This window comes from Kitasatospora sp. NPDC008050 (assembly GCF_042957465.1).
In the GTDB taxonomy this organism is placed as follows: Bacteria; Actinomycetota; Actinomycetes; order Streptomycetales; family Streptomycetaceae; genus Kitasatospora.
Genome location: NZ_JBIBIJ010000003.1, coordinates 54,833 through 110,287 on the forward strand (window position 1 = coordinate 54,833; position 55,455 = coordinate 110,287).

Below are 55,455 nucleotides of genomic sequence, written 5' to 3' on the forward strand. Positions count from 1 at the left end.
GGGTGCGACCGGTACCAGCGTTTCCCCGCCTCCGGCAACACCCTGGCGTTCACGGCGAGCGCCGACATCTGCGCGTGGCGCGTGGTCACGTGGGACACCCCCTCGCACGCCCAGGAGGTCGACGGCACCTTCCAGTACAACCCCAGCCACCCGAAAGGGTGCTGATCGTCCGTCAGCGGACGGGTGAAGGCGCTGTTCCGTGTTGACTCACGAGTCGCTTCCGGCACCGCGATCGGGTGCGCTCATGTCCCCCGTCGCGGGAGTGCCGTCGGCGAGCCCGTAACGCAGGTAGACGGTGCCCTTCGAGCTGGCTACCGGGGGTGCGAGCAGCGTGACGTTGGTGGGCACCGCGCCGTCGTCGAACACCTTCTTCCCGACACCGAGCACGATCGGGTGCAGCCAGAGGTCGAGACGGTCGAAGAGCTTCTCGCGCAGGAGGGTCTGCACGAGGTTCAGGCTCCCGACGACCTTCACGTTCTCGTGCCGGTCACGGATCTCACGCACCGCGCCGGCGAGGTCCGGGCCGAGCTGCGTGGACCCGGCCCACGAGAGGTCGGGCCTGCCGCGAGAGGCCACGTACTTCGGGATGCTGTTGAAGAGCGTGGCGAACCCGTTGTCCTTGCCGCCCTCCTGGTGAGGCCAGTAGCCGGCGAAGATGTCATACGTCCGCCGGCCGAGCAGGAGGGCGTCCGTGCCCTCGTACGCGGCACCGACCTGCGCTCCGGCGACCTCGTCCAGCAGGGGCGCCTGCCAGCCGCCGAACGGGAACCCCTGCGGGTCCTCGTCAGGGCCGCCGGGCGCCTGCCCGACGAGGTCGAGGGTCGCGAACAGCACGATGTGGATGTGGCCCATGGCCTGCTCCCGATCAGTCGGTAAGCGGTTCACCGGACTCGTTCCCGTAAAGCCTGCCACCAGCGCACCACGTCGGCGAGGAGAAGCGGAGAAAATCCGGTTTGCTGCCATACCGGGTCGTCGTTCCCCAGGCCGTCGCCGACTGTTCCCCTCGGGCTGGGCCCGGGGTGGTTTGCGGCTGCGATCCTCCGGGCGATCACCCCAGCTCAGGAGGCAGCAAGTGGCACACCCCTCGCGCAGGACCGTTCTCCGCACCACGGCCGTGGCATCATCGCTGGCGGCGCTGCCCGCCTCCACCCTGCTGTGGAGCCGGCCCGCCGTCGCGGACACCCCCGGCCCGGAGCAGGTGCACCTGAGCTTCGGCAACGAGCCCTCGCGCGAGATGTCCGTCTCCTGGGCCACCGCCGCCTCGGTGAGCCGTCCCCGGCTGCGCCTGGGTACGACGAAGGGCGGGTTCGGACGGGTCGTCGACGCGGAGACCCGCACCTACGTCGACGGACTGAACAAGGTCGAGACCTACACCCACCGGGTGCGTCTGCACGGCCTGCGCCCTGACACCTCGTACGTCTACGAGGTGTCACACGACGGCGCCGCCCCGAAGCGCGGGACCTTCCGCACCGCGCCCGCGCAGGGCCGCACGGCGTTTCGGTTCACCAGCTTCGGCGACCTGGGCACCGGCTCCGCCTCGTTCAGCAAGTCGTCGATCCACGGTGCGGCGGCGGTGCGCAACGTGGAGCAGTTCGCGCCGCTGTTCCACCTGCTGAACGGTGATCTGGCGTATGCCAACAACAACACGGCCGTGCAGCCGCAGGCGTGGGACGCGTTCATGAACAACATGTCCGTCTCGGCCGCGAACCGCCCCTGGATGCCGGCCCCGGGCAACCACGAAGTCGAGGCCGGTGGCGGGGAGTTGGGCTACGCCTCGTACCACACCCGCTTCGACCTCCCGGACAACAACAGCCGTGACTTCTGCGGCAACTGGTACAGCTTCCAGGTCGGCTCGGTGCTGTTCCTCTCCATCGACGGCAACGACCTCGCCGTCGAGGACGATGCCAGCATCGACCCGGCCACCGGCCAGTCGATCTACATCTCCGGATACAGCGAGGGCGCCCAACTTCGTTGGCTCGAGCGCACCCTGGCCCGCGCCCGGGCCGGCCACGACGTCGACTGGATCGTGGCGTCCATGCACCAGTTCGCGATGTCGTCCTCCGCCACCAGCCACGGCGGCGACATGGGCCTGCGCGAGCAGCTCCTGCCCGTCTTCGACCGCTACCAGGTCGACCTGGTGCTCTGCGGTCACGACCACGACTACGAGCGGACCTACGCCGTACGCGGCACCGACCCCGGCAGCCTGCTGCGCCCGAGCGTGGTCAGCGACGAGATCCACGACATCGACACCTCCAAGGGCACCGTCCATCTGATCCTGGGCGGCGGCGGCACCGCCTCGAACGACGACACCTACCTCACCGACCCCACGGCCGGGGGCGTGCCGGAGGCGTTCGTGCGCACCCAGCGGCTGACCTTCAAGGCCGACCCGGACGCGAAGGAGAAGGCCACCTGGTCGGCGGTCCGCGACCCCGACACCGCCTTCCCCTACGGCGTCGCCGTCTTCGACGTCGACCCGGGATCCCTCCTCGGCGGGCGCACCACGATCACCGTCAGTTACTACCACACGCCGGCCGCCACGGTGGTGAACCCCGTCCCCACCCCGGTGCTGTTCGACCGCTTCACGCTCCACCGCCTGCGCCGCGACGCCCGGCCCGCCCACCACGGCAGCCTGGCCGCCGCAGGGAGCTGACGCCGGCCGGACGGCTCGACGAGGGCATCCCGCGGGCCACCTCCCGGTGGACCTGGTCACGCACGCGCCGTTGCGGTCCAGGCGTGGGCGTTGCGCTGCGCGAACTCCCGGAAGAGGGACCGTGATCACCCTGCTCTCCCACGAGCTGGCCAACCCCGAACCGGGCCGGGCCACCGTGCTCGGCCGGCTCCTCGACGTCCTCCTCCAGGAGCCCCGTTGCCGGTGGCGTCCCTGTGATTGTCTGGTCCTCCAAGTCGACTCCAGGAAGGCCACCGTGTCCCGAACACCACAGCAGATCTTCGAGAGCTACCTCTACGCCGGCGCCATCACCCGCAATGCCGATGCTCTTGCCGAGAGCTTCACCCCGGACGGTGTCTTCGAGGCGCCGCTCGTGCCTGCCGGCGCCGCCTTCCCCAGGAGGCTGGTGGGTCGCGAGGAGATCCGTAGCGCGATGGCGGCGTACTACGAGCAGCCGGTGAAGAGCGAGCGGGCGCCGAACCTCGAGAAGTCCGGATACGTGCTGCACACCACCGCCGACCCCGACGTGTTCATCGCCGAGATCGACACGGTCTTCGACGGGGACGGAGACGACGTGGCCGTCTCGCTGGTACAGATCTTTCGCATCCGCGACGGGAAGATCGCTCGACTGCGTGACTACTTCGCGCCCGAGCTGATGGCCTGAGGACTCACCTGATCCGACGGCACCACCGTCGTCGGCCGCACCCCGTCCGGCGCGAGACGGACGCGCGAGTGGGCGGGGTGCGGCCGGACTTCGGCGTCAGTAGCCGTTGCCACCCGAGGTGCTGCTGGGCGTGGCGGCAGGGGTGGAGGCCGTGGTGGTGATCGCATCGCCGCTGGGGCCGACGACGTACCACTTCCCGCCGAACGCCGTGGAACCCTGACCGTTGGTGTCACCGGCCTTGGCGTCGTCGGCGAAGGTGTACAGCGGGTGCCCCTTGTAGGTGACCTGGGTCGTGTGGTCCGCTCGCATGCTCGTGCCGACCAGGGATGCTGTGACACCACTGGAGTTCGGCGTTCCGGTCGTGACGACCGGCGGCCACGCCGCCGCACAAGCACCGTTGCAGGTCGAGGTCGAGGTGGTGTCCGACTCGAACACATACAGTGTCCGGCCGGACCCGTCGACCAGGATCTTCCCGTCGGGCGAGTCGGCGGTCTTGAGCGTGGCGGCCCCACCGGCCGATGCGGCCGATGCGCCCGTCGAGGCCGCGGACGCGGAACTCGACGCGGAGGCAGCACTCGACGTGGACTTGGAGCTGCTGGAGCAGCCGACCACCAGTGCCGCCAGAGCGGCAGTACCCGCAACTGCTGCGATAACAGGCTTCATCAAGGGACTTCTTCCGCTCGAATCATCACAGGGCCCCCACGACGAGGCGCACCCGACCAGTGTCAGCGCCCACCGCCCGGACCCCTCCGCTCAGCGAGCCGACAGGCCCGGACGGCGCAACAGCGTCACCCGCTCGGCCCACTGCGGTACTGGGGGACGCCCGGGTGTACCAGGTCACGGGCCCGAACCCGCAGGGCCCCACCCCGATCATGCGTGTCCGCCTCCGCCCTGGCGCGGGCAGAAAATCCCTGGGCGCGGTGAACGGCTGCCGCTACAGTGCCGGGCGTCGATCGCGACCGAGGGAGGTGGGGTTATGGGTGCCGTGAGCGAGTTTCGCCATGTCCTCATCCGGGTCGCCGACTGAGTCGGCTCCATGCCGCCGCGGCCCGGACCCCAGCATCCCTTCCGGAGTCGCACACCATGCGCAGCAGTACCTTTCGACCGCTGAGTCTTCTCGTTCTCGGCGGTACCCGTTTCCTGGGCCGCGCCGTCGTCGAGGCCGCACTGGCCGACGGCCACCAGGTGACCCTGTTCAACCGCGGTCGCACCAACCCCGGTTTGTTCCCCGGGGTCGAGACCGTCATCGGCGACCGCACCGGTGACCTGTCCGCGCTGTCCCACCGCCGCTGGGACGCGGTCGTCGACGTGGCCGGCTACGACCCCCAAGTGGTCGGCCTCTCGGTCGACGCCCTGCGCGGCGGCCTGCCCCAGGACCGCGAGGGGCTCAGCGAGCAGGAGGAGCATCGCCTCCTGCGGACGCTGACGGACTGACGCCGACAGGGTGAGGGCCGGTCAGCCCGTCCAAGGCCGACCGGCCCTCAGCGGAACCCGGTGTCCCCCGCCTCCTCGCGCGTGCGGGGGACGCGGTCAGGCCCTGCGGACACCGAAGGGCTCGGCCCGGTCCACGGGTGGGAGGCGAGCATCCCGGCAGCCCGGGTCGGGTGACCGCCCAGCGGCGCCTTGTCAGGTCAGAGCCGCACCGCGCAGCAGGAGCAGCGCAGTGTCGAGAGCGACCAAGGCGAGGGTGGCGAGGAACGGCAACCGGCTTCGCGGGTCGGCGCCGGTCGGCAACGCGACCGCGAGCGCCAGTACGCCGGTGACGGCGAGCGAGCCCCAGCCGACGGTGCCGAGCGGCCCGGTCGGCCCAAGGACCAGGACGATCGCCCCGGCGAGCAGCAGGACGCCCGCCAGCACCCGCGCGCGTCGCGGGCCGAGGCGCTGGGGCAGGCCGCGGATGCCGGTGCGCAGGTCGTCGTCGATGTCCGGCAGGACGTTGGTGACGTGGGCGCCTGTGCCGAGCAGCGCGCCGGCGGCCATCACCCACCCGGCAGGCCAGGGGTGGCCGGGCAGCGCGAGGGTGACGAAGGCGGGCAGCAGCCCGAAGGCCACGGCGTAGGGCAGCCAGGACATCGCTGTGCACTTGAGCCTCAGGTTGTACGACCAGGCTGCGGCGACCCCGACCAGGTGGGCGGCGCCGGCCGCAAGGCCGCCCGCCAGTGACAGCGGAACGCACAGCGCGAGCGCGCACCCGGCGGCCACGGCCACCACCCGCGGGCGCACGGTGCCGGCCACCAGCGGCTTGTCGCCCCGGCCGGTGGCCAGGTCCCGGCGCAGATCGATCCGGTCGTTGCACCAGCCCACCGACAGCTGCCCGGCGAGCACCGCCGAGGCCACCAGCACGCTGCCCGCCACGCCACGCCCCGAGGCGGCGGCCAGGGCGGTGATCACAGCGGTGACGGCGATCGACGGGGCGGCGTGAGAGGCGGCCAGCAGCCCGCGGACCGGCCCGCCCGGGCCGGGAGACGCGTCCACGACGGTGGCTGCGGGCGGGTGCTGGGCTCCGGCGGTGTGCACGCCCCTGATCCTAGATCGGGCAAACTACCGAATCCCGGCCATTTCATGATGAACCATCAGTTCGACCCTATGCTGGCCCGATGACCAGAGTCGCCGCCGTCCACGGGGTTCTCCCGCCGTACCGGTACGAGCAGGGAGAGATCACCGAGGCCCTCGCGGCGATGTGCCCGCCGCCGGACACGCAGCGTGGTGTCCTGGAGCGGCTGCACGCCACGTCCACGGTCGGCACCCGTCACCTGGTCCTACCGCTGGAGCACTACCGCGAGTTGAGCGGGTTCGGGCAGGCCAACGACCTGTTCATCGAAGCCGGGGTCGGGCTCGCCGAGCAGGCGCTGACCGGCGCCCTCGCGGCGGCAGGCCTGGCGCCCGAGGAGGTGGACCTGGTGATCTCCACCTCCGTGACGGGCATCGCGGCGCCCTCGCTGGAGGCCCGACTGGCCGGGCGCGTGGGCCTGCGGCCGGACGTGAAGCGGGTGCCGATCTTCGGTCTCGGCTGCGTCGCCGGTGCCGCTGGTCTCGCCCGGCTGCACGACTACCTCCTGGGCCACCCCGATCAGGTCGCGGTCCTGCTCTCGGTCGAGCTGTGCTCACTCACCCTGCAGCGCACCGACACCTCGGTGCAGAACATGGTGGCCGGCGCGCTCTTCGGTGATGGCGCCGCCGCCCTGGTGGCCGTCGGTCGGGATCACTCGCGCCATGGGGAGTTCCCCGGGCCGCAGGTGGTGGCCACCCGCAGCCGGCTGTACCCGGGCACGGAGCGCGCGCTGGGCTGGGACATCGGCGACAGCGGCTTCAAGATCGTGCTCGGCGCCGAGCTGCCCGAGCTGGTCCGCCTGCACGTCGGTGAGGACGTCCGGTCCTTCCTCGCCGAGCACGACCTGAAGCCGCCGGACGTCACCGCCTGGGTCGCGCACCCGGGCGGCCCCAAGGTCCTGGACGCCCTGAGCGAAACGCTCGGGCTGGACGCCCAGGCCTTGGAACTGACGCGGCGTTCGCTGGCCCAGGTCGGCAACCTCTCCTCCGCCTCGGTGCTGCACATCCTGCGCGACACCCTCGCGCTGCGCCCACCACCGCCCGGCACGCCGGGCCTGCTGCTCGCCATGGGGCCCGGCTTCTGCTCCGAACTCGTCCTGCTGCGCTGGTAGGTCCTCGTGTCCCCCTTCACCCTGCTGATCCTCCTGGTCGCCGCCGAGCGCCTCGCCGAGCTTGCCGTCGCCCGCCGCAACGCGGCCTGGAGCCTGGCGCGCGGCGGCATCGAGTACGGGCGCGGCCACTACCCCGTGATGGTCCTGCTGCACACCGGGCTGCTGGCCGGCTGCCTGGCCGAGGTCCAGCTCGCCCAGCGCCCGTTCCTGCCCGCCCTCGGCTGGCCGATGCTCGCCCTGGCGATCGCCGCCCAGGCACTGCGCTGGTGGTGCATCACCACCCTGGGACCACGCTGGAACACCCGGGTGATCGTGGTGCCCGGCCTGCCGCTGGTCACCGCGGGGCCCTACCGGCTGCTCAGCCACCCCAACTACCTGGCCGTCGTCGCCGAGGGGGGCGCGCTGCCGCTCGTCCACGGCGCCTGGCTCACCGCGACCGCCTTCACCCTGCTCGACCTCCCGCTGCTCGCCACCCGGCTGCGCTGCGAGAACGCCGCCCTGACCCGCTGCACGCCGGTGCCGGCATGATCGACCTGCTGATCGCCGGCGGCGGACCCGCCGGTCTCGCCACCGCGATCCACGCCGCCCGGGCCGGGCTCGACGCGGTGCTCCTCGAACCACGCCCGGCCCCGATCGACAAGGCCTGCGGCGAGGGCCTGATGCCCGGGGCCGTCCATGCCCTGGCCGAGCTGGGCGTGACACTCGACGGACACCCGATCCACGGCATCCGCTACCTGGACCAGCGGCACCTCGCCGAGGCCAGGTTCCGGCACGAGGTGGGCATGGGCGTGCGGCGGACCGTCCTGCACGCTGCCCTGTTCCGCCGGGCGGCCGACCTCGGCGTGCCCATGCCGGCGAGGAAGGTCACCACGATCCACCAGCACGGCGACCGCGTCACCGCCGCCGGTCTCACCGCCCGCTACCTGGTCGCCGCCGACGGCCTGCACTCCCCCATCAGGCGGCAGCTCGGCCTGGAACGCCCCGACCCACGGCCACCGCGCTACGGGCTGCGGCGGCACTTCGCCGTGGCGCCCTGGAGCGACTGCGTGGAGGTCCACTGGTCCGCCCTCGGCGAGGCCTACGTCACCCCGCTGGCCCCCGACCTGATCGGCGTGGCCATCCTCACCGGCGAGCGCCTGCCGTTCGATGAGCTGCTGACCGCGTTCCCCGCCCTCCACCACCGCCTGCCCACCCAGTCCGCCACCGCCGTGCGCGGCGCCGGACCGATGCGCCGCCGGGTCCGGACCCGGGTCGCCGGGCGGGTCCTGCTGGTCGGCGACGCCGCCGGCTACATCGACGCACTCACCGGCGAGGGCATCTCCCTCGCCCTGACCGGCGCCGCCCACCTGGTGCGCTGCCTGCGCGCCGACCAACCACAGGCGTACGAACAGGCATGGCGGCGGTCCACCCGGCGCCACCGCCTGCTCACCGACGCGCTGGTCCGAATCCGCGCCAGCTCGATGCTGGCCCCGGGGATCGTCCCGCTGGCCACCCGCGCTCCCGCGCTGTTCACCGCCCTGGTCAACCACCTCACCTGACCATGACGGCCCTGCCGCGCAAGGAGCCGAGTTCGCCGATGGTGCTCATCAGCGGGGACTGGATCGGCATCGTCACGATCCGCGTGCTGGTTGAACATCGAGTCGACGATGTGGATGAACGCCTCGTAGCAGTGGAACAGGCCATGGCGGCCTCTGGTGAAAGCAGGCGAGCGGGAGCAGGCTGGAAGGTGCGGAAACCTGCCCGGGCCGGCGACCACAGCAAGGGGACGACGGTGATCCAGATCCAGGACATTCGTGAATGGCGCATGCACGACGTCGTCGACGCCCAGGGACACAAGATCGGCACGATGGAGGCGGTCTACGTCGACACCAGTACCGACGAGCCGGCCATGGCCACCGTGCAGGTGGGCCTGCCCACCCGCCACCGTCTGGTCTTCGTCCCCCTCGAAGGCGCGTCGGTCGGGCCCGGGTACGTGAAGGTGGCCTACGCCAAGTCGCTGGTGAAGGACTGCCCCGCGATCGGCACCGACGACGTCCTGCCCGCCGGGGACGAGGAGGCCGTCTTCCAGCACTACGGCCTGCCTTACCAGAGCGGCGCCGCGGGCGAACGCCAGCTCGCCCGCCGCTGAGCGCGCGCCGATCCGTGACGGAGGCAGGTGATGGTCCTCTTCCTGCTGGTCGTCATCGTGGCGATCGTGCTGGGCCTCGTCGGCATCGTCGTGCACGGACTGGTCTACCTGATCGCCGTCGCCGGGCCTGCACCCGGGGCGCCCGGGGGTCAGAGCTTGAACATCCTGGTGTACGGCTGGGTGATGCGTTCCTGGCGCGATCCGAAGTCGACCAGTACTGCGATGTCGCTGTCTCCTTCGACCCCGATGGCCCGGCCGAGGCCGTAGGTGTCGTGGGTGACGCGGTCGCCCACGGCGAACCGCTTGGGTGGCGCCTCGACCCGGGGTTTGAAGGGGCTGGTGGGCAGGGGTCGGCGGACTGCTGCTGATTTCGTCATTCCTTGCAGTATGCGCCGGAAATCGCGGGAGCGGTCCCTTCGGCAGGACTCGAATGTGCATGGGGTCGGCATTCGAATCGTGTCCTCGCTGTTGCCGATGGCAGTTCACGCGGTGACTGCCCGCGACCGGGTCCGCCGTGGCGGGAGCCCGCGCGGCGCCGTCCCGGGCCTGTCGCACCGCGCTGCGGAACCGGCGACGCTGGACAGGGAGCGCGACCGTACCCCTTCAACCGACCTTCTCACGCGGCGTGTTGGCGTTACCGACGGCTCGGGGCGGCGGCCGAGGAGGAGGGCGGCCGCGAAACCGGCGGTGAAATATTCCACCGTTGCAGGCCGGGGCCTGCTAGAGTCGTCTTAGTTGCAGTAGTGGTTCCCATGAACTTTGTGTGCGCCTGCTGATGTTTCGCAGGTGCATTTTTGTTTCCCGGCTCTTCCCCGGGTGGGTGCTCATCGCGGCGACTCGGAGCCCGCACTGTGCGCGCTCCGAACAGCCCCTTGAAGGAGATTTTTATGGCTAATGGCACTGTGAAGTGGTTCAACGCGGAAAAGGGCTTCGGCTTCATCGAGCAGGAGGGTGGCGGTCCTGACGTGTTCGCCCACTACTCGAACATCAACGCCAACGGCTTCCGTGAGCTGCTCGAGGGCCAGAAGGTCGAGTTCGACGTCACGCAGGGCCAGAAGGGCCCGCAGGCCGAGAACATTCGTCCGCTGTAGTTTTTCTGCCATGGCACCCGCCTAGCAGCGAGGGGCCCGCACCGCGTACATGCCCGGTGCGGGCCCCTCGGCATTGCGCCACCACGCATCCCCCGGCCGCTCAGGCCCGCTGGCTCCGCCACCGGCTTGCCATCCCGACGCGAGACGCACAGCGCCGCGTCCGGATCGGCGCCCTGCCGTGACATCTCACGGTTCGAGGTCTTCGCTCCCGCCCCTGCCGGTGAGCGCCGACCGTAGGTGACGTGCCGCACGGTTCTACCGTCCACGCTTCACCCGTCACATTTCCGGCCCGTTCCCTTGGGTCTCCGCCGGCGCCCCGCGCCGCGGAGCCTTCCTCGTGACGTGCCGCCCTGAGGAAGGTTTTCCGATGAATCGTTCCAGTCGATCCTCGTACCAGAACACCAACTCCCGCTCCGCCGAAGGCCCGCGCTCCGGCGGCGGCTACGGATCCCGCTCCGCACGCGGCACCGGCTCCGGGCCCCGCTCCGGCGGCAGCGCCTTCCACGGTTCCCGTTCAGCGGGCGCCGAGCGGTCGTCGGGCCGGGGAGGGCGTCAGGGCTCTGCCCAGCAGGGCGAGTTCGCGATGCCGGTCAGCACCACCCCGGCACTGCCGGCCGTCGAGTCGTTCGACGAGCTGGACATGCCGAAGGCGCTGCTGTCGGTGCTGACCCGTCAGGGCGTCACCTCGCCGTTCCCGATCCAGGCCGCGACGCTGCCGAACTCGCTGGCCGGCCGTGACGTGCTGGGACGTGGGCGTACGGGTTCGGGCAAGACCATCGCCTTCGGCCTCGCCGTGCTGGCCCGCACCGCCGGGCAGCGTGCCGAGCCGCGCCGGCCGCTGGCCCTGGTGCTGGTGCCCACGCGCGAGCTGGCGCAGCAGGTCACCGAGGCGCTCACCCCCTATGCACACGCGGTGCGCCTGCGGATGGCGACCGTGGTGGGCGGGATGTCGATCGGCCGCCAGGCGCAGGCGCTGAACCGCGGGGCGGAGGTCGTGGTGGCCACCCCCGGCCGGCTCAAGGACCTGATCCAGCGCGGTGACTGCCAGTTGGACGGGGTCGGCATCACCGTGCTGGACGAGGCCGACCAGATGGCCGACATGGGCTTCCTGCCGCAGGTGACCGAGCTCCTCGACCAGGTCGCCGAAGGCTGCCAGACGATGCTGTTCTCCGCCACCCTGGACCGCAACGTCGACCGGCTGGTGCGGCGCTTCCTCAAGGACCCGGTCACCCACTCGGTGGACCCCTCGGCCGCGGCGGTCAGCACCATGGAGCACCACGTCCTGCACGTGCAGAGCCGGGACAAGGACGCGGCGATCGCCCACATCGCCTCCCGCGAGGGCGGGGTGATCATGTTCGTCGACACCAAGCACGGCGCGGACCGCCTGGTGGAGTACCTCCTGTCGAGCGGGGTGAAGGCGGCGGCGCTGCACGGGGGCAAGTCCCAGCCGCAGCGCACCCGCACCCTGGAGCAGTTCCGCGACGGCCAGGTGACCGCGCTGATCGCCACCAACGTCGCCGCCCGCGGCATCCACATCGACGGGCTCGACCTGGTCGTCAACCTGGACCCGCCGGCCGACCACAAGGACTACCTGCACCGCGGCGGCCGCACCGCCCGGGCCGGCGAGTCCGGCACCGTCGTCACCCTGGTGCTGCCCAACCAGCGCCGCGAGATGACCCGCCTGATGGCCACCGCCGGCATCACCCCCGCATCCACCCGGATCCACTCCGGTGACGAGGAACTCGCGCGAATCACCGGCGCCCGCGTCCCCACCGGCGTCCCCGTCGTGATCCCCGACCCCGTCGTCGAACGGCCCCGCCGCAGCGCCTCCGCGAGCCGTAACCGCCGCCGCCGTCCCGCCCAGGCCGGGCGCAACCCGCAGACCGCCAACGGCTCCCGCGGCACGTCACCCAGGCGCGTCACCCTCGCCGCGTAGGTCGGTGCGCGGGCCGGACCCACGAGATTCACCAGCAGCGAACCGGCGTCGGGGCCCGCTCCGGCGGGCGCCGTCGCCCCTCCCACCGCCAGCGCCCTGACCGCCGCCGCCACCGGCGGGAGAGACACGAAGGAGTCCGTCCATGACCATCACCCTCGAACGCCCCGCGACCGTCGGCGACCTCATGAATCACCCGGAACTGCAGATCAGTGACGATGTCATGGTCGACACGGCGATGGACATCCTGCAGAGCTCCGGCGCGGACCACCTCCTGGTCCGCGACGACGACGGCCGCTGCGCCGGGTTGCTGACCCGCCTGCACCTCGCGCCGTTCCAGACCCGGTCCTGGTACACCGAGCGCACCGCGGTGCGCAACATCGTCCTGGACCGCGCCCCGTTCGCCACCGCCGACATGCCCGCCACCGAGGCGGTCGCCGCCATGCGCTCCCGCGGTCTGGACACGTGGCCGGTGGTGGACCACGACGGCCACGCCATCGGCCTGCTCAGCCTCTAGGGACTGTCCGGCGGATCCTGCCGGACGGGCGCTGGGCCCGGACGCAGGCGGCGGCGCGCCGGCATTCGCGATCTGCCGCCAGTCACAGCACAGTTGCCCGCAGGCCCCGGGTGATGCCGACTTTTCGCGCCCTATCGCGAAGCGGGCAAGGGCAGTTGGCGCAGCGGGCGGACACGTCCGCGCAGGCGCGCTACGCCGATGAGGGGACCGCCGAACGGTCCGTACCGGACCGTCCCACGCGTTCCTGATCAGCCAAGTCACACGGAAAGTCGGGCAGTTCCGGTCCGGCATGCGGTGCGTCGGCGCAAGGGTTCGAAGGGACAGGCGGGCCGTTCGGTGCTCTTCTTCTGGTGGGAGCCGGTTCGGCTCCTGTCACCGTGGCATCCGTGTCCGGCTGGGCTGCCGGAGGCGTGAGCTCACCCTTCCCAGAACAGGGACCCCATGAAGATCCATCGCATCGCCGTCGCAGCGCTTGTCGTCGGCGCCCTGCTGGCCGGCGGCACGGCTGCGGCCGAGGCCAACACCACGACGAAAAGCTCGAGTTCGGTCTCGACCGGTCAGACCCACAGAAACGCCTTGACCTGCGCGGCCGCCACCGTCGCCTCGTCAGCCGACGCCGCCAACGCCTCCACCGCGGCAGCCGCTGCGCAGGCCGACGCCGCGTCAGCCGCCGCCGCTCTCAAGATCTTCATCGCGGCGAGCCAGGCCGTGCCGCCCAACGCCGCCGCCGAGGTCGCGGCCGCCACCAGCGCCGCCGCCGCCGAAGCCGCCGCGGTCACCTCCTCCACCGCTGCCGCCGCTGCGGCCACTACCGCCGCCACGGCCAGCGTCGCCGCCGTGACGGCCTGCGCGGCGCCGACGGTGCCGACGACCCCCACCATCTGAGGCAGGCGCCCGGCACCGCTCGGCCGGCAGGCCGGGTCGTGATGCACGCGCTCCACGACCTGGCCCGGCTCGGCCCGCTCGCGCGGACCGCAACCGCAGCGGGCACCACCGCACGAAGACGGGGGTCTGCCTCAACCGATGGGAACGTCATGCGACGCATCAGCACCATCCCGGTCCTCGCCGGGTCCCTCGTCCTGACCGCCGCGTTGGCCGCGCTGGTCCCCACCCACGCGCAGGCGGCCGTGGCCTGCAACGAGACGGCCCTGGTCGCGGCGATCAACGCCGCCAACAGCGCCGGCGGGGGCAACGTCGTCCTCGCGACCAACTGCGTCTACACCATCTCCTCGTCGCACAGCAGTGACACCGACGGTGCGAACGCGCTGCCGATCATCACCACCGCCATCACCCTGACCGGTGACAACGACACCATCACCCGCTCGACGGCGGTCGGCACGGCCGCCTTCCGCATCGTCAAGGTCGCCGCGGGCGCCGGCCTCACCCTCAAGGGCAACGTCACCCTCAGCAACGGCTCCGCCGCCACCGACGGCGGCGGCATCCTCAACTACGGCGCGGTGACCCTCACGGCCGGCGCCCTGACCGGCAACACCGCCCACGGCAGGGGCGGCGGCCTGGCCAACGAGGACATCATCGCCCCGCTCAAGGGCGCGACGGCGACCTTCACGAACAGCACCGTGGCCGGGAACAACGCCACCGGCCAGGGCGGTGGCATCTACAACGGCCTGCGCGGCTCGCTCACCACCACCAGCAGTTTCATCAACGCGGGCAACAGCTCCGCCTCCCAGGGCGGCGGCATCGCGGCCGTCGACTCCACCGCCACCACACTGACCAGCACCCAGGTCAGCGCCGACCACGCCACCACGACGGCCGGCGGCATCTACCGGCAGAACGGCACCATGACGCTCACCACGACGCCGGTCAGTGGAAACACCCCCAACAACTGCGTCGGCAGCTCCCCCTCGGTACCCGGCTGCGTCGGCTGATCCACCAACCGCGCTGAGACCGGAGCCCGCTGCACGAACCGGCACGGGACCGCCAAGAGGCCGCCTCCGCAGCTCTGCGGAAACGGCCTGCCCACCAGCGTGAACGCCGATCGGGGCGGAGGGTCGAGCCTGCGCTCCGCACACCACGTGGGGATTCTATTTGATTCCCGCTGAACAGCCGGGCAAGAATTTCGCGGTCGCGAGGTGCAGAATCAGCGATCCTGTCCTGCCGAGTTTCATATGCACCTCCCAGAATCGCTCTGCCGGTAAGTCCTCCGGCACATTCCAGCATACTCCGCACGACCGGAATTCATGGCAGCCCGGCACGAATTGTGCTGTCAAAAATGTCCGTTCGCAATTTTGCTGCACCCCCGCTCGGATGAAGCGGGGAATTCACCGGTCCATCGTGGGAGCAGCCCGGCACCCCACGCGTCTCGGCAGGGGTTTCGGCGACCGGGATCCGGTCGGGACCCGGATCCCGCGGTGCCGTGATCCACACGGTGCGGGTATCGCGTACCGGAAACCGGTGCGATGCTGAAACAGGAGCAGTGGTGCGGCACTGACCGACCACGCGCAGGCAGCATCGTCAGGTAGCAGCGGCCGAAGTCCGCCGCAGGGGCCGGGTGCCGATCGCGGAATGCGCACGAGAGAAGCGCGGGGCTGTTGTGGTGGACCGGTCGGAAGGATTCGGTGAGCGGCTGCTGGGGTGGCTGCTGGACCAGGCCCACGAGCTGCCGCCCGAGCACATCGGCCCGCTGGTGGCGGCAGCGGTGCGGGCGGTCGGCGGCCGGGAGGTCTCGATCCTCCTTCAGGACTACGGCCAGCACATGCTGGTACCGCTCACGGGCAGCGGACTCGCCACCGGGGATCCGGTGCCCATCGACGGTTCCCGGGCCGGCGCGGTCTTCGTCGGTGCCGCCCCGGCCGAGCACCCACAGGCCGACGGCACCCGGGTGTTCCTTCCGCTGCTGGACGGGAGCGACGAACTCGGGGTGCTCGCCGTCACCCTCGACACCGTCGACGATGACGACCGGCGGTTGCTCCGGCGTCTGGCCGCACTGGTCGCCGACATGCTGGCCACCAAGAACGGCTACACCGACCGGTTCTTCCAGGCCCGGCGCCGCGAGCCGATGAGCGTGGCCGCGGAGATCCAGTGGTCGCTGCTGCCCCCGCTGTCGATGAACACCCCACGGGTCTCCGTCGCCGGAATCCTGGAGCCCGCCTACAACATCGCCGGCGACAGCCTGGACTACGCCCTGAACGACGACATCCTGCACCTGGCCATGATCGACGCGATGGGCCACGGCCTGAACGCCGCCGTGCTGGCGACCGTCGCCGTCGGCGCCTACCGGCACGCGCGCCGCGCCGGTGTCGGACTCGCCGAGTTGTACACGTTCATGGACACCGCCATCGACAAGCAGTTCGGCCCGGACCAGTTCGTCACGGCACAGATGATGCGACTGGACATCGGAACGGGTCGGCTGCAATGGGTCAACGCAGGCCACCCGGCGCCGCTGCTGATCCGCGACAACCGGGTGATCGAGACCCTGGAGAGCCCAGGAACCCTGCCGGTCGGCTTCGGCGGCGCCACACCGCAGATCAGCGCCCGGCAGCTTCGGCAGGGCGACCGGGTGCTCTTCTACACCGATGGTGTCGTCGAGGAACACCAGGCCGGCGGCGAGCAGTTCGGCGAGAAACGCCTGTTCGAAACGATCGAACGCGTCGGGCCCACCGGTGGCGCCGTGCGGCAGGCGGTGCGAAGCCTCTCCCATGCCCTCATGCGCGAGCGGGGCGGGACCACGAGCGATGACGCGAGCCTGTTCCTGGTCGAATGGCGCGGCGGCACTGCTGACAGCCCGACATGGCCGGACCTGTCACCGGTCCGGCCTTGACGGCAACCCGGCGCCACCGGGGCTCCCCTCCCCGGTGGCGCCGATCCGCTCCGACCCCACCGAACGGCCGGACTCCCACCCCGCCTGGCTACACCGGCTCGGGCCACGCGGCCGCCCGGGCCCGGGCGACGCGCGCGCGGTCGGTGGCCCCGTCGGAGCCGCCGGCGGCGTTGGCGGTCGACGGCAGGAAGCCCGAGCGGGCTCCCCGCCCCGCGGCGCCGTCGGTCCCAGCCGCGCCGTCGCTCCCAGCGGCGATCAGCGCATGTGCGGTGCGGGTACTGGTCGGGTCGGCCGCTTGGGCCATCAGCCGAGCCGCTTCGACGGCGTCCGTGGACGGCGGGACGACCAGCAGCTCGAGTCGCAGCGGGTCGTAGGAACGAACCATGACCAGGTCCTGGTTCTGCTCCTCGTCGAACCAGCCCACGTGCACGGTGTGCCCGACGACCGGGATCTGCCGCGGGATGGCCAGCCACTGCGCCGGGTTCACGATGATCCGGGTGAGCCGGCTCCACCGCTTGTCCAACTCCGCGGCCAGGGATGGGATTTCGAGAAGAAGGTCACGCGAGCGGGGCCACCAGGCGCCATCCAGGCGGCCGGGCCGTACGCCGTCGGGCGCAAGCGACAACCGGGCGGCGGAATCCGCGGATCGCATCGCAGTCGCACGATCGAGAGTCACAGTCATGATGAAGGACCTGTCCCCGGCTCCCGAAACGGGAGCCGGCAGAGCCGTTCGCCGGAGACGACGCCAGTGTCCGGAGCCGGCATGCGAGGTGCCTTCGGTAGTCTCCAGGTTACTCCGCGCAAGGCCCGGGCGGAGCAACCTGGCGGCCCGGCGGGCGCCTTGCTTCATCGAGGGGCGCCATGCGTAACACTGTGTGTCGTGTCGAATACGGAGAATGACGGCAACAGCAGCGCCCCGGAGGGCGGTACGCCCAGCCCTGACGCACCTTTGCCGGCACTCGACCAGGAGCAGCTCGCGGTGTTGCGCCGGGTGGGCCGTGAGTGGGGTCGGGTGGCCGGGGATCCTCAGGCGTGGCGCCGTGCGCTGCCCGTGGATCCCGAGTTCGGTCGTTACCCCGCTCCTTCCGAGGTCCAGCCGGTGGGCTTCGGTCGTTTCGTGCGGGTGGCCACGGTCGGCGGACCACCGCCGCCCGGCGAGGCGACCAGCGAGGACACCCTGACGTCTCGGCTCGGCCGCATCGGTGCCACGGTGCGGCACGTGCTGCTCGGGGCTCCGCTGCGGAGCACCGCGATCGCGCGCGAGCGGATGCGCAAGCTGGTGGCACTGCCGGTGCTCTCCGCCGACGCGCTCTCGTCGGTCGCCTACGGGCCGGAGGCGATGCTGGCCGTCCTCGTCCTGGCCGGCGGCGCCGGCTTGCGCTACTCGGTGCCGATCGCCGCGACGATCGCCTTCCTGATGCTCGCGGTCGGGGTGTCCTACCGTCAGACGATCCGTGCCTATCCGCACGGCGGTGGCTCGTACATCGTCGCCACCGCCAACCTCGGCCGTCTTCCCGGACTGGCGGCAGCCGCCGGCCTGATGACCGACTACATCCTCACGGTCGCGGTCTCGATCGCCTCCGGCATGGCGGCGGTCACCTCGGCGATCCCCTCGCTCCGTGGCGACGTCGTGCCGATCGGCCTCGCTGTGATCGCCGTGCTGCTCGCCGGGAACCTGCGCGGCGTGCGGCAGGCGGGCGCGCTGTTCGCCGCGCCGACCTACGCCTTCGTCCTCACCGTCCTCGCCCTCGTCGCCGTCGGGCTGTACGACTCGGCCGGCCGCGGGTTCCAACCGAGCGCGACACCGCAGTTGACGTCGACCGAGGGTGTCAGTGTGCTCCTGGTCCTGCGCGCCTTCGCCTCCGGCTCGACGGCGATGACCGGCATCGAGGCGATCTCCAACGCGGTCCCGGCCTTCCAGCCGACCGAGTGGCGCAACGCCCGCACGACCCTGACCTGGATGGTCGGCCTGCTCATCACGCTCTTCGCCGGCACGGTCGCACTGGTCCACCTCGACGGAGTCGTCCCCGACGCGCAGGAGACGGTCCTGTCCCAGCTGGCCCACCGCACCTTCGGCTCGGGCTTCGGCTACGTCCTCACCCCGGCCACCACGGCCGCGATCCTGCTCCTGGCGGCCAACACCGCCTACAACGACTTCCCCCGCGTCCTCTACCTGCTGGCCCGCGACAACCAGGCACCACGGATCTTCCTGCGCCTGGGCGACCGCCTGGCCTTCAGCAACGGCATCGTCCTGCTCTCGGCCACCGCGGCCGCGATCTACGCGGCCTTCGGCGGCAAGACCGCACCACTGATCCCGCTCTACGCCGTCGGCGTCTTCCTCGCCTTCACCCTGTCGCAGACCGGCATGGTCGTGCACTGGTGGCGTCTGCGCGACCGTCACTGGCGCAAGAGCCTGACCTTCAACGCCATCGGAGCGCTGCTGTCGGCGATCGTGCTCATCACCGCCGCGATCACCAAGTTCACCCAGGGCGCCTGGTTCGCGGCGCTCACCGTGGGACTGTTCATCCTGGTGACGACCAGGATCCGGCACCACTACGACCTGGTCACCACGGCACTCGCCCTGCACCCCCACGCCGTCGAGGTCCCCAGTCGCACCATCACACCGCCACGCTCGCAGAACGGCGCGACACCGACCGCCGCGCCCGCACCCGGCCCGGCACCGCGGGCACCGTCCGAGACCGCCGCGGAAACGGAGAGCGCGGCGCAAGCGGAGAGCGCAGCGGAAACGGAGAGCGAGGAGACTCCCGAGGAGATCCACCCCCTGCTGATCGTGCCGATCGCCGCACTGGATCTGGCCGGCATGCGCGCCCTCGCCTACGCCGCCTCACTCCGGCAGCCCGTTCTCGCCCTGCACATCAGCCTCAGCGCGGAGGAGGCCCAACGCTTCCGCGAGTACTGGAACCTGTGGGGCGACCACCTACCACTCAAGATCCTCCTCTCCCCCTACCGCGCGACCGTCGCCCCGCTGGTCAACTACATCGAGTCCCTCCATCACCAGCGCCCGGGCCTGACCCTGACCGTCATCCTCCCGGAGATCGTCGTACGGCACCGGCGCCACCGGCTCCTGCACAACCGCCTCGCACCCCGCCTGCGCAGAGCGCTACGGCCGCTGCCCAAGATCGTCATCACCACCGTCCCGTTCCACGTGTAGCACCCGCCGGGACGACGCCCACGGGCAGGAGGGCGTGGTGGACAGCCGGCCCGCAGACCGGTACCGCGCGACAGCCGCAACACCCACGATCCGACTCCTTGACCGGCCTCACCAGGGCCGCCGCGCACGCCCTGGGCGTGGACGGCCTCACCATCGGCCTGCTCGCCGGCGCCGGCCGGAGCGAACTGCTCGGCTGCTCCGACCGGACCGCCCGCACCTTTCGAGGACCTCCAGTTCACCCTCGGCGAAGGCCCGGGCCACGACGCCGTCCGCACCGGTTCGACCATCTGCGTGCCGGATCTGGACCGCGTCCGCCCGGACCGCTGGCCCACCCTGAGCACCGAGACCTCCGCTCTGCCCATCCGGGCCGTCTTCTGCTTCCCCTGGCCATCGGCGCCATCCGAGTCGGCGTACTGACCGCCCTGCGCCGTGCCACCGGACCGCTCGGCCACCAGCAGGCCGGCGACGCCCTCGTCCTCGCCTCCGCGCTCACGGCCCGCTACCTGGGCGGTAGTCCGGCCCAGCCCGGCACCCCGCCACTCGACGGGCTTCCCCGGGCGCTGCGGCACGCGATCGTCCACCGGGCGACCGGCATGCTCAGCGTCCAGCTCGCTCTGCCCCTGCCCCGAGCCCTGCTACGCCTGCGTGCCCACGCCTACGGCACCGGGCGGCCCATCACCGACGTCTCCCGGGACATCGTCGACTGCCGGCTGCGCCTGGACGACGACGGTGCGGCAACACCGCCGTCCGGCGGAGAGAAGGACTGATCGCCATGACGCGCGTGCAACGACTCACCGAAGTGTTCGTGGAGGTCGCGAACTCCCTGACCGACGACTTCGGGGTCATCGAGTTCCTCCAACAGCTGTGCGAGCGGTGTGTCGAACTCCTCGACGTGGCGGCGGCCGGTTTCGTCGTCGCCAACGCGATCCCGATGCGGTTGCGCGGCCGGGTGATCGACACCCTCGGGCTGTTCCAGACCACGCCGGGACCACTCGGCGAGTTCGACACCGCCCTCATCCCGCGCCCGGCCCCGTCCACCGACCCGGACCCGAACCGGGTGAGTGGCTGACTCAGTTCGGGACGCACGGCACACCTCCACCGGAGTCAGTGGTATCCGCCACCGACTCCGGTGGATTCGTGGCAGGCGGGCTCTCACCAGACGACCGGCAGTCCGAGCAGACCTCGGTTTCGGAATGACTCGCACCAGCCGAGCCGGTCGGCGGTTGCGGCCAGGCGCAACGAAGGGAAGCGACGCACGAGGGTGAGGACGGCGATCTCGACCTCAAGGCGCGCGAGGGCGGCGCCCAGGCAGAAGTGGAGGCCTTGTCCGAATCCGAGGTGCCCGCTCTCCGGCCTGTCGACGTTGAACGTCCCGGGGTCGCCGAACGCCTGCGGATCCCGGTTCGCCGACACCAGCGACATCCAGATCCGTTCTCCTGCGGCGATCCGCACGTCACCGATCTGGATCGCTTCACGGGCGAAGCGCCTGGAGGCCAGCATGGACGGACTGTTCCACCGCAGGACCTCGTCCACCACCCGGCTGACGTCGAGAGTGCCGGATCGCAGGGAGTTCAGCTGGTCGGGGTGGGTCAGGAGCGCCAGTACGGTGTTGCCGATCAGGTTCGCGGTGTTGTCGTAGCCGGCGAACAACAGGAGGAAGGACATCGCGACCAGCTCCGCCTCCGACAGCCGATCGTCGTGGTCGCGCGCGCAGATCATCTGACTGAGCAGGTCCTCGCCCAGCTGGGACCGCTTGTAGGTGATCAGCCCGGCCAGGAAGCCGTGCATGTCCTTGAGCGCCTGACGGGAGGCACGCGCGGCGTCCGGAGCCGGCGAGCGCAACGTGTTCGTCCAGGTGCGGAAGTCGCGCCGGTCCTCCTCGGCGACGCCCAGCACGTCACAGATGACCCCGAGCGCCAGCGGTGCGGCCAGATCTGACATCACGTCTGCCGAGCCGTCCTGGAACCTGTCGAGGAGCGCGTCGGTGCGCTGCTGGACGGCCGGTCGCAGTCGGCCGATGTTTCGCGGCGTGAACGCCGGAGCAACCAGGCGGCGCAGCCGGTTGTGGTCGGGCGGGTCCATGTTCAGCAGGTGCGCGTCGAGTTCCGAGGGCATGGAAGCACCGTGCTGCCCACTGCTGGTGGCCGTCGCCTTGTTCAGCGACAGCCGCGGGTCCGTCAGCCCGGCGCGCACGTCCGCGTAGCGCGTCACCAGCCAGACCGGCGCTCCGTCAGGAGTCGTCGTGCGCAGCGCCGGGCCTTGCTCGCGCAGGCGGCTGTAGCCGCCGTGCGGGTCGTGCAGCAACGCGGTTCCGAAGAGCTCGGGCTCGGCGGTGTCGGCGCTCGGCTCGGGCCGCGTCATGCCGATACTCCGGCGTCGGCAGCGGCGAAGCGCGCCTTCACATCGGACACGATGGGAGAACTGCCGTAAGCCGCGGCTACCTTGACGAGCCAGGCGAGTTCTTCCGCACGGTCTCCACCAGCCGGGTCGTCGATCCCGCTGACCGCGAGAGCTGGTGCGGGGGAGCCGGCGTTGTGCGCGTGGAGGGCCACGGCCAGTTGGGCTGCCTCGACGACGGCTTCGATGTCGTCCGCCGCGGGTTTCCGGTGCTGCGCCAGCTCGCGGACCGCCGCGCAGACCGCTTCGGTGTAGTGAGGGCGCAGCCGGAGTTGGATGTCGCGGATCTCCACCTGCTGGCGGGTGACGAGAAGTTCCAGGTCCTTGAGCGTGGGGACCGGGTCAAGGTCTCCGTCGGGATCGGTGTGCGGCCGCAGCGCGATGCCGCCGTCGCGGAGTTCGATGACCTGGCGCCCGAACACGCGGTGCGCGGTGCGCAGCGACCAGCGTTTCGTGCGCTCGGTCGGAGCGAACATGAGGACGAGCTCCGGGAAGGCCACCGCGAGGTCTCGCCACAGCGGGTACAGGCGCTGGTAGGACCGGTAGACGGCGGTGAGGTCCTGTATCCGGCTGACGCCGGCGCCCCAGGCGGGCATGGTGAATCCCAGGCTGAACAGAGCCGCGGAAACGCTGGCGGAGAGCGGTGCGACGATGCTGCTGACGACGTGCAGAGGCGAGGAACCGAACAGGTCCCAGACCGTGTTGACGACCTTCGGGACGCAGTAGCCGAGACCGAACCAAGCGCCCGCGGTGACGATCCTGAGGCCGCGTCGCGTCCAGGGGCGCTCGACCATGGCCGCGTAGCGTCGGCACAGCACGACGAGCATTCCCATCGAGAGGGTGAACAGCAGCTGGTAGCTGAGCAGGAACAGGTCGACGTAGCGGACCGCTTCGAAGGTGACGTCGAAGTCGATGGGGTGCTCGACGGAACCGGTGTCCCCCAGACAGAAGAAGACCGTCATGATGACGAGTGTCGCCAGCGAGTAACCCAGTCCGACCCAGTGCCGTGCCCGGAGCCTGGCCTGGGCGGAGGACCAGGAGACCAGCAGAGCGACGAAGGAGGTCAGACAGATCGCCACGCAGATGTAGATGATCAGCGAGGCGATGTTGGGTACTCCCAGGACCCGGTCGATCAGGATGTAGACGTGCGGTGACGCCAGGACGAACGGCGCGGCGAAGGTCGCGATCGCCAGACACAGCAGCTGCAGTTCGCGGTTGCGCCAATTACCTATCAGGTCTCGGACCTTGTAGACGAACGCCGCCCAGGTGATGACCGAGAGAACGCCGTAGACGACAGTGAGCAGCAACACGGGGTCAAGTCCTTCTTGAGTTGCGCTCCAAGGCAGCGCCGAGGTGTTGGACGAGGTTCGCCGCGCCGGGGCTGACCGACCGCTCCGGCGCGGGGCCGCCTCTGCGGCGGACCTGCAGAGGAAGCAGCGAGGCGACGAGCTCGGCGGCCCGTTCCTCCTCGCTGGTGTAGACGGAGCGGGCGAGCACCGCTCGGACGAATTCCGGCTTGAGGTTGGGCATCAGCAGCTTCGACGCCTCGTCCTGATCGGCGTCGGTGGAGCCGTGCCCCAGCAGCATGTGCCCCAACTCGTGCATGACGATGTGCTCTTGGTGGGCCTTACTGGTGTCCCGGTGGTACAGGACGTAGTCGACCTGGTCGGTTGCCACCCACAGCCCGCAGGGGCTCCCCGGCTGCACGGGCAGCGGCATGGCCACGAGGGAGATCTCCCGCTCGCGCCGACACTCGACGGCGTCGACCAATGCGTTGATGTCGAACGGGCTCGGAATCCTGATCCGAGCCACCACCTCGGCGCAATGCCTTCGCAGCTCCGTGCCGTCCATCTCCGGTCCCCTTAAACCGTCGGCGTCCTTCCACTGAACAAACCGCATGCCAACCTCGCTACATCCGCTGACGCGGGCCCTGTCGGCTGAGGTGCTCGAGGACCGGAACAAGTGCCTGCAGAGCGGAGTCCGGCAGCTCGGCGACGCGGCGCATCGCTATACTCCGGGCGCCTAACTGCTTGAGGGCGGTCAGCACGCCCAGGTCGGGGGAGGCGGCTGCAGCCGTCTTGTCGTCGACGAAATAGTCGGACGGGATCCCGATGTGCTCGGCGAAGTCGCGCAGGGGCCCGCGGAACCGTTCGTCCCACCGCCCGGACCGCAGAACGGCAAGGTGCTCGCTGGAGATGCGGCCGCCCCAGGTGGCGATAATGCCGGCGCGGTCCTCGTCGGTGCGCGGCGCGGTGGTCGCCTCGGGCTGCAGCGCGCCGAGAAGGGTGTCCAACCGCCGCAGGACGGCCTCCGCGCCGGGCGCCGGCGTGTCCGGGGCGACGGCTTCAGCGCGGGTGTCGCCCTTGGTGTCGCCCTTGTCGCCCTTGTCGCCCTTGTCGCCCTTGAGGAAGTGCTCGACCGAAACGCCGAAGACGTTGGCGAGCGCCTGGAGGCTGTTGATGCTCGGATTGGCGAGCTTGCCGTTGCGAAGATTGAACACTGTCTGGCGGCTTACGGTCGGGCCGCCGTGGAGCCTCGCGTGCTCCTGGCTCGCCAGTGCCACGGCCTCGTAGCTCCGCGGCCCGGCCCCCTCGGGATGGCCGGTCCGCATCAGGTGGTCCAGCTTCTCCGCGATGGTCGCCCGGTAGGCCATGCTCTCCTCGGCCATCTGCCTTGTGTCTCCATTCATGGACGTGAGGGCATAGTGTACAAAATCAAAGATAGTTGACGCTCCGTCACCTGGGCATTCGCCGGTCTCAAATATCCTTGACAAGGCCTGCCCGGGGTATGCACGATCGACGAAGTCGTCGACCAACTGTCAGTAGCCCCGCACGACACCACCAGCAGCCTGCCGCCCCCTACGCCAACCGGAAGATCACCACCATGAACTGCTCCGTGCTCATCGCGGGCGGAAGGCGCGGGATCAGCCTGCCCCTTGCCAGGAGCCCGCACTGCCAGGGCGACCGCGTGGCCATCACCCACCGCCCCGGGCAGCCGGTTGCCGACCTGCCCGCCATGCCGTCCGCCGGGAGGGGCCCTGGCGCGGTCGAACCGGACTTCAACCAGGTCGAAGCCCAGCACCGGCCGGTCAAGGCGCTTGTGGGAACGCCGGGATCACCCTCGATCAGCTGATGCTCCGGATGGCCGACGGCTCGAAATGCTGTCGCAGCAACGTACCGGAACCGACAGGGTGACTCCATGGAGATCTCCCAGGCGATCAGAGCGATCAGGGCGAGGGTGAGGGTGAGGGGCGGACTCAGGGGCGGACGCAATTGGCGAGCCTCACCGCCAGGGTCCTGGGCGCAGGCCCCAGCGAGTGGTGACGGCCGAGGGTTGATCATGGTGGAGAGTGCGCAGCAGGTGCGCGGCCGGGGGCGAGGTCCTGCAGGTCCGGGCCGAGACGGCCGCCCAACGTACGAAGCCCCCCGGCGCCGTGGCGGCCTTTCGTGCTGATGTCAGGCGCGGCGGCCGGTCACCAGGGGGTGCTGCAGGAATACGAAGTGGTGTAGATGAAATCCCCGACGCAGACCTCCGCCGTGTTGGGGGACCCGTCGTAGTACCAGTCGGTGCTCTGCGAGATGGGGTAGCCGAGGTGGGTGCCCGAGAGCTGCGCGCCGTTGCGGCGCAGGTACGCCTGGCAGGCGTGCCCGCGGTCGCTCACGCCGAGGGCGAAGACTCCTTGGACGACGAGGTTGCCGACGCTGTTCACCTCCGAGTACATGGCGGCGTAGCAGTTGTGGAAGCTGGTGGAGCCCCTGAGCGTGCTGTCGAGGGGGTGCTCCTGCTGGGGAGCCGTGGCCTGCGCGCTCGCCACGGTGCCCAGCAGGAGGCCGGTGCCGGCGATGGCCACGGCGAGCGTCCGCAGTGTGGTCCTGCCGCGTGTTGCCATGATCGAACCTCTCGTTTCTGATTGGCGTTCCGAGTGTGGGGTGGCCGGGCGGGCCCCGTCCTTGGGGGTCACGCCGTCGGCGGCGTTCTCTGTTCTACGAGGTCCGGGTTGTCCGGTGTCGGTGGCTGGACGCCGGACAACCCGGGCCGAAGCGAGCTGCTCAGTAGCACGCTTGGACGTACCAGACCGGGTGCCAGTTGCCGTTGACCGGGCCGTAGTGCGCCGGAGGGGTGTCGGAGAGCCAGGCTTTCTGCTTGTTGTAGAAGGAGGCCACCAGCCCCGGGGTCTGGTTGTTCTCCCACGAGCCGCCGCTGTCCCATCCGTTGGGGATCTCCTGGAGCACGCCGCACACCGAGATGTCCCACTGGTCGCCCGTGGCGTTCGTGCCCTTCCAGCCGCAGAAGTAGTGGTACGGGCAGCCGGCATGGGAGACGGCGGCGCTGTTCAGGTCCCTGGCGTACGTCTCGCCCGGGATCGCCAGCAGGAGGGTGCTGCCACTGGTGAGGGCGACCTCGTTCAGGGCCACCTGACGCCCCCCGGTGGTGGCCAGATAGCCGTCCACCTCCTGTTGGAGCTCGCTGATCTGAGTGGGCGTCAGCCCAGCTGTCCGGCCCTCGGCGGCGAACGAGGGCGAGTCGGAGCCGGGGGCGGCGCTCGCGGTGCCGGTCGTGACCGACGCCGCCAGGCCCAGTGCGACGACCGCCATCGCGGCAATCCCTGCTTTCTTCATGCTCTCTCCTTGTGCCAGGGGTTGATGTCATCGGTTCTACGGCAGCCGCGTTGTCCGGTGTCGGCGTCTGGACACCGGACAACACCCACCGGACAATGGTGTCCGCGAACCGATGCGGGACCAGACGAGCCAGGGGGCTGCCGTGCCGCGGGGGGAACGTCCGCTGGAACGCGCAGACGACGCGCTGACCTGCTTCGCGGCTGAACTGCGGGCCCTGCGGCACAAGGCCGGCAGCCCGCCCTACCGGCAACTGGCGCGCTCGGCCCACTACTCCTCCACGACCCTGGCCGACGCCGCCGGCGGCCGGAAGCTGCCGAGCCTGGCGGTGACGCTGGCGTACGCCGGGGCCTGTGGGGGCGATCTGGCTCACTGGGAGGCCCGCTGGCGTCGAGCCGCCGACGAGCTGGCTCCGGCGCAGCCGGACCGCGTTGACGGCGCTCCCGGCACGGAAGGTCCCTGCCCCTACGTGGGCCTGGCCTCCTTCCAGCCCGAGGACGCCGAACGGTTCTTCGGGCGTGAACGGCTCACCGACGAGGTGGTCGCGCGCGTCCGCGCGGGCAGGTTCCTGGGCGTCTTCGGCGCCTCCGGCTCGGGGAAGTCGTCGCTGCTACGAGCCGGTGTACTGCCCCGGTTACGGTGCGGCCCGCCCACTGGGCCCGGCAGCCGGCCGACCTTGCTGTTCACCCCGGGGGCCCATCCGATCGAGGAGTGCGCCGCCAAGCTGGCCGCGCTCGGCGGCCTGTCGGTCACCGCTCTCCACGGTGAGTTACAGGACGACCCCCGCGCACTGCATCTGAACGTCCTGCGGGCGCTGAGCGAACACCCTCCTGGGACGGACCTGCTGATCGTGGTGGACCAGTTCGAGGAAGCCTTCACCCTCTGCGCCGACCCGCAGGAGCGCGCCCTGTTCATCAGCGCGCTGGTGACCGCCGCTCAGGCTGCCAACAGCCGTACCCGGGTCCTGCTGGGCGTGCGGGCGGACTTCTACGCCCACTGCTCCCGGTTCCCGGACCTCGTCGAGGCGTTGCGCGACGCCCATCTGCTGGTCGGTCCGATGACCACCGACGAACTGCGCCGGGCCATCAGCGAGCCGGCCACCGCCGCCGGCGCCATCGTCGAGGGCGCACTGCTCGCTCAGGTGGTGGCGGACGCCACCGGGCAGGCCAACGTCCTTCCGCTGGTTTCGCACGCGCTGCGCGAAACCTGGCGGCGGCGCCGCGGCCACACCCTGACCCTGGCCGAGTTCGAGGCCTGCGGAGGGATCCGGCACGCGTTGACACGCACCGCGGAGGACCTCTACACAAGCCTGAGCGAGCGCCGACGTGCCGCTGCCCGCACCATCCTGCTGCGCCTGGTGGCCCTCGGCGAGGGAACGGACGACACCAGGCGTCGCGTTCGGCGAGCCGACCTCGACGACACGGACCAGAGTGGTCCCGTCCTGGAGGCCCTGGCCGCCGCTCGCCTGGTGACCCTGGACCGGGACACCGTGGAGATCACTCATGAGGCGCTGCTGCACGCCTGGCCACGGCTGAGCGGCTGGATCAGCGAGAACCGGACCGAGCTGCTGCTCCGTCAGCAACTCCATGACGACGCCCAGCACTGGGAGCGCGAGGGCCGCGACGGCGGCCTGCTCTACCGGGGCGGCCGCCTGGATGCCGCACGCGCCTGGGCCACGAGCTCCGAGGGCGGCGCGGATCCGCTGCCGCAACGCGCACGGGAGTTCCTCACCGCCTCGGTCCGCCATGAACAGCGTGCGGCCCGCACCAGACAGGCCGTGGTCGCGGTGCTCACCGTCCTGGCCCTGATCGCATCCGGCGCCGCGGTCCTGGCCTTTCAGCAGCGTGCCTCGGCCCGGACGGCGCGTGACCGGGCGGTGGCCGGACAGGCGCTTGCCGAAGCCGACCAGCTGCGGCCCACCGACCCCTCCCTGGCCGCCCAACTCACCCTTGCCTCCTACCGGCTGGATCCGACAGCAGACGCCTACTCGGCACTGCTCGATGCGGAGAACACGGCCCTGTCGTACCGCCTGACCGGATCCACCGACGCCGTTTCCGCGGTCGCGTACAGCCCGGACGGGCACACAGTGGCCGGCGCCGGCGCTGACGGCGTGCTGCGGCTCTGGCGGCTCGCGGCTCCCGGCCGACCCGAGCAGCTGGTGGCCGGCCTCGATCTTCGCAGCCACTCGATCCACGCCCTGGCCTACGCCCCCCAGGGCCGGCTGGTAGCCGCCGCGGCGGACGACGGCTCGATCCGGCTGGTGGACGTCGCGGACCCCACGCACCCAAGGCCGCTCGCCAACGTCAGCGCCGTCGGTTCCAGCGGCTCTGCTTCCGCGGTCGCGGTCGCGTTCAGCCCGGATGGCCGCGTCCTGATGACCGCGGGATCGGACGGCGCCGTGAGCGTGTGGTCCGTGACCGAACCGACGCACCCGACTCAGCTGGCGCGGATGCCGGACGCGCACGGGCCACCGACGTCCCTGGCCGTCAGCGCGGACGGGCGCACCCTGGCCGTCACCGAACGCGGGGGGACGGTGGAGCTCTACGGCATCACGGCCGCCGGGCAGCCGGCCGGACCCGTCGCCGTCGCGGTCGGCTCCACCGACGTGTACGGAGCGGCGTTCAGTCCGGACGGGCACCTGCTGGCCCTGGCATGCGGCGACCAGAAGGTCCGCCTGGTCGACCTGCGTGACCCGGCGCACCCGGCCGCGCTGGGCCAACCGCTGAGCGGTCATACCGACGTGGTCCGCGCGGTCGTCTTCGGCCCCGACGGCCGCACCCTGGCCAGCGCGGCCGGGGACGGGACCGTCCGGTTGTGGAACCTCAGCGACCCGACCAGCCCCATTCCGCTGGGCCACCCGCTGACCGGCCATACCGGGGCCGTGTACGCCCTCGCCTTCGGCCCGGACGGACGCACCCTGGTCAGTGCGGCAGCCGACCACACCCTGCGGGTGTGGCAGTTGCCGACGGGCTGGCTGACCGGTGCCCGCAGCTACGTCAATGCCGTCGCCCTCAGCTCCGACGGACGGCTGCTGGCGAGCGCGGGCAACGATCAGATCATCCAGATCTGGAACATCGCGGACCCGCAACACCCGGTCCAGCTCAGCACGGTGGCGTCGGGTCACACCCTTCCCATCGTCTGGGTGTCGTTCAGCCCGGACGGCCGCACCCTGGTGAGCACCGCCAGGGACGGCACCGCCAGGCTGTGGCGCATCACCGACCCGGTGCACCCCGCTGTCTGGGGCCCGCCTCTCACCTACGGTCCCGACAGCATCGCGATGGCGGTCTTCAGCCCGGACGGCCGCCTGCTGGCCACCACCGGCAAGGACCGGGCCGTACACCTGTGGAACATCACAGATCCGGCACACCCGGTCGCCCTCGGCACACCGCTGACCGGGAGTACCGACTACGTGTACTGGACCGGATTCAGCCCGGACGGCCGCACCCTGGCCACCGCGAGCGCCGACGACACGGTACGGCTGTGGAACATCGCCGATCCCACCCGGCCCACAGCCTCGGGCCCACCACTGGACACCCACTCAGGTGGCCTGGAGTATGCCGCGTTCAGCCCGGACGGCCGCACTCTGGCCACCGCCGGGCTCGACCACACCGTACGGCTGTGGGACGTCTCCGACCGCTCCCGCCCCCTCGCCCTCGGTCAGCCCCTGGTCGGGCACACCAGCTGGGCGTACTGGGTCGCCTTCCTTCCCAACGGCCGCACACTGGCCAGCAGCAGCGACGACGGCACCGTCCGGCTCTGGGACGTGGCCGACCCCGCCCTCGCCCAGCCGCTGGGGCGACCGCTGACCACGCACACCGGGCCGATCGACGAAGGTGCGGTCAGCCCGGACGGCAGACTGATCGCCAGCGCGAGTGACGACCGGACCGTCCAACTCACCGTGCTCGACCCGAAAGCCGCCATCGGCTGGGTCTGTGCGACCAGCGCCGACACCCTGACCCCCCAGACCTGGCGCCGCTACCTCCCCGAACTCCCCTATCACGCACCGTGCCCCTGACCACCCGCGCTCGGCAACGGCGAGCAGCTGCGGCGCCTGACTCGGTCGGCTCAGCGCAGGCCGAGGCAGGGCAGCCAGGCTCGTGAGGCACCGCGGCCCGCGGTGAGCAGGGCGCACAGCGGGCCCGCTGCTCCCCCGAGCAGTCCCATCCCTTCCCCGCCGAGGGCCTGCACCGCGGGCAGGCGGTCCAGCAGGTGCGCGAGCAGGCGGGCCTTCAGCGCGGCCGCGGCGGGCAGGCGGGCGTGGTGGGCGAAGGCGTCGGCCACCATCAGTACGCCTGCGGCACCGTGGCACAGGGCCAGGACGTCGGCCGGGCGGTCGCCGAAGAGGTGGAAGCGCTCGTCGTACCGTTCGGCGAGCGTGCTGAAGGCTGCCGCGGCCCAGGCGGCCGTCTCCCCCTCCCCCAGTGCGTCCGCCGCGTCCCACAGCGCCCAGGACACTCCGGGGGTGCCGTAGCACCAGGCCTGGCGGGCGCGCGGTCCGGCGGGCGGCGCGCCGTCGAGTCCGGCGCCGTCCCAGGTGCGGATGGAGCGGGTGTCGTCGAAGGACTGCCGCATCAGCCACCGCGTCGCGCGGCGCAGGGCAGGGGTCAGGTCGGGGCGCGGGCCGAGGTGGCGGAGCGCCGCGGTGAGCGCGGCGACGACTCCGGCGGTGCCGTGGCCCATCCCGGTGTTGATCCGTCCGTCGATCCAGGCCAGGTTCGGGTGACCGGCATAGCCCCCCGTCCGCAGTCGTGGCAGCTCGTCGGCGTCGCACAGCTGCGTCACATGGTCGGCGAACGGGCCGAGTTCGGCCGGCGTGGGGCGGGCGCCCGCACTGGCGCCCACACTGGCGCCCGCGCTCAGGGCGAGCAGGATGCCGGACGGTCCGGTGATCAGGTCGTAGTCCTGGAAGGCGACCTGCTCACGTCGCCAGCCGGGGACCGGTGCGGTGCTGACCAAGTGGTCCCGGAGCCGGTCGGCGACCGGGTGCAGTCCCGGGTGCACCCGGGCGCCCAGGCGCAGGCCCACCAGCGTTCCGGCCAGGCCGCCGTCGTACAGCCCGCAGTGGCCCGGGCCCCGGCCGGCAGTGCGGGCCCACACCGCTACGGCACGCGCCGCGGACTGCTCGGCCTCCGGCGTTCCGGCGGCGTGCACGAGGGACGCCAGGACAGGAACCCCCGGGTCGGAGGGGGGCTCGGCGCCTGCCAGGCCCTCGTGAGAGCGCGCGGACCAGTCGTCGAGGAGCCGGGCCGCGAGTTCGGTGACGGCTGTGGCGGCAGTGACGGCTGTGGCAGCTGTGGCGGCTGTGGCGGTGTGCTCGGCCTTCTCGGTGCGCTGTGGCACGGCGCCTCCTCAGGAATGACGGGCCGGCAGGGTTGACGGGTCGGCGCCCCGCCCTCGCGGCCGGACGAGCCGGACGAGGCCAGGCGGGACGCCGGTGGTGCGGCCGTCGGAAGCCGCTTCCGGGTGGTGCGGTCAGGCACTCCGAGGTGCCCTCGGAGTGCCTGACCGAGCATCAACAGACGATGATGGTGCAGATGAGGACCGTGGCGCAGGCCACGGTGCACAGACCGCTGCAGTTGCCGGAGGAGGCCTCGGGGGTCGGCAGGGTGGTCTCGGTGATGCGCTCGTCCAGGTCGCTGATCAGGGCGTCGAGGTCGGTGAGCAGCATGGTGTCGGGCATGGTTGTCCTCCTTCAGGACTGGTGATCGGTGTGGGCCGCCCCGGTGGCCCGCCCACTGGGAGCAAGTGCCCCGGGGACGTCGGATTCGCCGCGCAGGGCGGCGACGGTGAGCACCGCGAGGTCCTCGGCGCTCCGGTCGTGCGGAAGTCGCAACAGCAGTTGGGCGGCGACGGTGGCACCGCCGTGCAGGGGATCGTGGAGCAGCAGGTCGCCGGGGGCGGGAAGCATCTCCTCGACCAGCAGGTCCTCGCCGGGCTGCTGGGCGCAGATGCGCTCCAGCAGGGGTACGGCGGTCAGTGCGTTGAAGTCCACGGGCACCGGTTTCGCGTGGGGTACGGCCCGTACGAACGCGAAGCGCGGCAGTCCGGCGGAGCGCCCGAGGCCGGCGAGGGCACGCACCTTGGCCAGGTCGCTCTCGCCGGGCCGCCACAGCCGGGCTCGCGGCACCCGCCAGGCCGCGGGGCTGACGACCAGAGTGCCGCCGACGGTCACCCGGGGCAGGTGGTCCGTGTCGGGGAACGCCTGGGCGAGGCCGTCCAGACAGATGACCTGTGCGACCGCCGGGTGGCCGGCGGACAGCAGCAGCCGGAGCAGGAGGTCGTACGGGGGCAGGGGCGTGCGGGTGGCGTGGTGGACGGGCAGGAGCCGGTACCCGTCGGCCTCGGCGATGATCTGCGAGCCGTCACGTCGCAGGGTGATGCGGTCCAGCGGCAGGTAGCGGGCCGTCAGGCCGGACGGGCCCTGGTACGGCGTGGGGTCAGGGTCACCTGTCCACCAGCCGGTGATGACGGGCCGCCGAACGGCGTTGGCGGCGCGCTCGGCCAGCGGCGGGACCAGCACCTCGACGAAGCGGGCCCCGGACAGCCGCTCCACGGAGGTGAGGTAGTCCCGGTAGTCCCGGAGGTTGTCGTATCCGCCGTACAGGGTGTGGAGCGCGTCGGCGAACCGTGCGTCCAGCATGCCCGCCGCCGAGGCGCTCTCCAGGACGGCGACCGGCCCGTGGCCTGACAGCGGACGCAGCAGGCAGTCCAGGGGCCAGGGCGGCAGCACGGTTCGGGCCGGTGGCGCGCCGAGGGCGTCCAGCAGGTCGTCGTCCAGGTCGACCTGCCCGGTGCCGGTGCCGGCGTGGGCGCTGCCGGCCTGGGCCGACAGGTGAGCCAGCAGCCTCGCGTAACCCGAGCCAGGGGTCTCGGCGGGGTGCCAGCCCGTGGAGCGGCGCAGGGTCTGCGTGGTCTGCGCCGGCGGGGCGGAGCCGTCCGGCAGATGGCGGGCGAGGAGTTCGCCGAGCGGACACGGTTCTCCGGTGAGCTGCGCCAGCTCTGCGGGCAGCCGGAGCGCGTCCGGTGGCGTGCTCCGGTCGGCTTCGCGCAGCCAGGCCACGCGCGCGGCGATGCCGAGGCCCTGCTGCACCTGGTGGGCGGCGGCTGCGGGTACGGCGGAGGTGGTGGTGCGGTAGGAGTCGGTGAACCACGGGTGGGAGTGGTCGGCGGGGGCGGCGGAGGTGGTGGTGCGGGGTACCGACTCCGGTGCGGGCGGGGCGGGGCCGTCGCTCGGTATCGGTAGCGGTAGCGGTAGCGGTAGCGGTAGCGGTAGCGGTAGCGGTAGCGACACCGGTACCGGTACCGGTACCCGTTGCGGGAGGGCGCCGAGTGTGCGGACGGCCCCGGCGGCGTGCCAGCCCGTGGCGCTGCGGCGCGGGGCCGCGCAGGCCTGGAGTACACCGAGCCCGAGCAGGTGCGCGAGGAAACCGCGGAGCACGGCGGGATCGGGAGGCGCCGCGCCGATCGCTGCTGTGCCGGTCGTCGCCCGGCGCAGCAGGGCTGCTTCGAGGTCACCCAAGGGGCGTGGGCCGTCGGCCAGAAGAGCCAGCACAGCCTCCAGTGGGCGGACTCGGCGCAGGACGACCTGCCGCATCCGGGCACGTTCGCGTGGGTCGATCACCCAGCAGCGCAGCACACCGGTGTCGGATCCGGTGCCCGACGGTTGGAGGAAGTGCAGCGGTGCCAGAGCCAGCAGGGTGGCCTGGTCCGCCACCCGCAAGTCCAGGGCGCCGAGCCGGGCGCGCATCGCATGGACGTTCTCCACGGCCTCGGCTGCCAACTCGCCGAGGGCCGAGCCGGGTGGGACGAGCCGTGGCGCAGTGCCGCCGTCCTCGTCCCCGCCCCCGGCCTCGTCCGGCGCGGTGACCGGCACCAGGGCGATCTGGCCGACCCAGCCGCGCGGGGTGGTCTTCGCCGCGGCCCGGCCGACGGCCCGCCATATGTACGCCCCACGTTTGCGCAACCGCTTCCCGCTCCAGGACTCGCCCGCCGCCAACCGCGCAGCCACGTCCGCAGCGGCTCCTGGGTCTGCCTCGTCCAGGAAGGCCCGCATGACGGGAGACGCGCACACCAGGGACCAGCCCAGGGCACCCACGCGCTCGCGCTCGGCGGCCACCGCGCACTCCAGCCGCCGCAGGGCCGCTGCTGCGGACTCCCCCAGGTGGGACAAGTGCGCGGCGTCCGCGGCGAGATCAGCGGCAAGGTCAGCGGCGAGGTCAGCGGCGAGGGGCAACCGGTCCAGCAGCCGGCAGTCGGCCGGGCCCGGCACGGCGCCGGCGTGCAGCCGACGGCGCAGGGCCAGCACGGCGCGGCGGTCGGCGGGTGTGAGGCCTTCGTGCGGTACGACGATGGCGCCCAACTGTTCTGCCAGCGCGCGGGAGTGCTCGGCTCGCTCCTCGTCCTGCCGGGCGTGGTCGGCGACCTGGGTGAACAGCTCCGGGTTGCCTGCCGACGCCCACGCTGCCAAGGGCATGCCGGCCACGCGGAGCAATGCCGTTCCGCCCAGCTTCCGGTCCTCGTACACGTCATGGCCTCCCGTCACCGACGAGCGCGTGGGTCAGCAGGCTCTGTCGGGCCCCGGAGAGGCGTCCCCGGTTCCAGTGGAAGATGACGTAGTGGGCGGCGGCGCGGCGCGGGCCGATCACCGCGTCGCCGGACTCGAAATACCCGGTGCGCCACCGCTCCGCAGCCAGGCGCACGGCCTCCCCGTGCGCCTGGATCGCCACTCGCCGCTCCGGCGGCACCGGAGCGAGCAGGCCCGGACCTCCGGCTTCCCAGGCCGCGAGAATGCCGGCAGCGGCGCGCCGGGCGTCGTCGTCCAGGCCGGTGCCCAGTCTGCGCCCGGTGTCGTCCCGTACCACCTGCCAGACCCCGCGGTGCTCCCAGCCGACGATGCCGAGCCCGCAGAGGAGTTCACCAAGGAGATAGAGGGACAACCGCCAGTCCGCCGGCGTCGGCGGCTCCGGCGTCGCCGTCGTCGCTGCCGCCGCTGCCGCCGCTGCCGCCGCGATGGCGTCGTGGTGATCGAGCCAGGCGAGGGAATCCACCGTGAACAGATCGTGCACGTAGTGCATGGACAGCGGGCCGCCGAAGAGATACGTCTCCGGCTCGTACCTTCCGCACAACGGCGGACGCTGTTGTCCGTCCAGATCGTCGAAGCAACGCGTCAGTTCCCTGCGCAGCGCCCCGGTATCCGGCCCGCCGGCATCGAATCGGACCCGCAGTCCCGGCGGCTTGTGCATGAAGAAGAAGGAACGCGCCTCGCCGGCGGCGATCAGCTTGTGGGCCGTGTCCGCGACGACGCGGTACGTCCGGCGCCAGGCCGTCGGCCCTGGCGCGAGGTTGATCTGGACCCAGCCACCCTCCGGCACATCGTCGCGCAGTGCGGCCAGTCCGGCCGTCAGAAAAGTGTGGCGCGCGGCGTCGTATTCGGGGCTCGCGGAATCAACCGGTACCGTCCCCAGGGGATTTTCGCGCGCATCCCGGAGACAGTCGGCCAGCAAACGTTCGACCTCCAACACGTCGCCCCGCCTTCCTTGTGATTTCCGCTCTACTCCTCGGATTTCCACAATTCGGTCCGCTTGAAAAACGGAAGGCGAATACTCATATGATGAACAAAGTTGCGCTCGGCGCACATACGAGACGGCACGTGCTGGGGGCGCACCCTGCGGGCACACACCCCGCGCATCGCACCAGTCCCCAGCGGACGCCGCAGCAGGGCTCGTGCGACACGAGCCACAGCAACGGCCCCTGCCGCGAGTACCTGCGGGCGACGGGGCGTCAGGCCTGCCCGGGACCGGCTGCGCAGCTCAGCGAACTACTTGAGAGCGGACGGGAAGAGCGGACCGGGCAGCCGCGGACGCCGCCGCCGATCGGGGCGACGCCTCGCGCACGCTGCCCGGCCCGCTCGAAGGGGGCCGGTCAGTACCAGTCAGTACCGGTCAGTACCGGTTACCGGTATCAGTGCCGGTCAGTAGTGGAGGTCGGGGCTGACCTGGTAGTCGTAGCCCGACCCGCCCTGCCAGTAGAAGCGCGCCTCGGCCTTGTAGTCGTGGCCCCAGGTCGGGTTGTCGAGGGAATAGCTGAAGCTGTACGAGCCGCTGTGACAGGGGATCGTGGTGTCGAGGGCCCGGGCTCCGGTGGTGTAGTCCCAGATGATGACCTCCTCGTTGCAGCTGCTGCTGCCGAGGTTGGAGTTCACCGTCGCCGTGACCTGACCGTTCCCCTCGCTCAGGCAGGTCTGCTCCCAGGCGGGACCACCGCAGCCACCGCCGGTCGACGCCGAGGCGGTGCCCGCACCCATCAGCGCGATGCCGCCGGCCAGCGCCGTGCCGACCAGCGCCACAGCGGCCTTCCTGACTCCGTTGACGAACATGATGGTTCTCCCTCTCGACCGTGGCCCGATCCGGTGACCGGGCACCTGAAGAGGGTGGGGGCACCCGATAGACATCTGATGGACAGCCGGGTCAGGCCAGGCCGCGCGGCTGCGGATGATCGAGTCGGCGGCCTCGATCCGGCAGGTGCCGGCCCGCCACCGCAGCTCTTCGTCCTCAGGGTCCGGGCCGGCAGGCCGCAGCCGCGCCGGCCGCGGGCTCTCACCGGCAGTCGCAGGTCAGCCCTTGGCGCCGGACGTGGCGAGGTTCTTCTCGAACGCGGCCAGGTAGTTGCGCAGGTGGTGGTCCTTGATGCCGTCGGTCTCGGGGGCGAACATGTCCTGGCGGTAGCCCTTGACCCGGTCCTTCAGCCCGGCGATGAACGGCATGGTCTCGTGGAGCTTCCCGTCGGCGTCGAAGTAGCGCACGGTGTCCACGTGGGTGAAGACCGGCTCGGGCGGCAGCTGGGGGACGATGTCGTTGTTGTTGACGAAGCGGTAGCAACGGTTCTTGAAGGCGGTGTTGTGCAGGCCGGCGAGCAGGCGCTCGCAGGTGCGGGGCTGGCCGTAGGTGTAGACGCCGTCGGGCAGTTGACGCGGCTGCTCGAAGTAGAAGTGGGCGCCGGCCAGCATGGCCAGGGCGCCGCCGAGGCTGTGACCGGTGAACCAGACGCTCTGGTTCTCGGTGCGCAGCTCCTGGATGGTGTCGCGGATCTGGGGGTAGACGGACCGCAGGGCTTGGTTGAAGCCGTAGTGGACGAAGCCCTTGTCGTCCGGCCCGGGAACGGGCGGGGTGTTGACGTCCGTCAGCCAGTCATAGATCTTCAGGACCTCGGTGCCGCGGAACCCGGTGACGATCATGCGGTCGCTGGCCATGACGTAGGCCTGGGTGTCCTCGATCGGGAACGGCATCCGGTGCGGGGATTCGAAGTTGCGCACCTCGTCGAAGCCCCACGCGCGGGCCTGGGCCTCGATGGCGTCCGGGTCCTGCATGGCCAGCCCGGCCGCCTGGGCCATCCAGTAGGCGTGCGCCAGGGAGTAGCCGGTCGCGGAGTGGTCCAGGGCGGGGATGGTCATCGGGGTCCTCCAGGAGGCCGGGTCGGGTCGCACAGCAACATAGCCCGGTGTACGAACCGACAGGGCCTGGCCGCGCCACCTGCCACCCATCCGGACGCAGTGGCGCGAGCGCGTGCTCATGGCGCGGATTCGGGGCCGGCGCGGTGGCCCTCACGCCGCCGTGCGGCGATGGCGGCGTGTGCTGCGGGCGCGGGAAGGTCGCGGTCCACCACGGACCCCTCCAGACCATCCACCTCACCTACGGTGACCTGGGCGTCCACGCCGCACGCCACGAGATCGGCGTCGACGGCCCGCTGCGCGAGTTCTACCTGCGCAGCCCCCTCGACGTGGCCGGCGAGCACGACTGGGTCACCGAGGTCGGCCGGCCCATCTTCCGCTCGAACGGCTAGCGGTGCTTCGCTCGGTTCACCCGGTCCTTTCGGAGGGTCGGTGGCCAGCGGCGGTCGGTGGTCAGGGGGGTGTCGGTGGTGAGAGACCGTCACTGCTCGGGTCGGGGAGCCGGTGGTCGGCTCCCCGACCCGCGCGGCTCGCTCCTCCATCGCATCGAGGAGCGAGCCGTCACATGGGATGTCAGTGAGTGAGGAGCACTCGCGTCTCGTCGCTCACGTTGGGCAAATCACTCCGGTCCACCCAGGTCGAGTCGTCGTGCTCGGTGAGGATGACCGGTGCGTGCTTCTCGACGGTGACGGCGAAGGTGAACTGGCGGGTCATCAGGCCGTTGTCGGAGGAGTAGTCGAACGTACCGACGTAGCCGGTGACCTCGGAGAGGGTGAGGCCGGTCTCCTCCATGATCTCCCGGCTCAGGGCCTCTTCCAGGTGCTCGCCCGGCTCGACGCCGCCTCCGGGCAGCTCCCACAGCCCGCCGAGGAAGTCGTCGGGCTTGCGTCGCAGCAGGAGCACGCGGCCGGTCTCGTCGGTGATCAGCGCGCCGACGACGAACTGCCCGATACCTGCCTGCTCGGCTTCGGCCAGGAGGCCTGGGACGAAGTCGGGTTCGGTGGCGAAGAGGGAGGCACTCACAGAAGCTCCTTGTGGTGGTCGATCACCTTGCGGGCCGCGCGGACGTAACTCTCGGCCAGCGGAAGATCCTCCTCACGATGCCAGACGGGGAGCTTGATCGTGTGCTGGTAGGTGTGCTCGGCGATGGGGAAGTCCCCGTCCGCGTAACAGCGGTGGGAGTGCGGGTGGCCGGGGAACAGCGGGCCGGGCTGCCGGTACAGCGGGAGCTGGTTCATCGGGCAGGTCGAGCCGGGCCGGTCGAACTCGGTGGCGCCTTCGGCCAGGAGCGCCTGGTGGAACCGGTCGATGCCCAGCCCGCCCAGCTCGTCGGGCCGGTAGGTGAGCGTCAACCCGTACCAGGACGGGATCACTCCGTCGGGCATCGCGATGACCTCCAGGCCGGGCAGGTCGGCGAATTGCTCGCTCAGGTAGCGGGCGGTCTCGGCCCGCCCGGCGAGGTAGCTGTCGAGGCGGCCGAGCTGGTCGCGCGCGAGGGCGGCGGCCAGCGGGTGAATGCGGAGCTTGAGGCCGGAGCCGGTGACCGCGTACCGTGCGAGCGGATGGCCTTCCGGGATCTCCGACTTGGCCCGCTTGTTGTAGTGCGCGAAGGTCAGCACCCGGTAGTACGTGTCGTCGTTGTCGGTGAGGACGGACGTCCCGACCTTCTGCCCGCCGTGCGAGGCGCCGTGGGCGTGGGAGCCGTCCTCCAGCAGGGCCAGTTTGTGGGTCTTGGCGATGCCCCGGAGCGCGAGCATGGCGGACGTGAGAGCGGTGCTCGCCGCAGCGGACGTGAGCACCCGCAACGAGTTGATCAGCGCGCATCTCGCGCGGCTGGAGGACCGGCTCGTGCAGGCGCAGAGCGCCGTCGAATCGCTGCGCGAGCTGCTGTCCCGGTCGGCGCACGGGTCGGCCATCGAATACCGCACGGTCCGTGAGCAGCCGGCCATCGGCATCCGCGAAGCCGTCGACCGGCGGGACGTGGTGAGCTGGTGGCAGGGCGCCCTCGGCGAGCTGCACGGCTTCGTCACGGCCCGAGGAGTGCGCCGCACCGGCCCGATGGGCGGTCTGTTCGCGAGCGAGCTGCTCGAGGACGAGCGCGGTGAGGCGCTCGTGTTCGTCCCCGTCGACGGCGCTGCGCGCCCGGTCGGCCGGATCGAGGCCGTGGTCGTGCCCGGCGCGGAGCTCGCGGTCGCGGTCGCGGTCCACCACGGACCCCTCCAGACCATCGACCTCACCTACGGTGACCTGGGCGTCCACGCCGCACGCCACGAGATCGGCGTCGACGGCCCGCTGCGCGAGTTCTACCTGCGCAGCGGGCTCGACGTGGCCGGCGAGCACGACTGGGTCACCGAGGTCGGCTGGCCCATCTTCCGCTCGAACGGCTAGCGGTGCTTCGCTCGGTTCACCCGGTCCTTTCGGAGGGTCGGTGGCCAGCGGCGGTCGGTGGCCAGCGGCGGTCGGTGGTCAGGGGGCATCGGCGGTGAGGGGCCGTCGCTACTCGGTGGTGGTGCGCTGGTTGGGGACGGCGCGGTCGCGCTGGAGGTCGAGGAGTTCGCGGAACAGGCCGTCCTGCTGCCCGGCGAGCTCCTGCCAGCTGCCGGTCTGGATGATCCGGCCCTTGTCCATGACGATCACCCGGTCGGCGACAGCGGCGTTGGCGATGTTGTGCGTCACCAGCAGGGTGATCCGCCCGGGAGCGAAGCCCCGCAGGGCGTGCAGGATCCTGTGCTCGGCGCGCGGGTCGAGGTCGGAGGTCGGCTCGTCGAGGATCAGCAGTCCGGGGTTGAGGGTGGTGCGGTAGAGGGCGCGCGCGACCGCGGCGCGCTGCCAGCCGCCGCCGGACAGCTCCGCGCCGCCCATCCAGCCCTGCGCCAGCAGGGTGCGCCAGCCCGACCGCAGGCGTTCCACGATCTCGTCGAAGCCGGTCCTCGCCGCCGCGCGCTGGACTTCGCCCATCAGGTCGTCGGTGAGCTGCCCCAGGTGGATGTTCTCGGCGGCGTTGAGCGGCCAGCGGGCGAACTCCTGGGGGACGCGGGCGACTTTGCTCCACATCCCGTCGGCGTCCAGCTGCTCGACCGGAACGCCGTCCCAGGTGATCTGTCCGCACTGCGGCAGGTACAGGCCGGCGAGGAGTTTGAGGAGGGTGGACTTGCCGCTGCCGTTCTGTCCGATCACGGCCACGATCTCGTCGCGGCGCAGCGTCATGTCGATGTCCTGGAGGGCGGGTTCCTGCTGGTCGCCCGGGTAGGTGTGGGTCAGGCCCTTGATCTCGACCAGCTCGGGCGCGGGCGGGGTGATGGGGCCGCGCTCGATCCGGTGGCCACCGGCTTCGTCGAGGAAGCGGAAGTAGTCGTCCAGGTAGAGGCCCATCCGGTAGAGGCGGGTGCCGTTGCCGACCATGCCCTGCACGCCGCTGGCGGCGGTGCGCAGCGCGAAGGTCGCGCCACCGGCTGCCGCGAGCCCGATACGGCCGGTGGCGATGAGGTACAGCAGGGTGCCCCAGACGAGGGCACTGCCCGCGCCGGTGCCGACGGCCGCCCACAAGGAGACCTTGGCGGCCTTGCGGGCGGCCTGTTCGGTGGCCGCGGTGATCCGGGCCTCGGTCCGGCGGTAGCGGTCCATCATGAAGGGGGTGATCTGGTCGGAGCGGACCTGGTCGGCGCGGCCCTTGTCGATCAGGTACCACCGGTAGATCCGCAGCGCCTGCCGCTCCTCGTTCGTGGTCACGGTCGCGAGGTAGTGGATGCGGGCGGTGCGGACAGCCGCCACACCGGTCGGGACGGCGCCGAGCAGCAGGAACGGCAGGAGCAGCGGGTGCAGGGTCGCCAACACCCCGGCCGCGGCGACCAGCGACACCGTGGAGGCGATCACGTCCTGCGCGTTCGACAGCAGATCGGGGGTCGTGGCCGCGCCCCGGTCGGCGGCCTCCCACTGCTCGTTGTAGGACGGCTCGTCGTACGCCTTCAGCTCGGCCTGGCAGCCGGCGGCGATCAGCGCGAGGTCCGCCTCCCGGTTGATCTGCGGCGAGACCTTGGTCGACAGACTCGTCACGGTGATCCCGAGGACGGCACGCAGGCCCGAGCAGAGGGCGAGGACCGTGAGCGACGGCGCGGCGTGCCGCAGGTGGGCGCCGACCGGGCCGGGGACGAGCAGCGCGCTGAGCGTGCCGGTGGTGGCGTACAGCGCGAGCGCCCCGAACACGCCGGACAGCAGCTGGCAGGTCAGGAGCAGGGCGGTGGCCGTCCGGTCCGCGGCCCAGGCCAGGGACAGGGCGCGGCGGACGAGTTGGGGCAGTCGGCGAAGCATCGCCAGGACGGACATCGACTGCTCGGCGTTGGCCCGGTAGTTGCCCGGGAAGCGGGCCCGGAACTCCTCCGCGTGCTCCTGGGCGTCGGGTGCGGCTTCGGGTTCGGCGTCGGGTGCGGCTTCGGGTTCGGCGTCGGGTGCGGCTTCGGGCTCGGCCTCGGGCTCGGCGTCGGTGGGTTGATCCTGTGCGGTCACGCTGTGCTCGGACACATTGCTCCCTCGGTCGGCTGCTGCTGGGCGTGGGCAGCCCGGATCGCCCGGCGAGGGTGCGGCGGATGCGCCTTCGCCGACAGGCGGGTTGACGTGCTCGATGAGCAGAGGTACCGGTCGGCACTCGGCGGAACGAGGTGGGCTGCTGGTGCGGTCCCCGATCCTGGCAGCGGCTCGCCGGGCTGCTCGGCGTGTCCCGCCAGGTCTCACTCGATCCGGGTGAATCCGTGTCGGCGTCGGCGAGTTGGTGGCAGTCGATCAGCTGGACACTCCCGCCCTGGTGGACGGCGCGGTCGGCAGGCGCCCGGCGTCGAGACCTCCACGTGCGGCGCCTACGCGCCTACGACAGTGGCGAGCGGCGGACACGTCGCTGCGCGGGCGGTCCCGGGTCAGGGGGCGGCGTCCACCCGCTCGGCGGTGACCCGCGCGGTGCGGACCGCGTCGACCAGGGCCTGGTGGTCACGTTCGTTCCGGTCGGCGTAACTCTCGGCGAACGCCGCGAGTGCGCGGTCGAAGGCATCGCTCCGCCCCAGGTACGCGGCGATCGCGATCCGGTCCCCGGAGCGCGCGTGGGCGCGGGCGAGCGTGGCGCCGCAGAGCTCACCGAACAGCCGCAGGCTGGTCGGCGCCATCAGCTCCGGCATGGCGACGCCCTTCCAGTCGCGCAACTGCCGGACATAGAAGTCGCGTTGGCGGCCGTCGATGCCGTGGACCCGCTCCCAGCCGAGGAAGATGTCGCTGGCGGCCTGCATCAGCCGCTGACCGGCCACCACCCGCTCCCCCTGGGTCGGGTACTCGCTTTCGCCGGCGTAGGGGGCGAGCACGGACCGGTCCGCCTCCTTGGCCTGCAGGAACAGGGGGTCCTCGTCGTCCCTGCCGAGCAGCAGGATGATCCAGCAACGCGTCCCGACGCTGCCGACACCGACGACCTTTCGGGCGATGTCGACCATCCGGAACTGGCCGAGCAGCGACCTGCGGTCGGACGGGAGGGTGCGTCCGTAGCGTTCGAGCAGTTCGCGGAACTCAGCCTCCAGCGCATCCCGTTGGGCGCCGGGGAGCAGGTCGGCGATCGGCACCAGCAGTGGCGGGTCGGCGTGGATCCGGCGTCGGCCGTCGACCACCTCGGTCAGCTTGTCGAACACCTGCAGGCTGTCCCTGCTGTGCGCCTTCGCGATCGCCTTGGACATGCGTCGGCGCTCTCCCTGCGCCAACTGCCCGGCCTCCAGGGCCTGTACCTTCTCCATGTCGGCCTGGGCGTACCAGACGGCGAGATTGCCCAGACCCGCATAGCGGAACATCGACTCGCGGTACGACCGCACGGTGGCCAGCACGATGGCGGCGCGCTCCGCGTCCGTGAAACCGTTGGCGCGCCCGGCGATCACCAGGCTGGTGGACAGGCGCTTGACGTCCCACTCCCAGGGGCCGGGCAGCGTCTCGTCGAAGTCGTTGATGTCGAACAGCAGGTGCCGTTCCGGCGAGGCCAGCAGCCGGAAGTTCAACAGGTGGGCGTCACCGCACAGTTGGGCTCTGATCCCGGAACTCGGCGTGGTGGCCAGGTCACTGGCCATGATCGCGGCGGCGCCCCGGTAGAAGCGGAACGGCGACTCGATCATCCGTCCGTAGCGGATCGGAACAAGCTCCGGCACCCTCGCGGCCGACTGGCCCTCCAGAACATCCACCGGATCGGGCCGACCCGCCCCGGGCTCGAACCGCGCATGGCTCGAGCGGGGCACGGCCCTGCGAGCCGCCTTGCCACGGGCAGCCCGTTGTTCGGGTGTCTGTCGCCGCACGCTGTCGGCGACCGTGGTTGCTTGGACGGTGACTGCTTCGACGGTGACTGCTTCGACGGTGTCTGCTTCGACCGTGGTTGCTTCCTGGGTCATCGAAAGACCTCCCGGCGCCTTCTCCCACGGTACGCCGATGGCCCCAGGGCCGCGTTTTCGAGCTCGAACGATGGGCCGGTGCTCCATACGGGCGAAGTGTCGCTACCGAGGGTGACCTTCTCCTCGCTCGCTCCATAGCCTGCTGGTCATGGCACGAGTCGACCGGTCGATGGCGATTCAGAGGAATCTCAGCAGACAGGAACATGGCGATTCTGCTGACCGGACGTCAGCATTGACCGGGCAACGTCAAGTCGCCTTCCCGCGACGATATTTCGACGCCCCGTCCGGGCTTCGCCGGGTCCACCGCTGCGCCCGGCTCATTGCTGCCCGCGCGTGCCCTGCTTCCTCCCCCCTTGCCCCGGAGGCTCCGATGCCCCTGCCCGCCGTCCCCCGTGCCCGCTCACTCCCCCGCGCGGCAGCCGCGCTGCTCTGCCTGGCGGTGTCCTGGATCCATGTCCAGGACCAGGGCGGCTTTCCCGGTGACAAGACACCGCACTACGTCGGCGTCGGCTACTACGTGCTGGAGGTGACCGGGGTGATCTGTGCGGTCCTGCTCCTCGCCGGCGCCCGACCGCGCGTCGCCCGCGGCAACGCCTACCCGCTCGACTGGCTGCTCGCCGCCGCGGTGGCGTTCGGCCCCCTGCTCGGCTTCGTCCTCTCCCGGGGCCCCGGCCTGCCCGACTACAGCGACGACAAGGGCAACTGGACCGAACCCCTGGCCCTGATCAGCGTCGCCGTGGAGGGCACCCTCCTGATCATGGCTGCCATGGTCCTCCTCACCGCCTCCAGAACGCTGCGGAGCGCCCCGCTCCGGCCCGCGCCCGGCGCCTCGGCCGTCCGCTGACCGAACAGCTCCCGGGCAGCACCCGGCGGCACCCAGCGGCCCCGGCAGTACCCGGCAGCACCCAGCGGCCCCGGCAGTACCCGGCAGCGGAGCACGATCCCTCGTCCCACGGAGCAGGTCTCCTCCAGCTGGATTCCTGCGCTCCTCAGCCGAGGAAGTCGACGCGGTCGATCAGCCCCTCTCGCACCCGGTAAGCCACCAGGGTGCGGATCGGATCGTCGGACACGCCGTGGGCGAGTTCGTGGTCGACCACCCAGTCGCCTTCGCCGAGCCGTCCCAGGATCTCGGCCCGGCAGCGGCCCTTGGCGAATTGCCCGGTGTAGTGGTCACGCAGGGCTTGCCGGCCCTGCAGGCTGCTGCCGTCGCGCCGCCGGATCACGACGCCCTCGGCATAGGTGGCGACGAAGGCGTCGATGTCGTGACTGTTGTAGGCGATGATCTGCTGCTCGACCACGTCGCGCGGTTCGGTCATGTGCTTGATCGTCTCTTCCTCGGTGTAAGGGGGTTCAGGCCGCGAGATCGCCGGCGGCGAGCCGGCGGGTGGCGAGTTCGGCGTAGAGCGCGGCGCCGTCGGCGAGCACCGCGTCGTCGAACTCCGCGTAGGGCGAGTGGTTGAGCGGCAGGTTGTCGGGGTCGGTCCCCTTCGGGGCGGCGCCGAGCCAGACGAACGAGCCGGGAACGGCATCCAGCACCCGGGAGAAGTCCTCCGCTCCGGTCATCGGGTTCGGCATCGTCTGGAAGCGCTCCTCGCCGAAGGCCTCCCGGACGGTGTCCGCCAGGAAGTCGGTCTCGGCCCCGTCGTTCACGGTCACCGGGTACCCGGGGAGGTACTCGACCTCGGCCCGCAGGCCGTGGGCGGCCGCGATGGCCCTGACCAGCTCCACCGAGATGTCGGCGACCTTGGCCTGCGCCTCGGCGGAGAAGGTGCGCACGGTCGCCTCGAAGTGGGCGGTCTCGGGGATGATGTTGCGCTGGGTACCGGCCTGGAGGAGCCCGACGGTGACCACCACGGGATCGAACACGTCGAAGTGGCGGGTCACCATGGTCTGCAGGGCGGTGACCATCTCGCAGGCCGCGGGTATGGGGTCCTTGGCCCGGTGCGGCACCGAGCCGTGGCCGCCCGCGCCGTGGACGGTGACGTTCAGCGCATCCGAAGCGGCGAGGATCGGTCCGCGCCGGGAGCTGAACTCCCCGTGCGGCATGGCCGACGCCACGTGCAAGGCGTAGGCGGCGACCGGGCGCCTGCCCGCCGCGTCCAGCACCCCCTCGGCCAGCATGGCGCCGGCTCCGTCGAAGCCTTCCTCGCCGGGCTGGAACATGAAGATGACGTCGCCGTGGAGCTGCTCGCGCCGTGCGGCCAGCAGGTGAGCGGCTCCCGCGAGCATGGTGGTGTGCAGATCGTGTCCGCAGGCGTGCATGGCGCCGTTGTCGGCGGCGAACGGTAGTGCGGCTTTCTCGGCGACCGGCAGGCCGTCCATGTCGGCGCGCAACAGCACGGCCGGCCCCGGTCGCCCGCCGCGCAGTACCGCGGTGACCGAACTCAGCGCCGAGCCCTGGCTCACCTCCAGCGGCAGCCCGTCCAGGGCCTGCAACACCCGCTCCTGGGTGCGCGGGAGGGCGAGGCCCAGCTCGGGGAACCGGTGCAGGTCGTGGCGGAGCCGGACCAGCTCCGGGGCCAGCCCGAGAGCGTCGTCGTGCAGGGACACAGGTACCTCCATCGGACCCGCGTGCGGCGGGAAGTTGTGCAGAGCGATCTTGTTCGGTGATTCTGGATCTTGCAGCGGGAGTTTCCCGCGATTTCGCAGGATCGTGGCACGAGGAGGCCCTCTCATGAACGAATCCACCGGTAGTCGACGGTGACCGGCGCCGAGGTGACAGTGGACGAGCTGGACCTCGCCCTGGTGAACGCGATGCAGCTGCGGCCCCGGGCACCCTGGTCACTGCTCGGCCAGACCCTCGGGATCAGCCCGGTCACCGCCGCCCGCCGCTGGCACCGACTCTCGGAGGCCGGAATCGCCTGGGTGACCGCCTACGGTCTGCCGCACCCCGAGGACCGCGGGTGCGTCGCCTACATCGACCTCGACTGCGCTCCCGACCGGCTCCGGCAGATCGCCGACGACCTGGCCGAGGACCCGCACGTGATGAGCATCGAACATTTCTCCCAGGGCTGCGACCTCGTCGTCACCGCTGCCTTCACCGACCTGGCGATGGTCTCCCGGTACACCGCCGAACGGCTCGGCCGACTCCCCGGGGTCAACGCCGCCCGCGTCCACCTGGCGACCGGCTTCTACGCCGAGGGGATCCGCTGGCGACTGGACTCACTGGACCCCGCCCAGCGCGTGGAACTGCACGACGATCACCTGGCGGGCAACGGGCCACCGTCCAGAGCACGAGCTGAAGTCCGGGAAGAAGACCGGGAGTTGCTCATCAGACTGGGCGTCGACGGCCGCCTCGACCAAGCCGAGCTGGCCGCCGCCACCGGGCTCAGCCCGTCCACGCTGCGCCGCCGCCTCGACCGGCTGGCCGCCACCGACGCGATCCGCTTCCGCTGCGAGATCGCCGCCCGCGACGCCGGCCGGCCGGTCCTGGCGACCTTCCGGGCCGACCTTCCCCCGGACCGGCTCGACGAGGTCGGCCCCCAGCTCGCCAGACTCCCCGAGATCCGGTTGTGCGTCTCCGTCACCGGCGCGCACAACCTCATCCTCTCCGTCTGGCAGCGCTCCCTCGCCGACGTTCAGCGGCTGGAAACCGCTCTCGCCCGCAGGTTCCCCGACCTGCGGGTGGCCGAGCGCCGCGTGTCGCTGCGCACCGTGAAACGGATGGGCCGGATCCTCGACCCGGACGGACGCGCGGTCCGCGCCGTTCCGATGGACATCTGGCGGGACCCGACCCCGGTCTCCTGAGGTCACGCGATGTCGGCCTTGCGTTCCACCAGTTCGTAGAGCTCGCGGTCCGGAGCGCGAAAGTGCAGGTACCGCTCACGTTCGTTCTCACCAATCGGCCCTACGTCGACGCCCGCTTCGCGCAGACCTGCCGCCGCAGCGTCGAGATCGTCCACGAGAAAGCCGACGGACCGTGGCGTATCCCCCATCCCGCCGGGCGAGGCCACGGCGAAGGTCGACCCGTCGGGCAGTGCGAACACGTCGGCCTCGACACCGTCCACCTGGACACGGGGCAATGCCAAGGTGCTGCCGAGGAAGGCGGCCATCTGAGAGCGATGGGGCGTGGACGTGCCCGCGAAGACGAGGCCGAGGATGCGCATACCGCCATACTTTCGCAACTCAACTACCCTGACGACTCATTAATGGTGAGTCCTGAGGTCACTGCGTCGCCGAGCGCGCGGCGTAGCCGGCGAGGAGGGCGCCGACGACGCCGGAGTTCGCCGTGGACGGGTTCACCCGCGTCCTGGCCGCCGAGCGACCTGCCCACCACTGCCTGACCTCGGCCGAACGGGCATCCTGGGCCGCGGACTTGCCGCAGCCGGTCCGGCCTGTGGTGTCGACGCTTCGCGCCAGGCACACACACGCACCGGTCGTCGGTCACCGGCCCGCCTGGCACAGCTGCTGGTCGAGCAGGGTGTCCAGGGCCGACTGGCTGTCCGCATCGCCGTCCCCGGTGCTGGCGACCACGGCTGCTCGCCGGCCGTCGGGGGTCGCACCGGCGAGCGTGTTGTAGCCGGGAGCGCCGCCGGAGTGGCCGAAGTAGCCGCCGCCGCAGGACAGCGGCACCCACCACAGGCCCAGGCCGTATCGCGCGTTGGGCCAGATGGGGGCCGGCACGGTCGTCTCCATCTGGGCCAGTTGGGCCGGGGCGAGCAGTCGGCCGCGCATCAGCGCGGTGTAGAACGTGGTCAGATCCGCGGTGGTGCTGACGATCTCCGCGGCGGCGTCGCCCACGGTCGGGTTGAGCGCGGTGACGTCGACCGTCGGGCCGGACCCGAAGTTGGAGTAGCCGTGCAGGTGCGCACCTGAGATGAAGGGGTCGGTGCCCGGTACCCTGGTGTGCCGCAGCCCCAGGGGCTGGATGATGCGCGTGGTGACCTCGTCCTGCCAGGTGTGCCCGGTGACCCGGTCGATGATCATGCCGGCCAGGATGTAGTTGGTGTTCGAGTACTTCCAGCCGGCACCGGGGGCGAAGTACGGCGCGTGCCGCATGGCGACGGCGACCAGCTGCGCCGGGGTGTAGCTGGCGAACCGGTCGGCCAGGAAGCCCGCCGTCGACGCGAACACGGGCAGATCGGCGGTGTAGTCGTAGATCCCGCTGGTGTGCTGCAGCAGTTGGCGGATGGTGATCCTGCTGCCGTCGTTGCCGTTGCCGGAGACCACGCCCGGCAGCCAGTGCTCGACGCTGTCGTCCAGCGACAGCCGTCCCTCGCCGGCCAGTTGGAGCAGCACGGTGGCCGTGAAGCTCTTGGTGGCACTGGCGATCCGGAAGGCGTCGTAGCGCTCTGCGGGCGCACCGGTGCTGCTGTCGGCCTGTCCCGCGGTGGCGAAGCGGTGGCCACGCGGGCCGGTCGACTCGGCCACCACGCCGACGCTGCCGGTGCCCTTGATCGCGTTCACCTCGCCCTGCAGCGAGCCCGGTTCGGCGGCGACCGCGCCGGCCGCGGGCGCGCACGCCAGCGCGGCCATCGCAGCGACGAGCACCACGGCACCTGTGCGACGTGGGTTTCTGGTACGCATGTATTGCCCCCTCGCAAACTGACAACCGCACCGCGAACGGCGGTGCGACAGCCACGCTAGGGAGGAACCCCGCGCCCTGCGATGGAGCCACCACCCGGGCCCGGGGTGGGGGCAGCCCCACCCCTCGGAACCCCTCAGACGGGACGAACTACCCAAAGGACCGGCGGCGTTGTGGGAGGCAGCCGGAGGCCGTGCGCGGCACCTCACGTCCTTGCGCTCGGAGATCGTGCGGGTGCTGCGGTGGCGCCGGATCCGGACGCGTACCTCCTTCGAGCAGCAGCCCTTGTCGCCGATGACGGCGGCGGGCCGGGGCCGGGGGCGTCCGATGCCGTCCGGGAGCGTCCAAGAGCGTCCGGGACGGTGCTCGACCAGTTGTTTCGCGTTCCGCCGGTTGCTGAGGTGCGGGGTGTGCCCCGGTACCGACTCCGGGGCACAACCGACTCACTGGAGGAGTTCCATGCGATTCACCAGGACCAGGAAGCGCGCCACGGCTGCCGTGATCGCCGCGGTGGCGATGGCCGGGATCGGGATAGGGACCGCGTCCTCGGCCCAGGCCGTTCCCGAGGGCCCCTATCCGTTCAGCACCGGTGGCTGTGCGGCGACGGAGATCATCCAGCTCGGGGGCGACGGCCACGACTACATGGCGATCGACCCGACCGCCAACCCCGGCCACTGCCTGTTCGGTGTCTTCGACCGGAACGCCTGGGCCTGGGAGCCCGGCGAGCCGACCACCAGCGGAGCCGAGTCACCGTATTGGTACGACGGTCCGGGCCAGAGCCTGGAGGCGTGCCTGATTGACACGGCCAACAACAACACCTGGGCCTGCGGTCCGATCAACTGACCAGGGTGCGGTGAGTGAGGCGGGCGCGGGCCCTCGCGGGTCCGCTCCCGCCGCTCGACTGCCGCGAGGGCGTAACGCGAGGGCATAGCGCGAGGGCATAGCGCGAACCCAACCACCCGGCTGTGCCCGGACGATGACGCTATCGAAGTACGCCCGCGATTCGATCCCCACCCCGGCGTCGAGTCCGGGGCCGGACCTCGTCACTGGAGGAATACCGTGCGATTCACCACAACCGCCGGACGCGCAGTGGCCGTCGCGCTCGCGGCAGCCGCGCTCGGCTTGGGCGCCACAACCTCGGCCCAGGCGGTAACGACAGGCGGCACGCCCATCACCAACGGCAGCTGCTCGGTGCTGGTGGAATCCATGAACGGCAGCCTGGTCGTCCAGTCGGCGCTCACCGACAACGGCGGTTGCTACCTCAGCATCTTCGACTCGACCAGCGGAATCCTGCTCGAAGGACCGGCAACCCTCAGCCCCCACAAGACCTTGGTCTACGTAGGCCTGAGCGGCAAGCTGACCGGCTGCCTGACCTCGGCCCTGACCGGTACCAGGGTGTGTGACCCGATCAACTGAGCACGGCCCGGCACCGCCATCGCGGGAGCAACTCCGGTCGCCCGCTCCCGGGTGGGATTGGCGGTTCGCATGGCGAGTGTGAGGCGCCTTCCCTTACTGATCGTTTCAAAATGAGTTGAGCCCACAACCTTGCGCTTGGCGATCTTGGTCGGCAGGCTGTGCGAATGAGTGCTGATCTTGTTCCGGACGGCCTGTGGGAGCGCGTGGCTCCGCTGCTGCCGCCCGCTCCCGAGCGTCGTCGTCGACACCCCGGACGCCCGCGCGTGCCGGATCGGGCAGCGCTCGCGGCGGTGCTGTTCGTGCTGCGGACGGGCGTCGCCTGGCGGGACGTTCCGGCCGAGACCGTGGGCTGTTCTGGGGTGACGGCGTGGCGCCGTCTGCGGGATTGGACCGAGGCTGGCGTGTGGCCCCGCCTGCACGCTGCACTGCTGGCCGAGCTGCGGCGAGCGGACCTGCTGGACCTGGACGACTGCGCCGTTGACGGGTGACACGTCCGGGCTCTCAAAGGGGGGATCACGTCGGCCCATCGCCCGTCGACCGTGCCCGCCCCGGCTCCAAGCATCATGTGATCGTCGACCGTCACGGCACACCGCTGGCCGTCACGCTCACCGGCGGGAACCGCCACGATGTCACCCAGCTCCTGCCGCTGCTGGACGCCGTCCCACCGATCCGGGGACTGCGGGGACGCCCGCGTCGCAAGCCCCAGCGTCTGTATGCCGACCGGGGCTACGACTACGACAAGTACCGCCGCCTGCTGTGGAAGCGCGGCATCAAGCCGGTGATCGCCCGACGCGGCGTCGCCCACGGCTCCGGACTGGGCAAGGTCCGTTGGGTGGTCGAGCGCGCCTTCGCCTGGCTGCACCAGTTCAAACGACTCCGCATCCGCTACGAACGACGCGCCGACCTCCATCAGGGCCTGCTCGAACTGGCCTGCAGCCTCATCTGCCTCCGTCGCCTCCGGACCGCAGGGTGAAGTAAGCGGTCAGGTGAGGATGATCGGATTGGTGAGTGCGGCGACGTGCCCGTTGGGATGGCGGACCTCGATACGGACGAACGCCGAGGCCTCCGACGTCGTGTTCCACTGCACCACACCCGCCCCATCACCGGGGAGGGATGCCCGGTGAACCTTCCCTCGATCCGTGTGGAAGCTGACGGTCCCCACCGGCACACCTCGTACTGCTGCCTGCACTTCGACCTGCCCACCATGAGTCGCGAGCTGTTCTCCAACCCCGGCAACGCGACCATCGGCATCGGCGGTGAACGATACGTCCACGTCCGCCGACTCGGCGATCCAGCTGCGGCCCGCACGGATTCCGGCCAGGACCGCCTCGGTGCTCAGTTCCTCGGCGAAGACCACGGTGTGAGGGATGCCGATCTGCCCCTCCAAGTGGGTGTCGCTGTTGCCCATCGCCGGCCGCCACGAGCCCGCGTTGATGTCCACCGCGAGGCTCCGCCCCCATTCCGCCAGGGCCGCCTCATTGTCAGCATTCCAGGGCCGGTCCGAAGTCCACAGCCCGTTCCACACCTCCACCACGTCGAAGCCCCGGAAAGGGAACATGAAGTCGCCCGACGGGTAGGGCGCATGCGGGTGCGCCGCCACGCACAGGCCCCCTACTCGATGGACCTGGTCCAGGCACTGGCCGATCAGCCCGTCCCTGGCCTGGTGGTTCCAGTCGATGGCCTCGCCGGGATTGAGGCCGAGCGCGAGCCAGTGCCCGGTCTTCGTGGTCACTTCCTCACCGAGAACAATCAAGAAGTCATCGGCGGCCAGATGCCCCCACGCACCGGGTTCCGCAGCCGAGTTGTGCTCCGTCGTCGCGATGAAGTCGAGCCCGGCGGCACGTGCCCGAACGGCCAACTCTGCCGGGGTGAGTTCCCCGTCCGAGTGGACGGAGTGGACATGGCAGTCCCCGCGGTACCAGGCCGCCCCGCGTCCGACCGCCTGCGCCGGCGGGAAGCTCAAACTCAACAAGGTTCTCCCCCAAAGTCCTGTCGAGCCAACGCGCAGGCAGAACAACCGGTTCCGTCTCGCCGCGGAGCGCCGTCCCAGTGTCGGCCGAGAGGTAAGGCCAAGACCTCATTCTGAAACGATCAGTTAGAGGGTCCGGCCCCCTACTGCCGGACCCTCTAAGCTGCGTCGACATGAGGGCGGCATCCGGCGACCGCCTCACGGCGACAGACGCGGGAGAACAACCGGTGGACCGCTACAGCAAGGTCGGCAAATTGGTGCGGGACCGGATTCCGCAGATCATCCGACAGGACGGGGCCGAGCCGGTCACCTACACCGCGGACCCGGAGGAATACCGCGACAGGCTGCGGGACAAGCTCGGCGAGGAGGTAGCCGAGTTCCTGGACGCGGACGAGGAATCGGCGCCGGGGGAACTCGCGGACGTGCTGGAAGTCGTGCGCGCGCTCGCCGCTGACCTCGGAGTCGACGCGGACCAGCTGGAGATGATCCGCGAAGCCAAGGCGGGCGAGCGGGGCGGCTTCGCCGACCGGATCGTCTGGACGGGCAACCGCTGACCGCACGGCCGGCCCGGCCGTGCGACAGAGCCGTTGGCTGGACAGGCCCCGGCCGAGCAGAACAGCCCGTCGGCAGAGCCGACGGGCTGTTCTGCAGGAGCGAGGTCAGCGCGGCTTCTTGAAGCCCAGGGTCGTCGCGTCCTTCAGGGTGTAGATGGTGCCGTCCGTGTCCTTGCTGAAGTCGCCGACCTTGGCGGCCGTGGGCGGCGTGTAACGCTTGGGCAGCTGCTGGTTCTTGGTCACGGTGCTCTCCAATGCATCGAGGTCGAAGCCTGGCATGGCGTCACACCATTGGGCCGGTTCTCGTCCAGGGTGTCCACTCGGATAAACCAATTTTGGCCATTGTGAGTCGACTTCACGCCCATGCAGATAGATCGCAAGCGAAACGTTTCCGGGTCAGTTCGGTTGAGATGTTGATCACGACAGGAAACAGTCCGAGCAGGAGTGCTCGGAATCACGTGCGGAATTCTTGGCATCTGCATATTGTCGGGACGGAAGTGACCTGGTCCTACCGCCACAGAGATGGCGTGATCTGGATGGGCAATCGCCCTTTCCCAGTTGTGTGGCCTTCCCTGGTGGTGCACGGTTCTGGGGAGAAGCGCCGATCGATCGAGCCCTGACGGGGCAGCCGGATGGCACGGGGACCAGTACGTGTACGGCGTGATCGAAACGACGGTGGTGCGGATGCCGCCGTGATACCTGGGGGGTGAGGCAGGTGCAGTCGCTCAACGACCACCTCGTGGTCTTTCCGGATTCTCCGGGCGGTGCTTGGGCCCACCGTCAGATCGGCGGCGAAGCACCGCAGATGGTGGCCCATGCGTCCGGGCGGCCATGGCTCGCCGGCTCGTGGGCGCCGGAGGACCTGGTGGTGTCCGCCGCGGGCCCGGTCCGGGTGGCGGTGTTCGGCCTGAGCCCGGTCACGCCGGGTCGTCTTGAGTCACTGGTCTCATCGGTGCGCGACCTGCCGGACCTGGACACGCTGGCCCGCAGCCTTCCTGGCAACACCCATGTGGTGGCGTCGGTCCACGGACAGGTGCGGTTCCAAGGCACCGTCACCGGGACCCGCTGCGTGTTCACCGCCCGTCTGGACGATGTGCCGATCGCCAGCGACCGAGCCGACGTGCTGGCCGCAATGATCGATGCGGAGCCGGATGAGGACCTGGTCGCAGCGAGCGTGACCTACGGGATGCTCTTCACACCGCTGGGTGAGCGCAGTTGGTGGCGCGGCGTGCACCAGGTGGCCGCGGACTCCTGTCTCGTGATCCCCGGCGACGGCGCCGCCCGATCGGTGCGCTGGTGGCAACCGCCGGAGCCGAACCTCCCCTTGTCGCAGGGGGCAGCCGTGGTGCGTGAGAGCCTGCGGGAGGCGGTGGCCCAGCGGCGCCCGCAGCAGGGCAGATTGTCCGCCGACCTGTCGGGCGGCATGGATTCCACCTCGCTGTGTTTTCTCGCCGCCGAACACAGTCCCGACCTGTTGACCTTCTGCTGGACCGGCGGCAGTGTGATCAACGACGATCCG

At 71.0% G+C, this 55,455-nt stretch carries 54 protein-coding genes and 1 pseudogene (2 of these 55 only partly in view); 27 read left to right on the top strand and 28 right to left on the bottom strand.

What is annotated here, in order from left to right; all coding sequences use genetic code 11:
- Positions 1 to 165 carry the final stretch of a hypothetical protein gene (locus ACFZB9_RS07130; protein WP_391444425.1) on the top strand. 297 nt of this gene lie to the left of the window's left edge, so 165 of the gene's 462 nt are visible here — the last part of the coding sequence; the start codon falls outside the window, past its left edge; it ends in the stop codon at positions 163 to 165.
- A 42-nt stretch (positions 166 to 207) separates the two neighbouring features.
- Here the strand turns inward: ACFZB9_RS07130 and ACFZB9_RS07135 are convergent, their stop codons facing one another.
- Complete coding sequence (locus tag ACFZB9_RS07135; RefSeq protein WP_391444427.1) at positions 208 to 852, bottom strand: dihydrofolate reductase family protein; 645 nt, start codon at positions 850 to 852, stop codon at positions 208 to 210.
- A 220-nt stretch (positions 853 to 1,072) separates the two neighbouring features.
- Between ACFZB9_RS07135 and ACFZB9_RS07140 the strand changes: the two genes are divergently transcribed.
- Positions 1,073 to 2,650, top strand: coding sequence for a purple acid phosphatase family protein (locus ACFZB9_RS07140; RefSeq protein WP_391444428.1), 1,578 nt, complete (start codon positions 1,073 to 1,075; stop codon positions 2,648 to 2,650).
- Between the two features lie 121 nt (positions 2,651 to 2,771).
- The gene (locus ACFZB9_RS07145) at positions 2,772 to 3,332 is read left to right on the top strand and encodes a nuclear transport factor 2 family protein (protein WP_391444430.1); all 561 of its coding nucleotides are present in this window, start codon (positions 2,772 to 2,774) and stop codon (positions 3,330 to 3,332) included.
- Positions 3,333 to 3,428: 96 nt separating this feature from the next.
- Here ACFZB9_RS07145 and ACFZB9_RS07150 read toward each other — a convergent pair whose 3' ends face one another.
- Positions 3,429 to 3,995 carry a hypothetical protein gene (locus ACFZB9_RS07150; protein ID WP_391444432.1) on the bottom strand — a complete coding sequence of 189 codons (567 nt, stop codon included), beginning with the start codon at positions 3,993 to 3,995 and terminating at the stop codon, positions 3,429 to 3,431.
- A 420-nt stretch (positions 3,996 to 4,415) separates the two neighbouring features.
- Here ACFZB9_RS07150 and ACFZB9_RS07155 point away from each other — a divergent pair, with 420 nt between their 5' ends.
- On the top strand, positions 4,416 to 4,766 hold the full coding sequence (locus tag ACFZB9_RS07155; RefSeq protein ID WP_391444434.1) for an NAD-dependent epimerase/dehydratase family protein: 351 nt from the start codon (positions 4,416 to 4,418) through the stop codon (positions 4,764 to 4,766).
- A 192-nt stretch (positions 4,767 to 4,958) separates the two neighbouring features.
- Here the strand turns inward: ACFZB9_RS07155 and ACFZB9_RS07160 are convergent, their stop codons facing one another.
- Positions 4,959 to 5,849 carry a UbiA family prenyltransferase gene (locus ACFZB9_RS07160; RefSeq protein WP_391444436.1) on the bottom strand — a complete coding sequence of 297 codons (891 nt, stop codon included), beginning with the start codon at positions 5,847 to 5,849 and terminating at the stop codon, positions 4,959 to 4,961.
- Between the two features lie 80 nt (positions 5,850 to 5,929).
- Between ACFZB9_RS07160 and ACFZB9_RS07165 the strand changes: the two genes are divergently transcribed.
- Genes ACFZB9_RS07165 through ACFZB9_RS07175 form a run of 3 tightly spaced genes read left to right on the top strand, consistent with a single transcriptional unit; the run spans position 5,930 to position 8,532 of the window.
- Entirely contained in the window at positions 5,930 to 6,994 is a 1,065-nt protein-coding gene (locus tag ACFZB9_RS07165; RefSeq protein WP_391444437.1) for a type III polyketide synthase, read from the top strand.
- A 6-nt stretch (positions 6,995 to 7,000) separates the two neighbouring features.
- Complete coding sequence (locus ACFZB9_RS07170) at positions 7,001 to 7,522, top strand: isoprenylcysteine carboxyl methyltransferase family protein (RefSeq protein ID WP_391444439.1); 522 nt, start codon at positions 7,001 to 7,003, stop codon at positions 7,520 to 7,522.
- The gene (locus tag ACFZB9_RS07175; protein ID WP_391444441.1) at positions 7,519 to 8,532 is read left to right on the top strand and encodes an NAD(P)/FAD-dependent oxidoreductase; all 1,014 of its coding nucleotides are present in this window, start codon (positions 7,519 to 7,521) and stop codon (positions 8,530 to 8,532) included. Before ACFZB9_RS07170 ends, ACFZB9_RS07175 begins: the two co-directional genes overlap by 4 nt.
- A gap of 83 nt (positions 8,533 to 8,615) precedes the next feature.
- Here the strand turns inward: ACFZB9_RS07175 and ACFZB9_RS07180 are convergent.
- A pseudogene (locus tag ACFZB9_RS07180) lies at positions 8,616 to 8,684 on the bottom strand (hypothetical protein); the annotation flags it as partial.
- A 114-nt stretch (positions 8,685 to 8,798) separates the two neighbouring features.
- Here ACFZB9_RS07180 and ACFZB9_RS07185 point away from each other — a divergent pair.
- On the top strand, positions 8,799 to 9,122 hold the full coding sequence (locus ACFZB9_RS07185) for a PRC-barrel domain-containing protein (protein ID WP_391445171.1): 324 nt from the start codon (positions 8,799 to 8,801) through the stop codon (positions 9,120 to 9,122).
- Positions 9,123 to 9,271: 149 nt separating this feature from the next.
- On the opposite strand, the gene ACFZB9_RS07190 is transcribed toward ACFZB9_RS07185, so the two are convergent.
- The gene (locus ACFZB9_RS07190) at positions 9,272 to 9,499 is read right to left on the bottom strand and encodes a hypothetical protein (RefSeq protein WP_391444443.1); all 228 of its coding nucleotides are present in this window, start codon (positions 9,497 to 9,499) and stop codon (positions 9,272 to 9,274) included.
- A 510-nt stretch (positions 9,500 to 10,009) separates the two neighbouring features.
- Here ACFZB9_RS07190 and ACFZB9_RS07195 point away from each other — a divergent pair.
- The 6 genes from ACFZB9_RS07195 to ACFZB9_RS07220 all read left to right on the top strand — a co-directional run bounded on the left by ACFZB9_RS07195 (position 10,010) and on the right by ACFZB9_RS07220 (position 16,441).
- The gene (locus ACFZB9_RS07195) at positions 10,010 to 10,213 is read left to right on the top strand and encodes a cold-shock protein (protein WP_030918248.1); all 204 of its coding nucleotides are present in this window, start codon (positions 10,010 to 10,012) and stop codon (positions 10,211 to 10,213) included.
- A gap of 367 nt (positions 10,214 to 10,580) precedes the next feature.
- Positions 10,581 to 12,149 (top strand): DEAD/DEAH box helicase, encoded by a 1,569-nt coding sequence (locus ACFZB9_RS07200; RefSeq protein ID WP_391444444.1) that lies wholly within the window; start codon positions 10,581 to 10,583, stop codon positions 12,147 to 12,149.
- Between the two features lie 142 nt (positions 12,150 to 12,291).
- Complete coding sequence (locus ACFZB9_RS07205; protein ID WP_391444445.1) at positions 12,292 to 12,663, top strand: CBS domain-containing protein; 372 nt, start codon at positions 12,292 to 12,294, stop codon at positions 12,661 to 12,663.
- Positions 12,664 to 13,104: 441 nt separating this feature from the next.
- Complete coding sequence (locus ACFZB9_RS07210; protein WP_391444447.1) at positions 13,105 to 13,548, top strand: hypothetical protein; 444 nt, start codon at positions 13,105 to 13,107, stop codon at positions 13,546 to 13,548.
- A gap of 149 nt (positions 13,549 to 13,697) precedes the next feature.
- Complete coding sequence (locus ACFZB9_RS07215; protein ID WP_391444449.1) at positions 13,698 to 14,549, top strand: right-handed parallel beta-helix repeat-containing protein; 852 nt, start codon at positions 13,698 to 13,700, stop codon at positions 14,547 to 14,549.
- A 668-nt stretch (positions 14,550 to 15,217) separates the two neighbouring features.
- Positions 15,218 to 16,441, top strand: a complete 1,224-nt coding sequence (locus ACFZB9_RS07220; protein ID WP_391444451.1) for a PP2C family protein-serine/threonine phosphatase — start codon at positions 15,218 to 15,220, stop codon at positions 16,439 to 16,441.
- A gap of 88 nt (positions 16,442 to 16,529) precedes the next feature.
- Here the strand turns inward: ACFZB9_RS07220 and ACFZB9_RS07225 are convergent, their stop codons facing one another.
- Positions 16,530 to 17,123, bottom strand: coding sequence for a DUF5994 family protein (locus ACFZB9_RS07225; protein WP_391444453.1), 594 nt, complete (start codon positions 17,121 to 17,123; stop codon positions 16,530 to 16,532).
- A gap of 585 nt (positions 17,124 to 17,708) precedes the next feature.
- On the opposite strand from ACFZB9_RS07225, the gene ACFZB9_RS07230 reads away from it, so the two are divergent.
- The 3 genes from ACFZB9_RS07230 to ACFZB9_RS07240 all read left to right on the top strand — a co-directional run bounded on the left by ACFZB9_RS07230 (position 17,709) and on the right by ACFZB9_RS07240 (position 20,682).
- Positions 17,709 to 19,613: an APC family permease gene (locus tag ACFZB9_RS07230; protein WP_391445172.1), complete on the top strand. Its 1,905-nt coding sequence runs from the start codon at positions 17,709 to 17,711 to the stop codon at positions 19,611 to 19,613.
- Between the two features lie 98 nt (positions 19,614 to 19,711).
- A complete protein-coding gene (locus ACFZB9_RS07235) occupies positions 19,712 to 20,380 on the top strand; it encodes a hypothetical protein (protein ID WP_391444455.1) in 669 nt (222 codons plus the stop codon).
- A gap of 5 nt (positions 20,381 to 20,385) precedes the next feature.
- On the top strand, positions 20,386 to 20,682 hold the full coding sequence (locus ACFZB9_RS07240) for a hypothetical protein (RefSeq protein ID WP_391444457.1): 297 nt from the start codon (positions 20,386 to 20,388) through the stop codon (positions 20,680 to 20,682).
- An 83-nt stretch (positions 20,683 to 20,765) separates the two neighbouring features.
- Here ACFZB9_RS07240 and ACFZB9_RS07245 read toward each other — a convergent pair whose 3' ends face one another.
- The 6 genes from ACFZB9_RS07245 to ACFZB9_RS07270 form a co-directional block, all read right to left on the bottom strand.
- On the bottom strand, positions 20,766 to 21,974 hold the full coding sequence (locus ACFZB9_RS07245; protein ID WP_391444459.1) for a cytochrome P450: 1,209 nt from the start codon (positions 21,972 to 21,974) through the stop codon (positions 20,766 to 20,768).
- Positions 21,971 to 23,320: an MAB_1171c family putative transporter gene (locus ACFZB9_RS07250; protein ID WP_391444461.1), complete on the bottom strand. Its 1,350-nt coding sequence runs from the start codon at positions 23,318 to 23,320 to the stop codon at positions 21,971 to 21,973. Before ACFZB9_RS07250 ends, ACFZB9_RS07245 begins: the two co-directional genes overlap by 4 nt.
- Before the next feature lie 4 nt (positions 23,321 to 23,324).
- Complete coding sequence (locus ACFZB9_RS07255; RefSeq protein ID WP_391444463.1) at positions 23,325 to 23,861, bottom strand: ImmA/IrrE family metallo-endopeptidase; 537 nt, start codon at positions 23,859 to 23,861, stop codon at positions 23,325 to 23,327.
- Positions 23,862 to 23,919: 58 nt separating this feature from the next.
- Positions 23,920 to 24,678, bottom strand: a complete 759-nt coding sequence (locus ACFZB9_RS07260) for a hypothetical protein (protein ID WP_391444465.1) — start codon at positions 24,676 to 24,678, stop codon at positions 23,920 to 23,922.
- A gap of 804 nt (positions 24,679 to 25,482) precedes the next feature.
- Positions 25,483 to 25,899: a hypothetical protein gene (locus ACFZB9_RS07265; RefSeq protein ID WP_391444467.1), complete on the bottom strand. Its 417-nt coding sequence runs from the start codon at positions 25,897 to 25,899 to the stop codon at positions 25,483 to 25,485.
- A gap of 160 nt (positions 25,900 to 26,059) precedes the next feature.
- Positions 26,060 to 26,629, bottom strand: a complete 570-nt coding sequence (locus ACFZB9_RS07270; RefSeq protein ID WP_391444469.1) for a hypothetical protein — start codon at positions 26,627 to 26,629, stop codon at positions 26,060 to 26,062.
- A gap of 112 nt (positions 26,630 to 26,741) precedes the next feature.
- On the opposite strand from ACFZB9_RS07270, the gene ACFZB9_RS07275 reads away from it, so the two are divergent.
- The gene (locus ACFZB9_RS07275) at positions 26,742 to 30,641 is read left to right on the top strand and encodes a hypothetical protein (RefSeq protein WP_391444471.1); all 3,900 of its coding nucleotides are present in this window, start codon (positions 26,742 to 26,744) and stop codon (positions 30,639 to 30,641) included.
- 50 nt (positions 30,642 to 30,691) lie between these two features.
- Here the strand turns inward: ACFZB9_RS07275 and ACFZB9_RS07280 are convergent, their stop codons facing one another.
- The 6 genes from ACFZB9_RS07280 to ACFZB9_RS07305 form a co-directional block, all read right to left on the bottom strand.
- Complete coding sequence (locus ACFZB9_RS07280) at positions 30,692 to 31,966, bottom strand: lanthionine synthetase LanC family protein (protein ID WP_391444472.1); 1,275 nt, start codon at positions 31,964 to 31,966, stop codon at positions 30,692 to 30,694.
- Between the two features lie 172 nt (positions 31,967 to 32,138).
- Entirely contained in the window at positions 32,139 to 32,306 is a 168-nt protein-coding gene (locus tag ACFZB9_RS07285) for a hypothetical protein (protein WP_391444473.1), read from the bottom strand.
- Between the two features lie 12 nt (positions 32,307 to 32,318).
- On the bottom strand, positions 32,319 to 35,099 hold the full coding sequence (locus ACFZB9_RS07290) for a lantibiotic dehydratase (RefSeq protein WP_391444474.1): 2,781 nt from the start codon (positions 35,097 to 35,099) through the stop codon (positions 32,319 to 32,321).
- Between the two features lie 52 nt (positions 35,100 to 35,151).
- On the bottom strand, positions 35,152 to 36,147 hold the full coding sequence (locus tag ACFZB9_RS07295; protein ID WP_391444476.1) for a thiopeptide-type bacteriocin biosynthesis protein: 996 nt from the start codon (positions 36,145 to 36,147) through the stop codon (positions 35,152 to 35,154).
- Between the two features lie 449 nt (positions 36,148 to 36,596).
- Positions 36,597 to 37,001: a hypothetical protein gene (locus tag ACFZB9_RS07300; protein ID WP_391444478.1), complete on the bottom strand. Its 405-nt coding sequence runs from the start codon at positions 36,999 to 37,001 to the stop codon at positions 36,597 to 36,599.
- Positions 37,002 to 37,238: 237 nt separating this feature from the next.
- Complete coding sequence (locus ACFZB9_RS07305) at positions 37,239 to 38,075, bottom strand: lipase family protein (protein ID WP_391444480.1); 837 nt, start codon at positions 38,073 to 38,075, stop codon at positions 37,239 to 37,241.
- Between the two features lie 143 nt (positions 38,076 to 38,218).
- On the opposite strand from ACFZB9_RS07305, the gene ACFZB9_RS07310 reads away from it, so the two are divergent.
- Entirely contained in the window at positions 38,219 to 38,464 is a 246-nt protein-coding gene (locus ACFZB9_RS07310) for a hypothetical protein (protein ID WP_391444481.1), read from the top strand.
- A 181-nt stretch (positions 38,465 to 38,645) separates the two neighbouring features.
- Here ACFZB9_RS07310 and ACFZB9_RS07315 read toward each other — a convergent pair whose 3' ends face one another.
- Positions 38,646 to 39,095 carry an NUDIX hydrolase gene (locus tag ACFZB9_RS07315; RefSeq protein ID WP_391444483.1) on the bottom strand — a complete coding sequence of 150 codons (450 nt, stop codon included), beginning with the start codon at positions 39,093 to 39,095 and terminating at the stop codon, positions 38,646 to 38,648.
- Positions 39,092 to 39,829 (bottom strand): DegT/DnrJ/EryC1/StrS family aminotransferase, encoded by a 738-nt coding sequence (locus ACFZB9_RS07320; protein ID WP_391444485.1) that lies wholly within the window; start codon positions 39,827 to 39,829, stop codon positions 39,092 to 39,094. Before ACFZB9_RS07320 ends, ACFZB9_RS07315 begins: the two co-directional genes overlap by 4 nt.
- Here ACFZB9_RS07320 and ACFZB9_RS07325 point away from each other — a divergent pair.
- A complete protein-coding gene (locus ACFZB9_RS07325; RefSeq protein WP_391444487.1) occupies positions 39,828 to 40,460 on the top strand; it encodes a GyrI-like domain-containing protein in 633 nt (210 codons plus the stop codon). The two genes, ACFZB9_RS07320 and ACFZB9_RS07325, sit on opposite strands and share 2 nt — an antisense overlap.
- A gap of 108 nt (positions 40,461 to 40,568) precedes the next feature.
- Here ACFZB9_RS07325 and ACFZB9_RS07330 read toward each other — a convergent pair whose 3' ends face one another.
- Together ACFZB9_RS07330 and ACFZB9_RS07335 are read right to left on the bottom strand one after the other, a co-directional pair.
- Positions 40,569 to 42,590, bottom strand: a complete 2,022-nt coding sequence (locus tag ACFZB9_RS07330; RefSeq protein WP_391444488.1) for an ATP-binding cassette domain-containing protein — start codon at positions 42,588 to 42,590, stop codon at positions 40,569 to 40,571.
- 389 nt (positions 42,591 to 42,979) lie between these two features.
- The gene (locus ACFZB9_RS07335) at positions 42,980 to 44,236 is read right to left on the bottom strand and encodes a DUF2252 domain-containing protein (RefSeq protein WP_391444490.1); all 1,257 of its coding nucleotides are present in this window, start codon (positions 44,234 to 44,236) and stop codon (positions 42,980 to 42,982) included.
- A 607-nt stretch (positions 44,237 to 44,843) separates the two neighbouring features.
- Here ACFZB9_RS07335 and ACFZB9_RS07340 point away from each other — a divergent pair.
- Positions 44,844 to 45,317: a hypothetical protein gene (locus ACFZB9_RS07340; RefSeq protein ID WP_391444492.1), complete on the top strand. Its 474-nt coding sequence runs from the start codon at positions 44,844 to 44,846 to the stop codon at positions 45,315 to 45,317.
- 145 nt (positions 45,318 to 45,462) lie between these two features.
- Here the strand turns inward: ACFZB9_RS07340 and ACFZB9_RS07345 are convergent, their stop codons facing one another.
- Both ACFZB9_RS07345 and ACFZB9_RS07350 read right to left on the bottom strand, forming a co-directional pair.
- Entirely contained in the window at positions 45,463 to 45,789 is a 327-nt protein-coding gene (locus tag ACFZB9_RS07345; RefSeq protein ID WP_391444494.1) for a nuclear transport factor 2 family protein, read from the bottom strand.
- Between the two features lie 34 nt (positions 45,790 to 45,823).
- Positions 45,824 to 47,023 carry a M20 family metallopeptidase gene (locus ACFZB9_RS07350; RefSeq protein ID WP_391444496.1) on the bottom strand — a complete coding sequence of 400 codons (1,200 nt, stop codon included), beginning with the start codon at positions 47,021 to 47,023 and terminating at the stop codon, positions 45,824 to 45,826.
- A 150-nt stretch (positions 47,024 to 47,173) separates the two neighbouring features.
- Here ACFZB9_RS07350 and ACFZB9_RS07355 point away from each other — a divergent pair, with 150 nt between their 5' ends.
- Positions 47,174 to 48,220 (top strand): Lrp/AsnC family transcriptional regulator, encoded by a 1,047-nt coding sequence (locus ACFZB9_RS07355; RefSeq protein ID WP_391444498.1) that lies wholly within the window; start codon positions 47,174 to 47,176, stop codon positions 48,218 to 48,220.
- A gap of 2 nt (positions 48,221 to 48,222) precedes the next feature.
- On the opposite strand, the gene ACFZB9_RS07360 is transcribed toward ACFZB9_RS07355, so the two are convergent.
- The gene (locus ACFZB9_RS07360) at positions 48,223 to 48,579 is read right to left on the bottom strand and encodes a VOC family protein (RefSeq protein ID WP_391444500.1); all 357 of its coding nucleotides are present in this window, start codon (positions 48,577 to 48,579) and stop codon (positions 48,223 to 48,225) included.
- A 277-nt stretch (positions 48,580 to 48,856) separates the two neighbouring features.
- A complete protein-coding gene (locus ACFZB9_RS07365; protein ID WP_391444501.1) occupies positions 48,857 to 49,963 on the bottom strand; it encodes a serine hydrolase domain-containing protein in 1,107 nt (368 codons plus the stop codon).
- Between the two features lie 493 nt (positions 49,964 to 50,456).
- Between ACFZB9_RS07365 and ACFZB9_RS07370 the strand changes: the two genes are divergently transcribed.
- The 3 genes from ACFZB9_RS07370 (at position 50,457) to ACFZB9_RS07380 (ending at position 52,386) form a co-directional block, all read left to right on the top strand.
- Positions 50,457 to 50,840, top strand: a complete 384-nt coding sequence (locus ACFZB9_RS07370) for a hypothetical protein (RefSeq protein ID WP_391444503.1) — start codon at positions 50,457 to 50,459, stop codon at positions 50,838 to 50,840.
- 216 nt (positions 50,841 to 51,056) lie between these two features.
- Complete coding sequence (locus ACFZB9_RS07375; protein WP_391444505.1) at positions 51,057 to 51,413, top strand: hypothetical protein; 357 nt, start codon at positions 51,057 to 51,059, stop codon at positions 51,411 to 51,413.
- Positions 51,414 to 51,577: 164 nt separating this feature from the next.
- Positions 51,578 to 52,386 (top strand): IS5 family transposase gene (locus ACFZB9_RS07380; protein WP_391444506.1). Its coding sequence is split into 2 segments (ribosomal slippage): positions 51,578 to 51,899 and positions 51,899 to 52,386, totalling 810 coding nucleotides; the frame shifts between segments, so codons are not numbered across the junction.
- A gap of 9 nt (positions 52,387 to 52,395) precedes the next feature.
- Here the strand turns inward: ACFZB9_RS07380 and ACFZB9_RS07385 are convergent.
- On the bottom strand, positions 52,396 to 53,382 hold the full coding sequence (locus ACFZB9_RS07385) for a CehA/McbA family metallohydrolase (protein ID WP_391444507.1): 987 nt from the start codon (positions 53,380 to 53,382) through the stop codon (positions 52,396 to 52,398).
- 227 nt (positions 53,383 to 53,609) lie between these two features.
- On the opposite strand from ACFZB9_RS07385, the gene ACFZB9_RS07390 reads away from it, so the two are divergent.
- Positions 53,610 to 53,936: a nucleoside triphosphate pyrophosphohydrolase gene (locus ACFZB9_RS07390; protein WP_391444509.1), complete on the top strand. Its 327-nt coding sequence runs from the start codon at positions 53,610 to 53,612 to the stop codon at positions 53,934 to 53,936.
- A gap of 105 nt (positions 53,937 to 54,041) precedes the next feature.
- On the opposite strand, the gene ACFZB9_RS07395 is transcribed toward ACFZB9_RS07390, so the two are convergent.
- Positions 54,042 to 54,215 carry a hypothetical protein gene (locus tag ACFZB9_RS07395; RefSeq protein WP_391444511.1) on the bottom strand — a complete coding sequence of 58 codons (174 nt, stop codon included), beginning with the start codon at positions 54,213 to 54,215 and terminating at the stop codon, positions 54,042 to 54,044.
- Between the two features lie 427 nt (positions 54,216 to 54,642).
- Here ACFZB9_RS07395 and ACFZB9_RS07400 point away from each other — a divergent pair, with 427 nt between their 5' ends.
- A protein-coding gene (locus ACFZB9_RS07400; RefSeq protein WP_391444513.1) for an asparagine synthase-related protein crosses the window boundary here: on the top strand, positions 54,643 to 55,455 show its 5' portion. 1,083 nt of this gene lie beyond the right edge of the window; the window shows 813 of its 1,896 coding nt (coding positions 1–813); it begins with the start codon at positions 54,643 to 54,645; the stop codon falls past the right edge of the window.

Excerpts from the sequence above, each read along its gene's own strand:
- ACFZB9_RS07135 (WP_391444427.1), bottom strand. The coding sequence starts at position 852 with ATGGGCCACATCCACATCGTGCTGTTCGCGACCCTCGACCTCGTCGGG.
- ACFZB9_RS07150 (WP_391444432.1), bottom strand. The coding sequence starts at position 3,995 with ATGAAGCCTGTTATCGCAGCAGTTGCGGGTACTGCCGCTCTGGCGGCA.
- ACFZB9_RS07155 (WP_391444434.1), top strand. The coding sequence starts at position 4,416 with ATGCGCAGCAGTACCTTTCGACCGCTGAGTCTTCTCGTTCTCGGCGGT.
- ACFZB9_RS07165 (WP_391444437.1), top strand. The coding sequence starts at position 5,930 with ATGACCAGAGTCGCCGCCGTCCACGGGGTTCTCCCGCCGTACCGGTAC.
- ACFZB9_RS07175 (WP_391444441.1), top strand. The coding sequence starts at position 7,519 with ATGATCGACCTGCTGATCGCCGGCGGCGGACCCGCCGGTCTCGCCACC.
- ACFZB9_RS07185 (WP_391445171.1), top strand. The coding sequence starts at position 8,799 with ATGCACGACGTCGTCGACGCCCAGGGACACAAGATCGGCACGATGGAG.
- ACFZB9_RS07190 (WP_391444443.1), bottom strand. The coding sequence starts at position 9,499 with ATGACGAAATCAGCAGCAGTCCGCCGACCCCTGCCCACCAGCCCCTTC.
- ACFZB9_RS07195 (WP_030918248.1), top strand. The coding sequence starts at position 10,010 with ATGGCTAATGGCACTGTGAAGTGGTTCAACGCGGAAAAGGGCTTCGGC.
- ACFZB9_RS07200 (WP_391444444.1), top strand. The coding sequence starts at position 10,581 with ATGAATCGTTCCAGTCGATCCTCGTACCAGAACACCAACTCCCGCTCC.
- ACFZB9_RS07205 (WP_391444445.1), top strand. The coding sequence starts at position 12,292 with ATGACCATCACCCTCGAACGCCCCGCGACCGTCGGCGACCTCATGAAT.
- ACFZB9_RS07210 (WP_391444447.1), top strand. The coding sequence starts at position 13,105 with ATGAAGATCCATCGCATCGCCGTCGCAGCGCTTGTCGTCGGCGCCCTG.
- ACFZB9_RS07215 (WP_391444449.1), top strand. The coding sequence starts at position 13,698 with ATGCGACGCATCAGCACCATCCCGGTCCTCGCCGGGTCCCTCGTCCTG.
- ACFZB9_RS07225 (WP_391444453.1), bottom strand. The coding sequence starts at position 17,123 with ATGACTGTGACTCTCGATCGTGCGACTGCGATGCGATCCGCGGATTCC.
- ACFZB9_RS07230 (WP_391445172.1), top strand. The coding sequence starts at position 17,709 with ATGCGCAAGCTGGTGGCACTGCCGGTGCTCTCCGCCGACGCGCTCTCG.
- ACFZB9_RS07240 (WP_391444457.1), top strand. The coding sequence starts at position 20,386 with ATGACGCGCGTGCAACGACTCACCGAAGTGTTCGTGGAGGTCGCGAAC.
- ACFZB9_RS07245 (WP_391444459.1), bottom strand. The coding sequence starts at position 21,974 with ATGACGCGGCCCGAGCCGAGCGCCGACACCGCCGAGCCCGAGCTCTTC.
- ACFZB9_RS07255 (WP_391444463.1), bottom strand. The coding sequence starts at position 23,861 with ATGGACGGCACGGAGCTGCGAAGGCATTGCGCCGAGGTGGTGGCTCGG.
- ACFZB9_RS07260 (WP_391444465.1), bottom strand. The coding sequence starts at position 24,678 with ATGGCCGAGGAGAGCATGGCCTACCGGGCGACCATCGCGGAGAAGCTG.
- ACFZB9_RS07265 (WP_391444467.1), bottom strand. The coding sequence starts at position 25,899 with ATGGCAACACGCGGCAGGACCACACTGCGGACGCTCGCCGTGGCCATC.
- ACFZB9_RS07270 (WP_391444469.1), bottom strand. The coding sequence starts at position 26,629 with ATGAAGAAAGCAGGGATTGCCGCGATGGCGGTCGTCGCACTGGGCCTG.
- ACFZB9_RS07275 (WP_391444471.1), top strand. The coding sequence starts at position 26,742 with ATGCGGGACCAGACGAGCCAGGGGGCTGCCGTGCCGCGGGGGGAACGT.
- ACFZB9_RS07285 (WP_391444473.1), bottom strand. The coding sequence starts at position 32,306 with ATGCCCGACACCATGCTGCTCACCGACCTCGACGCCCTGATCAGCGAC.
- ACFZB9_RS07290 (WP_391444474.1), bottom strand. The coding sequence starts at position 35,099 with ATGCCCTTGGCAGCGTGGGCGTCGGCAGGCAACCCGGAGCTGTTCACC.
- ACFZB9_RS07300 (WP_391444478.1), bottom strand. The coding sequence starts at position 37,001 with ATGTTCGTCAACGGAGTCAGGAAGGCCGCTGTGGCGCTGGTCGGCACG.
- ACFZB9_RS07305 (WP_391444480.1), bottom strand. The coding sequence starts at position 38,075 with ATGACCATCCCCGCCCTGGACCACTCCGCGACCGGCTACTCCCTGGCG.
- ACFZB9_RS07325 (WP_391444487.1), top strand. The coding sequence starts at position 39,828 with ATGGCGGACGTGAGAGCGGTGCTCGCCGCAGCGGACGTGAGCACCCGC.
- ACFZB9_RS07320 (WP_391444485.1), bottom strand. The coding sequence starts at position 39,829 with ATGCTCGCGCTCCGGGGCATCGCCAAGACCCACAAACTGGCCCTGCTG.
- ACFZB9_RS07340 (WP_391444492.1), top strand. The coding sequence starts at position 44,844 with ATGCCCCTGCCCGCCGTCCCCCGTGCCCGCTCACTCCCCCGCGCGGCA.
- ACFZB9_RS07345 (WP_391444494.1), bottom strand. The coding sequence starts at position 45,789 with ATGACCGAACCGCGCGACGTGGTCGAGCAGCAGATCATCGCCTACAAC.
- ACFZB9_RS07360 (WP_391444500.1), bottom strand. The coding sequence starts at position 48,579 with ATGCGCATCCTCGGCCTCGTCTTCGCGGGCACGTCCACGCCCCATCGC.
- ACFZB9_RS07370 (WP_391444503.1), top strand. The coding sequence starts at position 50,457 with ATGCGATTCACCAGGACCAGGAAGCGCGCCACGGCTGCCGTGATCGCC.
- ACFZB9_RS07395 (WP_391444511.1), bottom strand. The coding sequence starts at position 54,215 with ATGCCAGGCTTCGACCTCGATGCATTGGAGAGCACCGTGACCAAGAAC.